We start from the raw sequence: 57,671 nt of genomic DNA, 5'->3' as shown, positions 1-57,671 counted from the left end.
GGCGCGGACTGGTCTCTTCGGTGATTGCCCTGGGGTCTAACAGTGGCACCCTGATAGCTTCTGTCGTCTGGTTACTGGTGGTTCAGCTCGACCATCAAAGCCTGATCAGTTGGGGATGGCGGATCCCGTTTTTGTGCAGTTTCCTGATTGCGCTTGGGGCACTGTGGATGCGGCGTTCGGTCCGGGAAACCCCGGTCTTTGAGCAACGCCGGAAAACCCTGATGGCAGAACGCCAGCAAACCCTGCACACGGCCTCACTGAGCGACAGGAAGCCTCGCGGCCCCGGTAAAGCCTTCTGGGTCATGATGGGTCTGAGAATTGGTGAAAATGGTCCTTCGTATCTGGCGCAGGGATTTATGGTCGGTTATGTCGCCAGAGTACTGATGATGGATAAATCCGTGCCGACGACCGCCGTTTTTATCGCCTCTGTACTGGGCTTTTTGGTGATCCCTCTGGCCGGCTGGCTGTCTGACCGCTATGGTCGCCGTAAACTCTATCGTCTCTTTTGTCTGTTATTAATGATCTATGCCTGGCCAGCGTTCACGTTGCTGGACAGTCATCAGCCCTGGATTGTGATTTCGACCATTGTTGTCGGAATGGCTCTGGCTTCCCTGGGCATTTACGGGGTCCAGGCTGCATGGGGGGTGGAGTTATTTGGCGTTACACATCGCTATAGCAAAATGGCCGTGGCCAAAGAACTGGGGTCCATTATTTCCGGCGGAACAGCCCCGCTGGTGGCCGCAGCACTGTTATCCTGTTTCGGGCACTGGTGGGCGATAGCGGTCTATTTTACGCTGATGGCGGGTATCGGTTTTGTGACGACCTTTATTGCCCCGGAAACCCGGGGCCGGGACCTGAATTTACCGGATGACGCAATTTAGAGGACTGGCCCGGGGCGGATATCCGGCCGGAGAAAACAGGAGAGTGTGTGGGTAAACGGTTAACTCAGCGAAGAGTGACGCGGGAAGAGGTTGCCAGCCTGGCCGGGACATCGGTGGCGGTGGTCAGTTATGTGATTAATAACGGACCGCGCCCGGTGGCAGAGGCGACACGGGAACGGGTACTGCAGGCTATTCGCCAGACGGGCTATCAACCCAACAGTATTGCCCGTGCGCTGGCTTCCGGAACCACCCGTACATTCGGGGTGGTGGTTCCGGATATTTCTAACCCGTTTATCGCGTCTCTGGCTCATGAATTACTCCAGGAGTCGATGCGTTACGGTCACGTCATGCTGCTGGGGGATTCCGGAGATGACGGTCAGCGGGAGCAGGACATCATTCAGGGATTACTGAACCGCCAGGTCGACGGACTGATCTATATCAGTGCTGACCGTCAGCCGCACACGGAGATTATCCGTCGCAGCGGAACACCGGTGATCATGCTGGACGGTGTCGAGCCGGGACCGGGGGTTTCGGTCTTACGGATGGATGAACGGCAGGCCGCCAGAGAAGCGACGGCACATCTGTTGAGCCATGGCTACCGGGAAGTCGGGATCATTACCGGACCTGCCTGGATGCTGAATACCCGTGACCGTTTACAGGGCTGGCGTGACGCGATGGAACATGCCGGGCTGGCGGTTAACCCGCACTGGGTGGTGCCGGCAGATTATACGCGTCAGGGCGGATATCAGGCAGCATTGCATCTGCTGTCCGGCCCGGGGTGCCCGCGGGCGCTGTTTGTCTGTAATGAACAAATGGCGATAGGCAGTCTGCGGGCCTTTCATCAGCAAGGGATTCGGGTACCGGATGATCTGGCCATTGTCGGTTTTAACGGGACGGATCAGGGCGCTTACCATCTGCCTTCACTGACCTCTGTCCGTCAGCCGATTGCTGAAATTGCGGCGACGGCCATCCGTCTGCTCCATGAGTGGCAGGCCGGGGGCGGGTTGCATGACATCCGGCATTTTCTGGAACCCGGCGAGTCCTGCGGGTGTCCTGCCGGTTCTCCTTCACTTCAGCCAGGTCTGCGAAAAAATGCAACGGATAATTATTGATTGTGACCCCGGAAACGGGATCGCGGGGGCCAATACGGATGATGGTTTAGCCCTCGCGCTGGCGCTGGCCTCGGCGGATCTGCAGGTAGAGATGGTCACCACTGTCAGCGGGAATACTCCGGCCGCGACCGGCGCCCGGGTGGTAACCGATCTGGTCCGGCGTTGCGGCTTAACGGTGCCGGTCTATTGTGGTGCTGAGCGCGCGCTCTGTGAACCGGAAGAAGAGTGGCGTCGCCAGCTGGACACACGGGTCGAGGCTCTTTCTCTCGGGTATTTGTGGGATTCCGTCCGCCCGCCGGCACGGTTGTCAGAGTATCCACGTCATGCCGCAGAACGGATGGCCGAATGTATCTGTGCCTCGCCGGGAGAGATAACCCTGCTGGCACTGGGGCCGCTGACCAATATTGCCCATGCGTTACAGCGTTTTCCGAAGATGGCCGGTGCGGTGGCAGAAATTATTATTATGGGCGGTGTCTTTCACCTGGACGATTATATTAAAGACACCAATTTTGGTCTGGACCCGGAAGCCGCCTCTCTGGTGCTGAACTGCGGGGCAAAAATTACGCTGGTTCCGATGGATGTAACGGTGAATACGTTGCTGACCCGGAAAGACTTACAGCGGATCACGGCCGGATCTTCGCCGCTGGCCCTGTTTGTGCGTGACACGCTGACGCCCTGGATAACCTATTCAATGCTCACCCGGCATCCCGGGGGAAGCTGGATCCATGATGTGCTGGTGGTGGCGTGGCTGCTGGATCCGCAGGTGGCAACCGCAGAGAATTTTCGTGCCGGTATTGAGATACGCCCTGGCCTGACGCGGGGTAAAAGCTGGCGTTACCGGCCACCCCTGCGTGTAGGGGTAGGGATCGATCCCGAAGAGGGGGCTGACATCCGTATTCTGACCTCGGTCAACAACGCCTTGTTACTTCGTCTGCTGGAACGTGTGCTCAGCCCTCCGGCGGCGGCGGACATGTCCCGGCGAATGTCCTGACGGTGTCATCTGCCGCCGGACTTTCGCGATAAATATACTTTCTTACAACTGATACAGTGAGCTGGCGCAGGTTCTGTCATGCGGTTTGTTTTTTACATGCTATATAAAAATATATAACAAACTAAACACATACCTGCTGCTCTGTGACTGCTCCCTCTGCCCGGCACTGTTAAGCGCTGTGCAACGGGACCGGCAAGGATCTCTGCCATGCTCCACTGGACCGCTACACAAAAGAATGTCGCTTTTGCCTGTTTCACCAGCTGGATGCTGGATGCCTTCGATTTTTTTATCCTTGTCTTCGTCCTCAGTGATCTGGCGGACTATTTCCATCGCAGTATGACGGAAGTTTCGCTGGCGATCATGCTGACACTGGCGGTAAGACCGGCAGGGGCTCTGTTATTTGGCTGGCTGGCGGAAAAGTATGGTCGCCGGCCGATACTGATGCTGAATATCGTGATGTTCTCGCTGTTTGAGCTGTTATCGGCCTGGTCTCCGACCTTTACCGCATTCCTGATTTTCCGGGGGCTTTACGGTGTAGCCATGGGAGGTATCTGGGGCGTCGCCTCCTCACTGGCGATGGAGACGATCCCGGATCGCTCACGCGGTCTGATGTCCGGAGTCTTTCAGGCCGGTTATCCCTGCGGTTATCTGCTGGCCTCGGTGATCTTCGGGCTCTGCTATACGCTGCTCGGCTGGCGGGGCATGTTTCTGGTCGGGACTGCGCCGGTGCTGCTCCTGCCGTTTATCTATTTCAGGGTGCCTGAATCCCCGGTCTGGCTGGCGTCGAAAGCGAAAGCCGAAAAGTATGCGTTATTACCGATCATCAGACAGCATGCCAGGTTATGTCTTTATCTGGTGTTACTGATGGCCTGCTTCAATTTCTTCAGCCACGGGACGCAGGATTTATATCCGACTTTCCTGAAAATACAGCATCAGTTTGATGCTCATACTATCAGTGTGATCGCCATCAGCTATAACATCGCGGCCATGGCGGGGGGGATCGGCTTTGGTTTACTTTCTGAGAAGATTGGCCGTAAAAAAGCAATTATGCTGGCCTCGTTTCTGGCACTGCCGGTCCTGCCTCTGTGGGCATTTTCATCGGGGTCCTGGATGATTGGTCTGGGGGCATTTTTAATGCAGTTTATGGTGCAGGGAGCCTGGGGAGTGATCCCGACCTGGCTGACCGAACTGGTACCGGCGAATGCCCGTGCCGTCCTCCCGGGCTTCGTCTATCAGTCCGGTAATCTGATAGCCTCGGTGAATGCGACGTTGCAGTCGGGTATCGCCTCTGCCCACGGTGGAAATTACGGACTGAGTATGGCTCTGGTCGCCGGAGTGGTGGCGGTACTGATTTGTCTGCTGACCGCGCTGGGCAAAGAAACCCGGGGGATGACGATCACCGGCAAAGAATAACGGCGGCCCCCGGGCCGCCGGGGGCGTTACTGGCTGACATCCACCCAGCGGGCTTCCGTCAGTTCTGCCATGCGCTGTGGGGTGATACGCACGCAGCTATGTGTGCTGCCGGCGGCGGGCAGCACTTCGCTGAATGCCTGCAGCGAAACATCACAATAGATCGTTAACGGATTCTCCAGCCCGAAAGGGCAGACCCCGCCGACCGGATGCCCGGTCGCATTGATAACCTCATCCACACTGAGCATCCTGGCTTTGGCCCCCAGGGTGGCTCTGAGCTTTTTGTTATCCAGCCGTGCGTTTCCGCTCATCACAACCAGAATAATTTCCTGCTTCACTTTCAGTGACAGGGTCTTCGCAATTTGTCCGGGTTCGACCCGATGGACCCGGGCTGCCATATCGACAGTCGCGGTACTTTCTGCGGCTTCTATGACTTCAATATCCGGGGCATGCTCAGCAAAGAACTGCTGTACCGACTGCAGACTCATTTTATTCTCCAGGAATTTTTCAGATTTAAAAATTGCCATAAGCGGAGGAGGCTGTAAACGCTTCTGCGGGAAATTACACCGGGTTTGGTGAAAAAACTTTTTTGTGCTCAGGAAGCATAAAATAAGTTGAAAATGATAACTACTATCATATGATAGTGAAAATCATTCTCGTTAAGAGGGTTTATTGATGGAAATGGCGATGGTAGCGTCAGGATCGTTGTGGATATTCAGCTGGATGATGGGCAAAAAGATCGACAGCGGCTGGGGCGTTTTGCTGCCCTGTGCGGCAATGCCGGTCTTTGCGCTCTGGCATCCCGGGTTTGAGCAATGGCGGATCATTATGCTGATGGCGTTGATACTGACGCTGGTGATGTTATTGCATCCCCGTTTACGTCATTACCTGTTACTGCCTGCCTGTCTGGTCGTTTCCGGCAGTGTAGCCGCAATGGTGGTGAATTTCCCTTAGCGGGTACCGGATAAGCAAAGCATCAAAGGGGATCACGATAGCTGTGAAGTAAGGATAAAAACGGGAAATAACAGAAACAGCACGCGGGATAACAGAAAGGTTTAGCAGAGAAGACAACGTGGTGCGAAGAGAGGGACTTGAACCCTCACGTCCGTTAAGACACTAACACCTGAAGCTAGCGCGTCTACCAATTCCGCCACCTTCGCATACCATCAATACAAAAAGATTGTATTGTTACCACGGAGGCGCATTGTAGAGATTTTACACCCCGCGTCAACTGATATTTCGCTGAGCGGAGTGTGACTGCTGTAAAAACCAGCAGACGCTGCGGTGGCCGGCAGACGCGGGTCAGCCGCCGGTATTATTTCGCCCGGCTGCCCCGTCCGTATACGCTGCGGTACACGCGGAATTTGCCGGTCTGCGCCAGTATCTCGTGATTACCGAAGGTCTCTTCCAGAATTTGCGGGTACGGGAGGAAGGCATTCGCCACAATACGCAGTTCACCGCCGGTATTCAGGTGTTTTGCTGCACCGCGGATCAATGCTGAGGCCGCGTCCAGGCTGGTCTGTAATCCGTCATGGAACGGCGGGTTAGAGATGATCATATCGAAACGGCCACTGACGTCTGAGAAAACGTTACTGGCGAACACTTCACCTTCCACACCGTTTGACGCTAACGTCGCTTCACTGGCGGCCAGGGCGGCGGCATTCACATCGGTCAGCCACAGACGGACTTTCGGTGAATGTTTTGCCAGAGCCACCGAGAGCACGCCCGCACCGCATCCCATATCCAGCACTTTGCCTTTGGTATGTGGTGTCAGGGTGGAAAGCAGCAGCGCACTGCCGTTATCCAGGCCATCGCGGCTGAAGACGCCCGGGAGAGTATCAATGGTCAGGGTCTCTGTCTGGTATTGCTCCCGGAATTCAGCGATATCGAATGCCGGCTGAGTTTCCAGCTGGCCGTGATACAGACCACAGCGGCGGGCGCTGTCGATTTTCTCTAACCGGGCCCACGGGGCCAGCAGGGTTTCTGCGCTACGGACGCCGCTGCGGTTTTCGCCGATCACGAAGATATCGCAACCGACGGGCAGCAGGGACAGCAGATTCTGTAACTGAAAACGGGCTTCCGGCTTATTTTTCGGCCAGTAATACACCAGAGTGTCGCAGCCGTTGACCATAGCGGCATCGGCCGCCAGGCTGAAGCTGGCATCTTCACCCATCAGCTGGCTCAGTTTTTGCCAGTGGTGATATTGCTGGGTATGAACTTTGCGGGAAGCCGTCACCAGATGGGCGGGCAGGTCATCCTGCAGGTCCCCGGCAAATAAAACATGACGGGTTTCGAATTCTTCACTGTGGCGCAGTATGACTTCACTGGCCGGTGTATATACGGACATGTTGGCTCCTTATTCTTAAGCCGGATGATTATAGTGGTTTGTTGGCGCATGTACGATGGGTTTGCTAGCATAGACACGCAATCTTCTTCAGGACGGATAAATGCATGGCAGGCAGGCGCGACTGGTTATTACAGCAGATGGGTATTACGCAATATCGTTTACATCGCCCACGGGTGCTCCGGGGGGAGGTGGCTGTTCGTCTGCGCGCGGAAACCCGGCTGGTGATTGTCACCTCAGAGACACTCTCTCTGACACCTGCATTTATGCAGGACGTGTTGCGTACTCTGGACCTTAATGAACATCAGTTATTAATACTGACAGAGCGGCAACTTTCTATGCTGCCGGCGCCGGTGCCTTGTGCCCTGTGGCTTCTGGGGGTTCCGGCCGAAAAACAGTATGCCGGGGTGCAACTGACCACGCCGCCACTGGCAGAACTTATTGATAACAGCGAAGCGAAACGTAACCTGTGGCAACAGATAACAACTTATGACAGTCATTTCTTTTCTCGCGCCTGAAGATCAGGCGCTGGCGCTGGCGATAGAGCAGCGCAGCCACGCCTTTCCCTGGTCGGCTGAAACCTTTGCCGGCAATCACGGTGAGCGTTACCTCAATCTGCGGCTGGACGCCGACGGAAAAATGGCAGGATTTGCCATTACTCAGATAGTCCTCGACGAAGCTTCGCTATTTAATATTGCGGTCGACCCGCAATTCCAGCGTCGGGGGTTCGGAAAACAACTGCTCGAACATCTGGTGGCCTTGCTGACAGAGCGCGGTGTACTGACCCTGTGGCTGGAAGTTCGTGAGTCCAATGCCGCCGCGATTGCGCTCTATGAACAGATGGGATTTAACCAGGTCTCCCGCCGGGCGCGTTACTATCCGACGGCGACCGGTCGTGAAGATGCTCTTCTCATGGCGCTGGTCTTGTAATCAGCACCCAATTTCGCGGAGATTTCATGCTTAATACTCTGGATTGCATCATTTTCGATGCCGATGAAACACTGTTTGCTTTTGATGCCTTTCAGGGGTTACAGAGGATGTTTCAGGCTTATGATGTTGTTTTTTCTGCAGATGACTATCAGGCTTATCAGGCGGTCAATAAACCCCTCTGGGTCGATTATCAGGACGGAAAAATCACTGCGGCTCAGTTGCAGACCCGCCGTTTTATTCCCTGGGCCACCCGTCTGAATGTGTCTGCGGAAACGCTGAACCATAACTTCCTGCTGGCGATGGCGGAGATCTGTCAGCCACTGGAGGGGGCAGCGGCATTACTCGACAGCGTAAAAGGCAAGGTCCGGCTGGCTATCATCACCAACGGGTTCACGGCATTACAGCAGGCCCGTCTGCAGCGTACCGGATTCGGTGAGTATTTTGATGCGCTGGTCATTTCTGAGCAGGTCGGCGTAGCAAAACCGGATCCTGTGATTTTCGAACATACCCTGAAACTGTTAGGTAATCCGGCCCCGGAGCGGGTACTGATGGTCGGGGACACTCCGGAATCGGATATTCTGGGGGGCATCAAGGCCGGAATGAAAACCTGCTGGTTAGATCATGGCGTCCGGACTCTGCCGGACACGATCCACCCGACCTGGCAGGTACAGAACCTGGCCGGGTTGCAGCAGTTATTAACTGGCCGCGGCTGAGAACCGATGCCGGACGGTTAAGACAGGCTGCCGTCCGGACTCTGCCGGACACGATCCACCCGACCTGGAAGGTACAGAACCTGGCCGGGTTGCAGCAGTTATTAACCGGCCGTGGCTGAGAACCGATGGCGGACGGTTAAGACAGGCTGCCGTCCGCATCGGAAAGCAGATGGCGATAAAAGGTCTGCGCCAGCGCTGACTGTTCGTTGGCCGGCGCTGCCAGGTAGATGTCGCAGGGTGGCAGGTCATCCAGCGGAAAGTGATAAAGCCCGTCCAGCGCGGGGTTACCGGCAATAAACGTCTGTGGCATGACGGTAAACCCCAGTCCCTGGCGCACGGCATTCAGTATCAGGTCATAGGACTCAATATCCGACTGCCGTGAATAGCTCAGTTCCTGCTGGCTTAGCCACTGACGAGCCAGCAGATAGTAGAAACAGCTTTCACCGAAGCTGAATAAGGTCAGCCCTGCGGCCTGAGCCTTAAACTGCTGCTGATCCGCCAGATGGGTGACCAGCGACAGGCTTTCCGGCGCGAAAAAATGGGTTTTCAGCGCCGGATGCTGAACCGGACCATCGACCAGAATCATATCCAGATCCCCGCGAAGTAATCTCTCCATCAGCGGTAATGACGAATCACAGCAAATATTAATCTGTACCTGAGGGTTCTGCTGCATAAAACGGATGACTGGTGCCTGTAAGCGGCCTTTCAGTGCCACGTCCAGCACCCCGAGCCGGAGTGTTCCCTGCAACAAGGCGTGGCGGAAAAAGGTCCGGCACTGCCGGCTCTGCTCCAGCAACTGCTGTGCCTGCGGATAAAAAGCCCGACCTTCCGGCGTCAGTGTCAGACGCTGTTTGTCACGGTTAACCAGGGGTACTTCCAGGCTGGCTTCCAGTTCTTTAATGCGGGTACTGACATTGGACGGAACACAGCACATCCGATCTGCCGCGGCCGCGATACTGCCTTCTTCCACCAGTGCGCAGAAAAAACTTAACTGATGCAGTTTTAATAGCATGCTGACTCCGTCATACACATAATCGCTATAAAACGCTGTGCCAGGCGGCCAGCGTGATGAATGAAAACAGGATACCGTAACTTTGCAGGGCATTGGCCAGTTCCGGTCTGAGCCCTGCCCGTTGTGCCATCATGGCGGCCGCTATCATCGGCGCCATGCCGGCCTGTAACAGTGACACACTGACAACCTGATGGCTGAGTGAGGAAAAACCGGTGGATAACAACCAGACCAGGGCCGGAGCGGCAATCAGTTTCCAGCAGGTCCCGGTGATCAGGGGGCCGAGCAACAGACGCGGAGGACGAAGCCGGATTTGTAAACCGGTGCTGAACAGCGCCAGTGGCGTCATCGTGGCCCCGATAGTGGCCAGCGGGGTCTGAAGTATTTCCGGCAGTCCGCCAAAAGGTTTGAGCGCGAGGCTGACGATAAGCGCGATAAACGGCGGGAAGGTCGCAATTCGTGTGGCTACACTGCGCAGGCTGACTCCGCTTCCTGAGCAGAACGCCATCGTCACCACACCTGCGGTGGACAGAATAATAAAACTGCCTAACTGGTCGGCGATAACCGCTATTTTCAGCCCGTCAGCCCCGTAGTAGCCGGAGATCACCGGGAAACCCATAAAGGAGGTATTGCCGATACCGGCCACTAAGACCAGTACGCCACACACTTCCCGTGACCAGCCCGCGAAACGCCATGCCAGCAGGGCAACCGCCACAGCCCCCAGAAAGACCACCCACATACTCAGTACCGGAAACAGACCGGAAGTGTCAATGCGGGTGTGCGGAATCAATGTCAGAATAACGCAGGGCAGTGCAATGGTGATAAGCCACCAGTTTACTGAAGGCACCAGTTGCTGAGGATAGCGTCCCGTACAGCGGACACCTGCGCCAATCAGCAGACAGAGGACCAGTAACATATTCATGGGCGTTCCTGTCATGATATTGCACGGTCGCGGGCGTTACCGCCAGGCGGGGAGAGGCACTCCCCGCGTGCGATTAGTGATAGTCGATATAGACGGTTTTACGTTTTACGTATAACTGATAGCCGTGTTCGCCATCGTCGCCCCCCAGGCCGGAGAGTTTCCAGCCCGCATGGAAGCCGTTGATCTCCTCAGGCCCGTGACGGTTGATATACACTTCACCGTACTCCAGGGCGTCAGACAGGGTCAGTGCAACCGACAGATCTCGGGTATAGAGATAAGAGCTGAGTCCGTATTCAGAGTCATTGGCCTTCTCAATCACTTCCTCAGGCGTATCAAAGACGACCACCGGCAATATCGGACCAAAGACTTCTTCCCGCAGGATACGCGCATTATCCGGCAGATCGGTGACGATGGCGGGAGCCACCCAGTTCCCTCCCTGCAGTTCAGGGTCGCGGGGTAATTCCGCCTGCCATATCACTTTGCCTCCTTCCTGCAGCGTTTCCTTCATCAGCGCTTCCACATGTTCTTTTTCCGGAACAGAGACTTTAGGGCCGACGGTTGTCGATTCTGCCATCGGATCACCCACCACCACGCCGGCGGCCGCTTTCAGTAGTGCCTGAATAAAAGCGTCATAAACCCCGCGCTGCACATAAGTTCGTTCGTTACAGATACAGACCTGACCGCAGTTTGACATCCGCGCATTCAGGGCATCGGTAGCGGCCCGCTCAATATCGGCATCGTTCATTACAATGAAGGGGGCTTTGCCTCCCAGTTCCAGTGATACCGGGATCACTTTCTCCGCGGCATTTTTCATTATCTGTTTACCGGCGCCGGTAGACCCGGTCATGGTAATCAGTGCAATGTCCGGATGTTTTACCAGCGCATCGCCAACGACGCGTCCGGTACCGCAGACCACATTGATGACACCCGCCGGGATCCCCGCCTTCTGACTCAGCGTGGCCAGAGCCAGGGCACTGAGGGGAGTCACCTCACTGGGTTTAACCACAATGGTGTTTCCGGCCACGATGGCAGGAGCGGTTTTACGGATAAACAGGGCGAGCGGGAAATTCCAGGGCGTAATCGCCCCGACCACTCCCAGAGGGACTTCACGGGTCACGGAGTGTTGTCCCGGGGCGCTGGCGGCCAGGACTTCACCCTGATTTCGCCAGGCAAAGCTTGCCGAGTAACGCAACATGGTGAGTGCCATCTCCACTTCACCGCGGGCTTCACTCAATGGTTTACCTTGTTCGGTCACCAGCAGATGAGCCAGTGCTTCAGCATGTTCTTTAACCTGCTCAATCCATGCCCCGAGGAAGGCTGCGCGCTCCGGCTGGGGTTTTTTAGCCCAATGCTTCCGGGCTGTCGCTGCCTGCCTGACGGCCTGGTCGACGGTTGTTTTATCCCCGGTGGCGACCCGCGTAATGACTTTACCGGTCGACGGGTTAAGGACCTCATCGCTTTCAGACGCGGAAACCCACTGACCATTGATAAAATGCGAGGGCTGTTCAGGGAGCAGATGCTTAAACAGGTGAGTCATAGACACTCCTTAGCTTAGGGACAGAGATAAAAAGAAGACGTTAGTCTGCAAGCGGGGTGGGTTGCAGGATCTCAATCCAGTAGCCGTCAGGGTCTTTGATAAACGCGACGTATTTCATCCGGCCTTCAGATAATTTTTTGCGAAAAGGCACGGATAACTGCTCAAAGCGTTCACAGGCCTTGCGGACATCCGGCACGGTGACGCAGAGATGGCCAAACCCCTGCGGGTCACTGTTACCGTCGTGATAGCTGAATCCGGCGTCTTTTTCGGTACCGTGGTTCCAGGTCAGCTCAAGTACGCCTGGCTGGCTTAATACCCACTCTTTGAGAACCTCGTCGTCCTGGGGAATTTCTGCAATGGGTCGGCGGACCAGGTAAACAATGGTAAATGCTGCCTCTTCAAAGCGTTCCTCATAGACCGGAACAAACCCGAGAACACGACTGTAAAAATCAATAGCGACCGGGAGGTCTTTCACGCGGATCATCGTGTGATTGAATACATAGCCGGCGGCCAGCAGGTTATCGCCCGCATTGATCCGGTATTTATCAATTAAGTCAGATAATGGCATGGTCAATTCCCTCATCGTTGATGAATAACAGGGTGTTTATCAGTACCGACGCAGGAGTATTCAGGCTCTGCGCGGTCACCCCGGCGGGGGAGAGAAGGCACGACGAACACCGCTTTGCGGTTCCCGCAAAGAGATGCGTTTCCTTCCTTCCCCGTGGCTGATGAGATAAGCCTGGCAGATAACCGGAGTGCACGGTATTAACTTTTTTAGCAAAAAGTTATTCACTTTTAGTGAAGTAAGGTGAAGCAGGCTGCTTAGCAGCGGACTGCAGACGGATAGCAAGCGCCGGGCGAGGGTGCCGGAGATAAGTGCAGGCAGCGGCGGTGAGAGAAACAGACTCAGTCGGCTAAGGGCCGTCCGGGGAGGTCAGAGTAAGAGAAGGCTGAAGACTGGGGTGGGGCTGGCTCAGGCAGCGCAGGGCAGACAAGTGACCGCCGCCGGAACCGTCCGGCGGCGGTCGGGGCCGGCGGTCAGCGACCGGCAGGGCGTTTTTTACGTGGCCGGTATCGCTGCGGCGTGGCCGGTTTTTTTGCTGCCGGACGCGCAGGTGCTGCGGGTTTCTCTGCATTTTCTTCCGGATCCTCCTGCGGGACGGGCTGGCTGGCCGTGAGCAGAAAGGGGGATTGCTGCCAGTGGGTCCGCCGGTTCCTGAGCAGTGTCTGGCTCAGCACCAGACCGATCGCCAGCGCCAGCAACAGCATCAGTCGCAGGATATTGGTGGTGTTATCCACCTGCCGGGATTCGGTCGCCAGCACGTGTGTGTCCAGAGTGATGCGCAGAAAACCCAGTGGCCCGTTTTTTCCGATGACGGGCTGGACCAGCTGGTGGCTGAAATAACTGCCGGCCCGCTGGCCATCGAGTGCCAGCCGGTCACGCACGGTAATATTCTCCCCGCTTTCTGCGATGACGGCCCCGGTTGTGTCATAGAGTGAGGCATCCAGAATACGGCTTTGGGTGGTCAGCTGTTTTAAAATGGCATCGATACGCGCCTGGTGTTCATTGCTGTCATCCATTAGCGGTTCGAGACTAAAAGCGACCTGCCGGGCAAGGGTCTGAGCCAGTTCCTCCGCCTGGGTTGACTGAACTTTCTGGTGATTCTGACTAAACCAGGAGGCTCCCTGCATCAGTAATACCAGTAATGCCAGACAGACCAGCGTAATGACAGTCCGGTGCAGTTTGATCTTTATTTTTTGCTGTGCCATGGGCGGCGGATCTCATTCCTGAGGTGAATATTCGAGATGACTTATGGTTTATGTTGCCAGAATAGCTGCACTCGGGGTAGCCTCTTGCGTGGTTTTGTTGTCCCCCTACAGGAGTTCTGATGCCGAACCGTCTTACCTGGTGCGATCTGCCTGCGGATGTTGCGCAATGGCCGGGTCTGCCTTTATCTCTGAGTGGTGATGAAGTGATGCCACTGGATTATCGTGCCGGGAGTACCGGCTGGTTACTTTACGGACAGGGGCTGGATAAACAGCGACTGACCGATTATCAGCACCGTTTAGGGGCTGCGATGGTTATCGTCAGTGGCTGGTCTGTTGACGATGTTCAGGTCATCCGGCTTGCCGGTTCGCTGACACCAAGAGCCAGTAAACTGGCCCATGACAGCGGACTGGATGTCGTTCCTTTAGGTAACCTCCCGCATCTGAAAACCCCCGGGTTACTGGTAATGGATATGGATTCCACCGCGATAGAGATCGAATGTATCGATGAAATCGCCAGACTGGCAGGGTGTGGCGAACAGGTCGCGGAAGTCACAGAACGCGCGATGCGCGGAGAACTGGATTTTGAAGAAAGCCTGCGCCAGCGGGTGGCCGCCCTGAAAGATGCCGATGCCGGTATCCTCAGACAGGTGCGTGATGAGTTGCCGCTGATGCCGGGATTACGTTATCTGGTGCGTGAATTGCAGAAGTATGACTGGAAGGTGGCGATAGCGTCCGGCGGTTTTACCTTCTTTGCCGATTACCTGCGCGATGAACTGGACCTGGTGGCTGTTGCTGCCAACGAACTGGAAATCTTTGACGGGCGTCTGACCGGTAAGGTCATTGGTCAGGTCGTGGATGCGAAATATAAAGCCGTGACGCTGGAAAAACTGGCCGCACGTTTTGAGATCCCGTCACAGCAGACGGTGGCGATCGGTGACGGTGCAAACGACCTGGTGATGATGAAAGCCGCCGGGTTAGGCATTGCGTACCATGCCAAGCCGAAGGTGAATGAAAAGGCGCGGGTCAGCATCCGTAATGCATCCCTGCTCGGGGTGTTGTGTATTCTGAGTGGTAGTTTGATCCACGAACAGCGATAAGCTGAGGAGTAGTTTTGGCCAAAGCGGCAAAACGTGCCTATGTCTGTAATGAATGTGGCGCTGATTATCCCCGCTGGCAGGGGCAATGCAGTGCCTGTCAGGCATGGAATAGTATTACCGAGGTGCGTATCGCCTCTACCCCTGCGGCTGCCCGCAGTGAGCGGTTATCCGGTTACGCCGGCAGCGCCGGAGTGTCTAAGGTACAGAAGCTTTCAGAAATCAGTCTGGAGGCCTTGCCACGTTTCTCCACCGGGTTTATCGAGTTCGACCGGGTATTAGGCGGCGGCGTGGTGCCCGGCAGCGCAATCCTGATCGGCGGCAGCCCGGGCGCCGGAAAATCCACATTACTGCTACAGACGCTTTGCAAGTTGTCAGAGCAGATGAAGACGTTGTATGTGACCGGTGAAGAGTCCCTGCAGCAGGTAGCGATGCGTGCTCACCGGCTGGGATTACCGACCGAAAACCTGAATATGCTGTCGGAAACCAGCATTGAGCAAATCTGCCAGATTGCCGGCGAAGAGAAACCCGGCCTGATGGTGATCGATTCTATCCAGGTGATGCATATGGCGGATGTTCAGTCATCCCCCGGCAGCGTCGCGCAGGTCAGAGAAACGGCCGCGTATCTGACCCGTTTTGCCAAACTGCAGGGCGTGGCCATCATTATGGTCGGGCATGTGACTAAAGATGGCTCACTGGCCGGCCCGAAGGTGCTTGAACACTGTATCGACTGTTCGGTATTACTGGATGGTGATGCGGATTCCCGCTTCCGGACCTTACGCAGTCATAAAAACCGTTTCGGTGCGGTGAATGAACTGGGTGTATTCGCGATGACCGGGCAAGGGATGCGTGAGGTGAGTAATCCTTCCGCCATCTTTCTGTCCCGCGGTGAGGAAGTGACCTCCGGAAGTTCAATCGTCGTAGTCCGCGAAGGGACGCGTCCTTTGCTGGTCGAAATTCAGGCGCTGGTAGACCACTCGATGATGGGGAACCCGCGACGGGTGGCCGTGGGTCTGGAACAGAACCGGCTGGCGATTTTACTGGCGGTGCTTCACCGGCATGGTGGCCTGCAAATGGCCGACCAGGACGTATTTGTCAATGTGGTCGGCGGGGTGAAAGTGACCGAAACCAGTGCTGACCTGGCGTTATTGCTGGCGCTGGTTTCCAGCCTGCGCGATCGTCCGTTGCCTCAGGATCTGGTTATCTTTGGTGAGGTCGGGCTGGCCGGTGAGATCCGCCCTGTCCCTGGCGGCCAGGAAAGGATCAGTGAAGCCGCCAAGCATGGCTTCCGGCGAGCGATCGTTCCGGCGGCCAATGTTCCGAAGAAGCCGCCGGAAGGGATGAAAGTCTATAGTGTGAAAAAACTGGCTGATGCGCTGGATATCTTCGACGAACTGGCCTGAGGCCGGACAGACAGCGGCCTTTTTTCAGGCTCAATTGCAGTATTCAGTGTTGCAGTTAAGCCTGCAGCGCCAGTCCCCGGAGCAGAGTGACAGACACGCTCTGCCTGCGAATAGTTAAGAGGCACTGAATGTCGACTTACGATTATTTAAAAACGGCAATCCGCCAGCAGGGGCATACACTGCAACAAGTGGCCGATGCCTGTGATATGACCAAGGGCTACCTCAGTCAGCTGATTAATGCAAAAATTAACAGCCCGAGTGCCCGTAAACTGGAAGCCTTACACCGTTTTCTTGGCCTGGAATTTCCCCGCCGGGAAAAGACGGTCGGGGTAGTTTTTGGTAAGTTTTATCCGCTACACACCGGTCATATCTATCTTATCCAGCGTGCCTGCAGCCAGGTCGATGAGTTGCACATCATCATGGGGCACGATGACCCGCGGGATCGTCTGCTGTTTGAAAACAGTGCCATGTCAGAACAGCCGACCACCAGCGATCGCCTGCGCTGGCTGCTTCAGACCTTTAAATATCAGAAAAATATCCGGATTCATTCCTTTAACGAAGAAGGAATGGAACCGTACCCCCATGGCTGGGATGTCTGGAGCCGCGGGATGACCAACTTCATGTCGGAACACGGGATTACCCCGGACCGGGTATACACCAGTGAAGCGGCCGATGCGCCGATGTTTGAGAAGTATCTGTCGATACAATCAGTCCTGGTGGATCCGGACCGTTCTTTTATGAATATCAGTGGTAAGCAAATCCGTCAGGATCCTTTCCGCTACTGGGAATATATTCCTACCGAAGTGAAGCCATTCTTTGTGCGTAAGGTGGCGTTACTGGGCGGCGAATCCAGCGGTAAGTCGACGCTGGTGAATAAGCTGGCGAATATCTTCAATACCACCAGTGCATGGGAATACGGGCGTGATTATGTCTTCTCACATCTGGGGGGCGATGAGATTGCACTGCAATATTCAGATTACGATAAGATTGCCCTCGGTCAGGCACAATATATTGATTTTGCTGTAAAATATGCAAACAAGGTCGCCTTTATTGATACGGATTTCGTGACCACTCAGGCTTTCTGTCTTAAATATGAAGGGCGACGACATCCCTTTGTGCAGGCGATGATCGATGAATACCGCTTCGATTTGGTGATCGTGCTCGAAAATAATGTGCCCTGGGTCGCTGATGGTTTACGTAGCCTGGGGAGTTCGGTGGATCGCCGTGAGTTTCAGGGTCTGTTACTGGATATGCTGGCAGAGAATAATATCGATTATGTCCGGGTCGAGGAAGATGATTATGACTCACGTTTTCTTCGTTGTATCGAGTTGGTGAAGCATATGCTGGAGCATCCGGCAGAACAGCCCCCGGTCATTCGTAAACCCTGAAGGGCAGGGGGGATTTCGCCTTTTTCGCCTGCTCAACGAGGTCGAATTAGGGGATAAAGGATAATCCCGTTGGGTGCATTTGAACTCAGTCCTCATCACGTTCTCCGGATTTACGTCCGGAACGTGTCAACCCTCTTCAGGACGGGTCATGCCCGTAAAAAAAGCCACCGGCATTCACCGGTGGCTTTTTTACAGGAATAACCGGTAATTACTTGGTCATACGCTTGTACTTGATACGTTTTGGTTCCAGTGCATCGGCACCCAGGGTACGTTTTTTGTACTCTTCATATTCGGTGAAGTTACCTTCAAAGAAGGCAACATTCCCTTCATCCTGATAATCCAGAATATGAGTTGCAATACGGTCAAGGAACCAACGGTCGTGGGAAATAACCATCGCGCAGCCCGGGAATTCGAGCAGCGCATTTTCCAGCGCACGCAGGGTTTCCACGTCCAGGTCGTTGGTCGGTTCATCCAGCAGCAACAGGTTACCGCCGACCTGCAGCAGTTTTGCCAGGTGCAGACGGCCACGTTCACCACCGGACAGTTCGCCTACGCGTTTGCCCTGATCGGTGCCTTTGAAGTTAAAGCGGCCAACGTAGGCACGGCTTGGCATTTCAAAGTTGCCGATCTTCATAATGTCCTGACCCCCGGACACTTCTTCCCAGACGGTCTTACTGTTATCCATGGCATCACGGAACTGATCCACCGAGGCCAGTTTTACCGTCTCGCCCAGGGTCACAGAGCCGGAATCCGGTTGCTCCTGGCCTGAAAGCATACGGAACAGTGTCGATTTACCGGCACCGTTAGGACCGATGATCCCGACAATGGCTCCTTTTGGTACAGAGAAAGAGAGATCGTCGATCAATACGCGGTCGCCGTAGCTTTTCGTCAGGTGTTCAACTTCGATCACCTTATCGCCCAGGCGAGCCCCTGGCGGGATAAACAGTTCGCTGGTTTCGTTACGTTTCTGATAATCGACGCTGTTCAGCTCTTCAAAACGGGCCAGACGCGCTTTGCCTTTAGACTGACGGCCTTTCGCTCCCTGACGCACCCATTCCAGCTCTTTCTCGATTGACTTACGGCGGGCGGCTTCAGATGACGCCTCCTGGGCCAGACGCTGATCTTTCTGCTCAAGCCAGGAGGAGTAGTTACCTTCCCATGGGATCCCTTCACCGCGGTCCAGTTCGAGGATCCAGCCCGCCACATTGTCCAGGAAGTAACGGTCATGGGTAATCGCAACGACGGTACCTTCAAAGTCGTGCAGGAAGCGTTCCAGCCAGGCGACAGACTCTGCATCCAGGTGGTTCGTCGGTTCATCCAGCAACAGCATATCCGGCTTTTCTAACAGCAGACGGCACAGTGCAACACGACGACGTTCACCCCCGGAGAGGTTCGCAATTTTTGCATCCCAGTCCGGCAGGCGCAGGGCATCCGCCGCACGTTCAAACTGGGTATTAATGTTGTGACCATCGTGCGCCTGGATGATCTCTTCCAGACGTCCCTGCTCGGCGGCCAGTTTATCAAAATCAGCCTCCGGCTCGGCGTAGAGCGCATAGACTTCGTCCAGACGTTTCAGGGCGCCGACAACTTCAGCCATCGCTTCTTCCACGGACTCACGTACCGTGTGTTCAGGATTCAGCTGAGGTTCCTGTGGCAGATAGCCGATTTTCAGGCCAGGCTGCGGGCGGGCCTCACCTTCAATGTCGGTATCAATCCCGGCCATGATACGTAACAGCGTTGATTTACCTGCACCGTTAAGACCGAGAACCCCGATTTTTGCGCCGGGGAAAAAACTCAGAGAGATATTTTTCAGTATGTGACGCTTCGGCGGGACGACTTTGCCCACGCGATGCATGCTGTAAACGAATTGAGCCACGGAAATGAGCCTCTTTTAATACATAGTGTTCATAGGAATTCAGGCGGCAAGTGTAGCCTTTTTCACGACATATTCACACCCACTGTCGCTGAATGTCCGCCATCAGATAGCCTGCTGACCCGTGGCACGGAAGAGTACAGCAGACAGCCCTCCGGCCGCAGAGCGGCCTTATAACGGGTCGGTACGCGGAGGGACGCGCGGCCGGAAAAGAGAGCAGCGCTGCACCGGTAAGGTGATGATCAGCAGACACAGCAGAATCAGTCCGATCCCGGCCCAGCCAGTGAAAGGCAGTCGTTCACCGACCAGAGTGACCGCGAGCAGTGCAGCCACGACCGGTTCCGTCAGAGTCAGGGTGGTGGCGGTACTGGCCCGGATGCGGGCCAGGCCATAGCCGTAGCAAAGGTAGCCAATAAACATCGGGACCAGCGCCATATAGGCCCCTACGGCAGTGTTCATCCGGCTGTCGAGCAAAGGCGCCCCGGTGAACAGCAATACCGGCAGCAACAGCAGGGCACCGGCACCAAAGGTGGATCCCATGGCTGCGCTGGCGCTGACCCCGTTTTGCATCATCCGCCGGGCGGACCAGGAATAGAGAGCATAAGTAAAACCGGCCACCAGCCCGGGCAGGATCCCGACCGTGATTTGCAGGCCGTTACCTGCGGACGCCGCATGGCTTTCTGCGAGACATAACAGCACCATTCCGGCGACGCCGGTCAGGGCACCGAGGGTCCACTGGCGGCTCAGTGGGTGCTTATCAAACCCGTATTCGATCAGGGCAGAAAGCAGAGGCGCTGAACCGATGGAGACGACCGTACCTGCCGCGACACCGGCATTGTGCATAGAGGTGTAAAAGGCCAGCGGATAGATACCCACAGCCAGAGCGCCGATCAGTAAATAGCGGAAGTTCCCGGCGATCCGCCGACGCTGACGCAGTACCGGACGTAATGCGATCAGGGCCTGCAGCAGCCCCCCGGTCCCCATGGCGACGGAACCAATCGCCAGCGGGCTGACACCGGTGGCGAAAGTGGCCGCGGTTCCGGTCGTGCCCCACAGAATCGCAGCCATCAGGACGGCCATTATCCCCGGCAGAGTGCGGGTATCGGACTGGCTCATAAGGCCTCCATTAAGGCTTTCGCCATCGATCCCGCCTGACGAACACAGTCACCGTTACCTTCCAGGCCGGCACGGGAGGCACTGCCCTCCAGCAGAAAAGCCAGATGGCGGGCCAGCAGACGACAGCGCTGCGGGTCTGAAACAAGCTGGCAAAGGTGGCTGTTCAGTATTGCTTCCACTTCCTCTTTATGCTGGCGGATAGCCTGCCGGCCGGGCGCGCCGGCGGGCAGTTCGGCGGCTGCGTTCAGCAGTCCACAGCCGCGGAACCCGGCTTCATAAGCCACCCCGGCATGATCCGCATACGCGTCAAACACCGCCATCACTCCCTCCCGCGGGTTGGTGACCCGCGCCGCCCTTTTCTGATAGAGATCCAGCCACTCCTGATGCCGTACCGTCAGATAGACGGCAATCAGTTCGTCTTTTGAACTGAAATTGTTATACAGACTTTTTTTCGCTACCCCGGCTCGTTTTACGATGGCATCAATCCCGGTAGCGGTGATCCCGTAGTTATAAAACAGCACACGGGCCGCATTGATCAGTTTGTCATGGGCGGAAAGTTTGTCGCGCTGTATCGCAGTCATGGCAATGCCCTCGGGTTAAGTAGGTAGACCAGTATACTTACTTTTTCTCCCGGATCGAGATCGGTCAGAAAAAAAACGGCAGCAGAACACCCTTGCGGTATTCAGAGAGTTCCGGAAATGGCGGGGCGACCAACACCGGCCACGTCAGGGGAACGTACCGGGGAGATTCCCCGTTATAGTGAGTGCGACACGTGCTATAACTAAAGATGACCCGGCCAGCCCGGCGATAAATTCCCCCTGTATCCCGCAGATTTGTTCAGTATGATTGCCCTCCGTGGAGAATTATTCTGTGAGTCAGTCCGGGTAAATTTTCAGCCAGCCATAGCAAGTCAGGGGGCAACCCGTTAGCATGGAAGACTGCCAGTGATACGGTATTCAACGCCAGGCGACAAGAGGAGAGAAGTGTGATTAAGTGGAAGAACTGGGTATTAGGTCTCTGTCTGACGGGAATTGCAGGGATAAGTCAGGCCGATTCCTTAGATCAGCAGCGCCTGCGTTATCAGCAAATCAAACAAGCCTGGGATAATAATCAGATGGACACGGTTGATCAGTTGCTGCCGTCGCTGAAGGATTATCCGCTTTATCCGTACCTTGAATACCGCCTGATCTCTCAGGATCTCGATCAGGAAACCCCGCTGGCGGTGACCAACTTTATTAACCAGTACCCGACTTTGCCTTCTTCTTATAGCCTGAAAGGCCGCTTTATCAATGAGCTTGCCCGCCGTCAGGACTGGCAGGGGATCATCAGTTTCAGTCCGAATCCGCCAGGCCCGGTACAGGCGCGGTGTAACTGGTATTACGCCAACTGGGCGACCGGTAAACAAGCTATCGCCTGGGAAGGTGCTAAGAAACTGTGGATGACGGGGGCTAATCTGCCTTCAAGCTGTGATGCTTTGTTCACGGCATGGCAATCCTCCACCACATTCTCCCCGCAGTCCGTGCTGCTACGGATTGAATTAGCCTTCAATGACGGTAATGATGCATTGGTAAGAAAGTTAATTGCCATGCTGCCAGCCGATTACGGCACTCTGGCCGGGGCGCTTGGCGCGCTGCAACAGAACCCTCAGGGATTAAGCCTGTTTGCCGGTGCCGTGTCGCCCACCGATTTCAGCCGTGAAATTACCCGTATCGCGTTTGCCAGGCTGGCCCGGCAGGATGCGGATAATGCGAGAGCGATGATCCCTGTGCTGGCTTCTGAACAGAAAATGAGTGATGAGGAAGTCCAGCATCTGAAGGAGGATGTCGCCTGGCAATATATGGGCACCGATATCACCTCAGAACAACTGCGCTGGCGTGATAACGTGGTGATGGATAGTGATTCGACCGCTCTGATCGAGCGCCGGGTCAGACAGGCGATTTCAGATGATGACCACCGGGGGCTGAATACCTGGATTGCCCGGTTACCGGTAGAAGCGAAACAGAAAGATGAATGGCAGTACTGGCAGGCAGAATTACTGCTGGAGCAAGGGCATAAGCCGGAAGCGCAGCAGATTTTACGTGATCTGATGCAGCAACGCGGGTTTTATCCGATGGTCGCCGCTCAAAAACTGGGCGTACCTTACCATTTAACGATAGATCCGGCCCCGGCCCCGACGACCGCCATCACTCAGGGGGCCGAAATTGCCCGGGTCAGAGAACTGATGTACTGGGGGATGGATAACCTGGCCCGCAGTGAATGGGCAAACCTTATCCGCAGCAAACCCCGCACTGAGCAGCAAATGCTGGCACGCTACGCAGACGAACAGGACTGGTGGGATCTGAGTGTTCAGGCGACCATTACTGCAAAAATGTGGGACAGCCTGAAAGAGCGGTTCCCGCTCGCCTGGCAGCAATACTACCAGAAGTACGCTGCAGGCAAAGCGATCCCTGTAAGCTACGCCATGGCGATTTCCCGTCAGGAAAGTGCCTGGAACCCGAAAATCCGCTCCCCCGTCGGCGCCAGTGGTTTAATGCAGGTCATGCCGGGAACGGCGGCACATACCGTGAAAATGTTCCCGGTCAGCGATTACGTGAACAGCAGTCAGTTGCTCGACCCGCAGATGAATATTCAGATCGGGATGCAGTACCTGGATTATGTCTATCGTCAGTTCGACCAGAACCGTATCTTTGCATCTGCCGCCTACAATGCAGGGCCCGGGCGGGTACGTAAATGGCTGACAGTCAGTGCCGGTAAGCTGGATGCCGTAGGCTTCATCGAAACCATCCCGTTTGCTGAAACACGTAACTACGTGAAAAACGTGCTGGCTTATGATGCCTATTACCGTTATTTCCTGGGCCAGCCTGATCAGATAATCCAGGACCCGGAGTGGAATCGTCGCTACTGAGTGTGCTATGCTTCCGTACTCATTAACGAGTACGGAAGTCTCCTATGCTGCCTGATGCACCTGCGGACGAAAATTTTGAAGTTAACTGGTCACGTTTCGTGATGCTGCTGCAACAGGCAGTGCATGATAAGCAAGCAGAAACTCTGCTCCGGTTAATGATGACCCCGGACGAGCGTGAGGCATTAGCCACACGTTTGCGGATAATTGAAGAGCTGATGCGGGGTGAACTGAGCCAGCGGCAGCTAAAAGATCAGCTGGGGGTGGGTATTGCTACCATTACCCGTGGCTCGAACAGTCTGAAAGAGTCGCCGGCGGAACTGCGTCAGTGGCTCGAAACCCTGCTGCCGAAACTCTGAGTGTTATGGCAGCGTCGCCTGCTGATAAAGCGGATGCTGCATCGAACACAGCGCCAGTAACAGTGCCTGATGATATACCGACGTGCGTGTCAGCAGGCCGTCAGTGATAACACTGATGGCGCCTCCCTTTTGCTTAATATTCTCAATACCGGTCAGTCCGGCCATGACATGTCCCAGTTCCTGTCCCTGACGGAGCGCATCCATAATCGTGGACGGCAGGGGTAAACTGGCCGAGCGGGATTCCGCCCGGGTGGCAGTGTTTTCGATAACAATCCAGCCAAACGTCTGATTTTCATCAATACCGGCTTCTATCGCGACCCAGAAATCAGCCTCCGGATGCTGCTGACGCGCATTGAATACCCTCTGGCGTGCCCCCGTCAGGGTTTCCTGACTACTCATTGGCTGATCTGCTACACCACTCTCAGTTTCTGCCGCCGATATGTGGCACTGATCAGGGCCGAAAACGTCAGCGAAGGCCCCGGTAATGGCTTTGATTTTTGCCGGGTTGCGGGTAGCGGCGACAACATGGTACATAATGGTTAACTCACTTCGGGCAGTGGCTGGATCTGCCTCAGTATAATGGATAGGTAACATGCTACAAGTCTTTCTGGTTCGTCATGGTGAAACACAATGGAATGCTGAACGCCGCCTGCAGGGACAGAGTGATAGCCCTTTAACCGCTCTGGGAGAGCAGCAGGCCAGGCAGGTCGGAGAGCGTCTGAAATCGTACGGGATCACCCATATCATCAGCAGTGATCTGGGACGTACGCAGCAAACCGCAGCTATCATCGCGGAGTGTATCGGGTGTTCAGTACAAACAGATCCTCGCCTCAGGGAATTAAATATGGGGGTGCTGGAAACCCGTATTCTGAGCGGACTGACCACAGAAGAAGAAGGCTGGCGACAGTCGCTGGTGGACGGAACCTGTGAGGGGCGTATCCCGCAGGGTGAGAGTATGTCTGAAGTCGCCAGCAGAATGCGACAGGCGCTGGATGCCTGCCGGGAATTGCCTGCCGGAAGCCGCCCTTTACTGGTCAGCCACGGTATGGCGCTGGGCACGCTGATTAATACGTTACTTGGCCTGCCAGCCTGGGCCGAAAGACGCCTCAGGCTGAGAAACTGTTCTTTGTCGCGGGTCGATTTTCAGCACAGTCCCTGGCTGGCAGACGGCTGGATCGTGGAAACGGCAGGGGATGTGGCACATCTCGGAATGGTCACTGAGAATGCCAGTCAGTAGACGTCGGGATTTCATCACGACCCAGCGGTACAGTGCGCGGAATCGCTGAGAAATCCCGGAAGTTTAGCGGCTATGATCACCCGGATTGCGAATAGGAATGAGATATTCGCAATGCACTTCCACGTTGACCTCCCGGCTCAGTTTGCCGCCACGCGTAAAGAAGCGTTCGATATCCTGTCCGGCACGACGGGTCAGACCGAGGGTTGGCATACAGGTACTGTAGAGTACCAGGATGAACTCCTGCAGTTTTTCCTTTGGCCCTTTATAAGTAAACTGCACATAATCGCCGCCCTCAAGCGTGATTTTTTGTGCCGTTTGCAGATTACGGGCTGAGTCGTCGTCCGGAACCGCGGTGGTATACAGAATCTCCTGCTCGTCTTCTTTATCGATGCTGGAGCGGACCTGATGCAAACCATAAAGAATGCGCGGAGCGGATTCGGTATCATGCAGAAACTGACGCCAGAAGTGGCTGCGCATTTCCGCCCTGTAGACAGAGATTTGTTCCAGTGTGCAGCTATAACTTTGCGTCTGGCCCAGCAGAGAGGTTTCCGGCAGAGTGACAAAAGTCGCCTGAGGCATGGAGAATTCCCCCATCCGGATAGGCGGGCGCAGACCATAAGAGTTCCAGTCAGATGCCCGCCGATATCCTGCCGGCGTCTGGTTGAACTGCTTTTTAAACGCCCGGGTGAATGTCTGCTGAGAATCAAAACGGTATTGCAAAGCGATGTCCAGAATAGGACGACTGGTTAGCCTTAGTGCGACAGCTGCCTTAGAGAGACGTCTTGCCCGGATATAGGCGCCGATAGCATGCCCCGTTACATTTTTAAACATCCGCTGTAAATGCCACTTTGAGTATCCGGCCTTGAACGCAACATTATCCAGAGATAAGGGTTGGTCCAGATGGCTCTCCAGCCAGACAAGCAAATCGCGAATGATACCAGCTTGGTCCATATTACATCCTCACAGTCCTGGTTGGCACAAAAAGTCAGCAACCTACGCCAAACTAAGAATAGCATTAAATGCAAAAAAAACAGGGGCGGCGCACCGGTACCGTTTCCTGTTGTTACAATAATTCAGTGCTACAAAAGGAACACTTGAAGATATCAATAGTAACCTTATATTGATTATTCAGTAATCACCTAATAACGGGTAACTTAATGAAAATCAAAAAACTCCAGTATTTTGCCAACAAATTCCTCGCCGCTGGCTGCATTTTCTGTGCTTTTCAGGGAGTCGTTCATGCGGAAGAAATCGGTTCTGTTGACACAGTTTTCAAACTGTTAGGCCCTGACCACAAGATTGTAATCGAAGCGTTTGATGATCCAGATGTTAAAAATGTTACATGTTATATCAGCAGGGCGAAAACCGGTGGTATCAAAGGCGGTCTGGGATTGGCAGAAGATACCTCCGATGCCGCTATCTCCTGTCAGCAGGTAGGGCCGGTCGAATTATCCGACACTATTCAACCCGGAAAGTCAGATGTCGTGTTTAAAAAACGCACTTCTCTGATTTTCAAGAGCCTGCAGGTTGTACGTTTTTACGATAAAAAGAGAAATACACTGGTTTACATGAGCTATTCAGACAAGCTGGTTAACGGCTCGCCGAAAAATGCGATTAGCGCGGTTCCGATTATGCCCTGGCATTAAGAGCGCCGGAGGTCATAAAAAAGGGCCTGACAGCATCACTGTCAGGCCCTCAGAAAGCCGGTTTCCGCGGATTAATGTTCTTCTAACTCACCGCAAAAACGATAGCCTTCACCATGAATGGTGGCGATGATTTCCGGGGTATCCGCGTTTGATTCAAAATGTTTGCGGATACGACGGATAGTCACATCGACCGTCCGGTCATGAGGTTTCAGATCACGGCCCGTCATTTTTTTCAGCAAGTCGGCGCGGGTCTGAATTTTGCCCGGGTTCTCACAGAAATGCAGCATCGCGCGGAATTCGCTACGCGGCAGCTTGTACTGCTCACCCTGAGGGCTAATCAGTGAACGGCTATTGATATCCAGCGTCCAGCCATTGAACTGATAGTTTTCTACATGCTTACGCTCTTCGGTGCTCACGGCCAGGTTCATGGTACGTGACAGAAGGTTGCGGGCACGGATCGTCAGCTCACGCGGATTAAACGGTTTGGTGATATAATCATCCGCACCGATTTCCAGACCCAGAATTTTGTCGACTTCGTTGTCACGTCCGGTCAGGAACATCAGCGCAACACTGGCTTGCTCCCGTAATTCACGTGCCAGCAGCAGTCCGTTTTTACCTGGCAGGTTGATATCCATAATCACCAGGTTGACATCGTTGTCAGTCAAAAGCTGGTGCATTTCGGCACCATCAGTCGCCTCGAATACAACGTATCCTTCAGCTTCAAAAATACTTTTCAGGGTATTTCGGGTTACGAGCTCGTCTTCGACGATAAGAATTTGCGGGGTCTGCATGTTTTGCTACCTAAAATTTGCCATCAAAATTGATACAAGGCATACAGTGCTGATGTCTGAGATATCGGTTAACGTATTATGAGTCTGCATTGCCAATTTACGACGTTTTGTTCTTGATGCAGCACAGAATAACGCTAACGGCGGGTTCAGCTTAAACACAATCTGTCTGTATGCGCCGAAACGGGTCTTTCTCTGTTTTCATCCTAACCGCTTTAACAGCCAGCTAACAGCACCAACAACATTCAGGAAGCAAATAAAAACGCTTCGTTGACTTATATCAAAACTGAGTGTAGCACGTTAACACTTGTGTGAAAAATATCTCTTTTTTATCTCTCATAGGATAAATCGCTAAATAATTCACATACCGGCGGGGTCTGACGGGTATTTCGGGGATTTTTACATATAACTTATTGTAATTAAATAGTAAAAATGAATTTAACTTCGCTTATTCTCTGTCAGGCATGAATTCTGCCCCGCCAGCCGGTTAAAATAGACCGTTATCTGGCGCATAAAGTCTTCAGGCTTGTCCCGTCTATACCCATCGATAAGGTAATGAAATGTCCTTTCCTGTTATTTTAGTCTCACCGGCCAGACCCGAAAATGTGGGGGCTGCGGCCCGCGCGATGAAAACCATGGGGTTTAGCGAATTACGCATTGTGAACAGCGACGTCTGGCAGGATCCTGCGGCTTACCGCGTGGCACATGGTGCGACGGAGATCCTTGATAATGTTCGTCCGTTTCCGGATCTTGCGTCTGCGCTGGCCGACGTGGACTTCTCCGTGGCAACCACCGCCCGCAGCAGAGCAAAATTTCGCTATTACGCCACCCCGCAGCAGGCAGAAGTCTTACTGAAAGAGAAGCAGCAATGGGCAGGGCGTCTGGCCCTGATTTTCGGTTGTGAAGAGAGTGGCCTGACCAATGATGAACTGGCTCTGGCCGATCTGCTGACCGGTATTCCGATGGCCGTGGACTATCCCTCCCTCAACCTCGGTCAGGCAGTCATGGTACTTTGTTATCAGTTCTCTTCCCTGATGCAGGTTTCTGCGCCCCGTCATGCAACGGCGGACCCTCAGCAGTTACAGGCACTGCGTGCGCGTCTTCATCAATTGCTGGAACGTCTGGATGTCAGTGATGACCTGAAAATGACAGACTGGCTGGATCAGCGACTGGGATTGCTGGAACAAAGAGACAGTGCAATGTTACATCGCTTGCTGCACGATATCGAAAAAAAACTGACAGAGTAAATGGCTGTTTAACTTCCTTTTAGCAGCGGCTGATGTTGTCATCTGGCGGCAGAGTTTACGGATCGTACGGAATTTTACTGAATGTGCCGAGCATTAAAGTGCCGGGAAAAAGCGGTGAATATGATAAATTTATTGACTTAGAGGGCAGTTTGTTTTACTTCTGAAAGCAGACAGATTAAATGCAAAGCAGACAGAAAATACATGCGTAACTACAGCCTGAACATTACTATTATTACCATCACCATTACCACAGGTAACGGTGCGGGCTGACGCATAACAGGAAAAAATGAAAAAGCCCGCACCCCATCAGGTGCGGGCTTTTTTTTGGCGTAAATTCAGGAGTTAGTGAATCATGCGAGTGTTGAAATTTGGCGGAACCTCCGTTGCCAATGCCGAGCGGTTTATGCGCGTTGTCGACATACTGGAAAATAATGCAAAACAGGAGCAGGTTGCGACAGTTCTCTCTGCACCGGCCAGAATTACTAACCACTTAGTCGCGTTAATAGAGAAGACGATTTCCGGGCAGGATGCGTCCGCCAATCTGCAGGATGCCCGACACATTTTTGACACTCTGCTGAAAGAGTTATCGGTGGCACAGCCGGGGTTCGATCTGGCAGCACTCACACAATTCCTTGAAACTGAATTTGCCCGTTTACAGCACGTTATCCACGGGATTACCTTACTGGGACAATGCCCGGACAGCGTCAATGCTGCGGTCATCTGTACCGGTGAAAAACTCTCGATTGCCATTATGCAGGCGTTATTACAGGCCCGGGGCCATCGTGTTACGGTGATTGATCCGGTTGAAAAGTTACTGGCCATCGGTGGTTACCTTGAATCCACGGTGGATATTACCGAATCCACCCGCCGTATTGCTGCCAGCCAAATCCCGGCGGATCACTTTATTCTGATGGCGGGCTTCACCGCCGGCAACGAACAGGGTGAACTGGTCGTGCTGGGACGCAATGGTTCTGATTATTCTGCGGCGGTGCTGGCTGCGTGTTTGCGGGCAGACTGTTGTGAAATCTGGACAGATGTCGACGGGGTCTATACCTGTGATCCGCGTCAGGTACCGGATGCCAGATTACTGACCTCGATGTCGTACCAGGAAGCGATGGAACTGTCCTACTTTGGTGCTAAAGTGCTTCACCCCCGGACCATCACCCCTATCGCCCGTTTCCAGATCCCCTGCATTATTAAAAACACAGCCAACCCTTCCGCCCCGGGCACCCTGATTTCGGGAAATGCCGGGGATGACAACACACCGGTCAAAGGGATCACTAACCTGAATAATATGGCGATGTTTAATGTCTCCGGTCCCGGAATGAAAGGGATGGTGGGTATGGCCGCCCGGGTGTTTGCGGTCATGTCCCGTAAAGGGATCTCGGTGGTTTTAATTACCCAATCGTCCTCTGAATACAGTATCAGTTTTTGTGTTCCTCAAAACGAGATGCTGGCGGCCCGCCGGGCGCTGGAAGATGAGTTCTATCTGGAACTGAAAGACGGGCTATTAGAGCCGCTGGACGTTATCGAAAAACTGGCCATCATCTCGGTGGTCGGCGATGGAATGCGCACGCTGCGTGGGATCTCCGCCAGGTTCTTTGCCGCACTGGCGCGGGCTAACATTAATATTGTTGCGATTGCCCAGGGGTCGTCGGAACGCTCCATTTCGGTGGTGGTCAGCAATGAGGATGCCACGACCGGCGTCAGAGTCGTCCATCAGATGTTATTTGCCACCGACCAGGTCATTGAAGTGTTTGTGGTCGGTACCGGCGGTGTGGGCGGTGCCTTGCTGGAACAGTTGCATCGCCAGCAGAAGTGGCTGAAGAATAAACATATTGATCTGCGGGTCTGTGGTATCGCTAATTCGCGGGCCATGCTGACCAATGTGCATGGTATCCCGCTGGATAACTGGCAGGAACAATTATCGGGGGCAAAAGAGGTCTTCTCACTGGAGCGCCTGACACGACTGGCGAAGGAGTATCACCTGCTGAATCCGGTGATTGTGGATTGTACCTCCAGCCAGTCAATGGCCGATCAGTATGCGGATTTCCTGGGTGAAGGTTTCCATGTGGTGACGCCGAATAAGAAAGCGAATACCTCTTCCCGCGAGTACTATCAGGAAATACGCACGGCGGCTGAAAAGTCGCGTCGTAAGTTCCTGTACGATACCAATGTCGGTGCCGGATTACCGGTGATCGAAAACCTGCAAAACCTGCTGAATGCCGGGGATGAGCTGATTAAGTTCGACGGCATTCTGTCCGGTTCGCTCTCTTATATTTTCGGTATGCTCGACGACGGCGTCACGCTGTCCGAAGCCACCCGTAAGGCCCGTGAGCTCGGGTTTACTGAGCCGGATCCGCGTGATGATCTTTCCGGCATGGATGTCGCCCGTAAGTTATTAATTCTGGCCCGTGAGGCCGGAATGTCGCTGGAACTGAGTGATATTGCTATCGAAGCCGTTCTGCCGCAGGCGTTAACGGATCTGACGGATACGGAAGAGTTTATGCGTCGTCTGCCGGAACTGGATGCCACCTTTGCTGCCCGCGTCAGTGAGGCGCGTGAAGAAGGTAAGGTATTACGTTTTGTCGGCGCTATCGATGAGCAGGGGCAATGCAGCGTGAAAATTGCTGCGGTCGATAACAACGACCCGCTCTATAAAGTGAAGAATGGTGAAAATGCGCTGGCTTTCTACAGCCGTTATTATCAGCCGATCCCGCTTGTTCTGCGCGGGTACGGTGCAGGAAATGATGTGACTGCAGCCGGTGTATTTGCAGATTTATTGAGAACTCTGTCGTGGAAGCTGGGAGTCTGATCATGGTAAAAGTTTACGCACCGGCCTCTATCGGCAATGTCAGTGTCGGTTTTGATGTTCTGGGGGCCGCGGTCTCTCCGGTGGATGGTACCTTACTGGGGGACTGCGTCACCGTCGAAACAGCGGATGTCTTCAGCCTCGAAAACCGCGGAAAGTTTGTGGCAAAGCTCCCGGCTGATCCGAAGGAAAATATTGTTTATCAATGCTGGCAACGTTTTTGCCAGGAAATCGGCCGCGAAGTTCCGGTAAAAATGGTGCTGGAAAAAAATATGCCTATCGGCTCCGGTCTCGGCTCCAGTGCCTGTTCGGTGGTTGCCGGACTGATGGCAATGAATGAGTTTTGCGGTAAGCCTCTTGATGATAATCGCCTGCTGGCGCTGATGGGCGAACTGGAAGGCCGCGTCTCCGGCAGTGTCCATTTTGACAATGTGGCTCCCTGTTTCCTCGGCGGTCTACAGCTGATGCTGGAATCCGCGGGGATCACCTGTCAGCCGGTACCGTGCTTTGAGGAGTGGTACTGGGTCATGGCCTATCCGGGGATCAAGGTGTCGACAGCGGAAGCCCGTGCCATTTTACCGGCGACGTACAGTAAATCTGACTGTATTACCCATGGACGTATGCTTTCCGGGTTTATCCATGCCTGCCATACCCGACAGCCTCAACTGGCGGCAAGCCTGATGAAAGATGTCATGGCCGAACCGTATCGTGCCGGACTTTTGCCAGGGTTTGCACAGGCGCGTCAGGCCGTCACCGGATTAGGCGCACTGGCCTGCGGTATCTCCGGATCGGGTCCGACATTGTTCGCCGTCTGTGACACGCAGGAAGTGGCTGAACAAGCCCGCCAATGGTTGCAGCAGAACTACCTGCAGAACGATGAAGGCTTTGTACATATTTGCCGTCTTGATACGACCGGCGCACGAAAACTGGGATAAGCAATGAAATTATATAATCTGAAAGATCATAACGAGCAGGTCAGTTTTACTCAGGCCGTAAAGCAGGGGCTTGGCTCACAGCAGGGGCTGTTCTTTCCTAACGAACTCCCTGAGTTTGAACTGACAGAGATAGACCAGCTGCTGGAGATGGATTTTGTCAGCCGCAGCAGCAAGATCCTGTCGGCGTTTATCGGCGATGAAATCCCTGAACAGGAACTGGCAGCCCGTATCAACGCGGCCTTTACTTTCGGAGCCCCGGTACAGACGGTTTCTGACGATGTGGCATGTCTGGAACTGTTTCATGGGCCGACGCTGGCATTTAAAGACTTTGGCGGCCGTTTTATGGCGCAGATGCTGGCGTTAAGCAAAAGCAGTGATGAAAAAATCACTATTCTGACCGCCACCTCCGGTGATACCGGTGCGGCTGTGGCCCATGCATTTTATGGTATGGAAAACATTAATGTCGTGATCCTCTATCCGCAGGGGAAAATCAGCCCGCTGCAGGAGAAGCTGTTCTGTACGCTGGGAGGAAATATCCGGACTATCGCCATTGAAGGCGATTTTGATGACTGCCAGGCGCTGGTCAAACAGGCATTTGATGATCAGGAACTGAAACAGGCCATCGGCCTGAACTCAGCGAACTCGATCAATATCAGCCGGTTACTGGCGCAGATATGCTACTACTTTGAAGCCGTCGCCCAGTTGCCTCAGGAAAAACGCAATCAACTGGTGATCTCAGTCCCCAGCGGCAACTTCGGGGATCTGACCGCAGGTTTGCTGGCGAAGAGCCTGGGGCTGCCGGTGAAGCGTTTTATCGCAGCCACCAATGCCAATGATACGGTTCCGCGTTTTCTGAGCAGTGGCGACTGGACACCTCATAAAACGGTAGCCACCTTATCGAACGCGATGGATGTCAGCCAGCCGAACAACTGGCCGCGTGTTGAGGAGTTGTTCCGCCGTAAATCGTGGCAGCTGAATGAACTGGGATACGGTGCGCTCAGTGATGAGCAAACCCGGGCGGCGGTACGTGACCTGGCTGCAGAAGGCTATATTTCTGAACCCCATGCGGCCATCGCCTGGCGGGTTCTGCGTGATCAGTTACAGGACGGCGAGTATGGCCTGTTCCTGGGGACGGCCCATCCCGCGAAATTTAAGGAAAGCGTGGAAGAGATCCTGCAGCAGACACTGCCACTGCCGGCAGAGCTGGCAGAACGTGCAGAGCTGCCGCTGTTATCTGAGACCTTACCCGCAGATTTTGCTGCGCTGAGACGCTTCCTGACCGGTAACTCAGCGGAATAAGGTGTTACCGCCGGCGGGTCGTCAGACCCGCTGTCGTCACCGGTGGCCGGGCAGGTCACGCAGGTTTACTTATTGTTCGTGACGTTTGAAGACCAGTTCATCTGCACTGCTGCCCGCTTCATCATAGAAATACCCATCGGTATCAAAGGCCTTAAGCTGTTCAACCGAGCTCAGACGGTTGCGGATAATGTAGCGGGTCATCAGTCCGCGGGCTTTTTTCGCGTAGAAGCTAATCACCTTAAACTTGCCATTCTTTTCATCCAGGAATACCGGTTTCACAATCCGGCCTTTCAGGCTGCCCGGCTTCACCGCTTTGAAATATTCATCGGAGGCCAGGTTAACCAGCACATCGTCACCCTGATCGGCCAGAGCGTCGTTCAGCACTTTCGTCAGCCTATCTCCCCAGAAACTGTAGAGGTCTTTACCTTGCGGATTTGATAGTTTAATCCCCATTTCCAGACGGTAAGGCTGCATCAGATCGAGTGGTCGTAACACGCCGTACAGACCGGAAAGCATCCGCAGATGTTGCTGTGCAAAGGTGAAATCATCTTCTTCCAGCGTCCCGGCATCCAGCCCGGTATACACATCACCTTTAAAGGCCAGAATCGCCTGGCGGGCATTGTCAGGGGTAAAGTCTGCCTGCCAGTCGTTAAAGCGTTCGGCATTCAGGTGCGCCAGTTTATCGCTGATACTCATCAGGGAGGCTATTTGTGCCGGGCTTAGCTGGCGGGCGATATCGATAAGTTGCTGCGATGCGGCGAGCAGTTCTGGCTGTGTATATTTCTCAGTGGCCAACGGGCTTTCATAATCCAGCGTTTTCGCCGGGGATATCACCATTAACATTTACCATTCCTCTTGATTTCAGGCCCGCAGGCGATAGCTGATAGCCGGAGTTTAACAAAAAAGTTGCACGGATTGATCAATCGTTACTATTCCTCCGGGCTATGGTTAACAGGTCTGCCGGCATTTCAGCAGGCCTGAGAGGCTATCCGCACGGCATTATTTCACGGCTGTTTATCCGGGGCGGCCTTGCGCCTCAGCAAGTGCGTGATATTATCCGGAGAGGCTTTTTACACTGACAGTACAACAGAAGAGAAGCAAAACATGACGGACAAACTTTCATCACTGCGCAAGATCACCACCGTTGTAGCCGATACCGGTGATATCGAAGCAATGAAACTCTACCAGCCACAGGATGCAACCACTAACCCTTCACTGATCCTGAATGCTGCACAGATCCCTGAATACCGTAAACTGATCGATGAAGCTATCGAGTGGGCGCGTAAACAAAGCAATGATAAAGAGCAGCAGATTGCTTTTGCTTCCGACAAGCTGGCGGTAAACATCGGTCTGGAAATTCTGAAATTAATTCCTGGCCGTATCTCAACAGAAGTTGACGCACGTCTTTCTTACGATACCGAAGCGAGTATTGCTAAGGCTCATAGCCTGATCAAGCTGTACAATGATGCGGGTATCAGCAATGACCGTATTCTTATCAAGCTGGCATCGACCTGGCAGGGCATCCGTGCTGCCGAGCAGCTGGAGAAAGAAGGTATCAACTGTAACCTGACGCTGTTGTTCTCTTTCGCTCAGGCCCGTGCCTGCGCAGAAGCGGGTGTATTCCTGATCTCTCCGTTTGTTGGCCGTATTCTGGACTGGTACAAAGCTAACACCGATAAGAAAGAGTATGCCCCTCAGGAAGATCCGGGCGTTGTTTCTGTGACCGAGATTTATGACTATTACAAGCAACACGGTTATGAGACTGTGGTCATGGGTGCCAGCTTCCGTAACACCGGTGAGATTATTGAACTGGCCGGATGCGACCGTCTGACAATTTCTCCGGCACTGCTGAAAGAACTGTCTGAAACTCAGGGTGAAGTTGAACGTAAACTGAGTTACAGCGGTGAAGTGTCAGCCCGTCCTGAAAAAATGACCGAAGCTGAATTCCTGTGGGAGCACAACCAGGATCCGATGGCTATCGACAAACTGGCTCAGGGTATTCGCAACTTCGCTCTGGACCAGGGCAAACTGGAAAAAATGATTGCAGACCTGCTGTAATCTTTCCTCTCTCCCGCGACACGTTGCGTGTTGCGGGCTATTACTTCCTGCCTGCCGCTTTTACTGTTTCGACAGTCTCAATATAAAGTGAATTATCATGAATACTCTACGAATCGGACTGGTGTCGGTCTCTGATCGTGCCTCACAGGGCCTTTATCAGGACCAGGGCATTCCTGCGCTGTCTGACTGGCTGGGTCAGGCGATGGCCACGCCTTTTGTGCTGGAAAGCCGGGTGATCCCTGACGAACAGTCAGTGATCGAACAGACCTTATGTGAACTGGTTGATGAATATCATTGTCAACTGGTGCTGACGACCGGCGGGACCGGACCGGCACTGCGTGATGTCACACCGGAAGCGACCCTGTCGGTGGGGGATCGTGTCATGCCTGGCTTTGGTGAACAGATGCGCCAGATAAGCCTTCATTTTGTTCCCACCGCCATTTTGTCACGACAAACGGCCGTTATCCGTCAGCAGTCACTGATCCTGAACTTACCGGGGCAGCCAAAATCGATCAAAGAAACTCTGGAAGGGCTGAAAGATGACGCCGGCCATGTCCGTGTGCCCGGGATCTTTGCAAGTGTACCGTATTGTTTACAGTTGCTCGAGGGGCCTTATGTGGAGACTCATCCCGACGTGGTAGCATCATTCCGTCCTAAAAGCGCAAGGCGTGAGATAAACGACTAAATATCGTGTTTTTTAAGTGGAAAATTCAGGGCTACTGGTGTATCAAAATATTGACGATATAGTAATGACGGATTTACAACAATAACGTCACCGGACCTCTGAAAAGACGACTTAACATGGAAAAACACGCTGCAAGACCCCTGAATACTCAGGACTATAAGACCTTGCTGCTGGCCGCCCTGGGCGGAGCACTGGAATTTTACGATTTTATCATTTTCGTTTTTTTTGCCGCCGTCATTGGCGAACTCTTTTTCCCCGCGGATATTCCTGAATGGCTGCGGCAGGTACAGACCTTCGGGATCTTTGCGGCAGGTTACCTGGCCAGGCCGTTGGGCGGCATCATCATGGCGCATTTCGGCGATATTCTGGGCCGTAAAAAAATGTTCAGCCTGAGCATTTTACTGATGGCCTTGCCGACACTGGCGATGGGGCTGTTACCTTCCTACGACGTACTTGGCCTGGCCGCTCCGTTGTTACTGTTACTGATGCGTCTTTTACAGGGCGCGGCTATCGGCGGTGAAGTCCCCGGTGCCTGGGTATTTGTGGCCGAGCATGTGCCGGAAAAACGTACCGGGATAGCCTGCGGAACCCTGACCGCCGGTCTCACCGTCGGAATTTTACTTGGGTCGCTGGTGGCCGGTGAAATTAACCGGCATATGACACCTCAGCAGGTGGCCTCTGTCGGATGGCGTCTGGCGTTTCTGCTGGGGGGCGTGTTCGGATTCGTGGCGCTTTTCCTGCGCCGCTGGCTGCAGGAAACCCCGGTGTTTAAGCAGATGCAACAACAAAAAGCGCTGGCTGAATCGCTGCCTTTACAGGGAGTGATCCGCGATCATCGTAAGAGTCTGATGGTGTCGGTGTTACTGACCTGGCTATTGTCCGGTGCGCTGGTAGTACTGATCCTGATGGCTCCGGCACTGATGCAGAAGATGTATCACATCCCGGCTGTGGTCAGTTTGCAGGCCAACAGCGTTGCCACACTGATGCTTCTTGCCGGGTGTCTGCTGGCCGGAGTGCTGGTCGATCGTTACGGAGCCGGGCCTTGCCTGATTGCCGGGTGCGCATTTCTGGCGCTGATGACCTGGGTATTTTTCACCGTGACGGCGCGATACCCACAATATCTGTTACCGGTTTATGGGTTGCTGGGGCTGAGTGTCGGAACGGTAGGGATTGTTCCGTTTGTGATGGTGAGGGCGTTCCCGCCCGCCGTACGCTTCAGCGGAATTTCACTGGCCTATAATCTGTCGTATGCCATTTTTGGCGGCCTGACGCCGGTCATTGTGACGCTGGCGTTACGCCTGACGCCGATGGCACCCTGCGTATACATGGTCAGTCTGTGTGTCATGGGGGCAATAATTGGCGGTTATCTCTGTCGGCGCAGTCGCGGAGAAACGTTACCGCAAACGGCGTAAACCAGGCGGCAGATCTGAAAAGCAGCGCGGTGCGCTGTTTTTTTTTGATTTTTTTTCGGGGTAAACACTTGATGCGTGTTAAAGCAGCCCCATTTACTTTGTCATGCCGGAGAATGAATCTTAAAAAAAAGTTTTTTCTGCCGCTTGAAATTAGTTTCGGCGACCACATTTATGGTTCATATCCGAACAAAAACAGAATTTACGTGGGAGATGTGTAGAGATGGGTAAAATTATTGGTATTGACCTGGGTACAACCAATTCATGTGTTGCAATTATGGATGGTGGCAAAGCGCGCGTACTGGAAAATGCTGAGGGTGATCGTACCACACCTTCAATCATCGCCTACACTCAGGATGGCGAGACTCTGGTAGGTCAGCCTGCTAAACGTCAGGCCGTGACTAACCCGCAAAATACCCTGTTTGCTATTAAGCGTCTGATTGGTCGTCGCTTCCAGGACGAAGAAGTCCAGCGTGACCTGAAAATCATGCCTTACAAAATCGTCGGTTCAGACAATGGCGATGCCTGGCTGGAAGTGAAAGGCCAGAAAATGGCACCTCCGCAGATTTCTGCTGAAGTGCTGAAGAAAATGAAAAAAACCGCAGAAGATTATCTGGGTGAGCCGGTGACTGAAGCAGTCATCACCGTACCGGCTTACTTTAACGATGCTCAGCGTCAGGCTACTAAAGATGCCGGCCGTATCGCTGGTCTGGAAGTTAAGCGTATCATCAACGAACCTACCGCAGCGGCACTGGCCTACGGTATGGATAAAGCACAGGGTAACCGTACTATCGCGGTATATGACCTGGGTGGTGGTACTTTCGATATCTCTATTATCGAAATCGACGAAGTTGATGGCGAAAAAACCTTTGAAGTTCTGGCAACCAATGGTGATACCCATCTGGGTGGTGAAGACTTCGATAGCCGTCTGATCAACTATCTGGTTGAAGAATTTAAGAAAGAGCAGGGCATTGACCTGCGTAATGATCCGCTGGCAATGCAGCGTCTGAAAGAAGCGGCAGAGAAAGCAAAAATTGAGCTTTCTTCTGCGCAGCAGACCGACGTTAACCTGCCATATGTTACTGCGGATGCGACCGGTCCTAAGCACCTGAACATCAAAGTAACACGTTCAAAACTGGAATCACTGGTTGAAGATCTGGTGACCCGCTCGATTGAGCCGCTGAAAGTTGCTCTGAACGATGCTGGCCTGTCAGTTTCTGAAATCCATGACGTTATTCTGGTCGGTGGTCAGACCCGTATGCCTATGGTTCAGACCAAGGTAAAAGATTTCTTTGGTAAAGAGCCACGTAAAGACGTTAACCCTGATGAAGCTGTCGCTATCGGTGCCGCAGTGCAGGGTGGTGTTCTGGCCGGTGATGTAAAAGACGTTCTGCTGCTGGATGTCAGCCCGCTGTCCCTGGGTATCGAAACTATGGGCGGTGTGATGACGACCCTGATCAGCAAGAACACCACTATCCCGACCAAACACAGCCAGGTGTTCTCAACGGCAGAAGACAACCAGTCTGCGGTAACTATCCATGTGCTGCAGGGTGAGCGTAAACGTTCTTCTGATAACAAGTCGCTGGGTCAGTTTAACCTGGACGGTATTCAGGCAGCACCACGCGGTATGCCGCAGATCGAAGTGACTTTCGACATCGATGCTGATGGTATCCTGCACGTTTCTGCTAAAGACAAAAACAGCGGTAAAGAGCAGAAAATCACCATCAAGGCCTCTTCCGGTCTGAACGATGATGAAATCGAAAAAATGGTTCGTGATGCAGAACTGAATGCAGAATCTGACCGTAAATTCGAAGAACTGGTTCAGGCACGTAACCAGGGTGACCAGGTTGTTCACAGCACCCGTAAGCAGTTAGAAGAAGCCGGTGACAAACTGTCTGCTGATGACAAAGCACCGATTGACGCTGCACTGGCTGAGCTGGAAACTGCGCTGAAAGGCGAAGACAAAGCGGCTATCGATGCGAAGATTCAGGCACTGGCTGAAGTTTCCGGTAAGCTGATGGAAATGGCTCAGCAGTCCGCTCAGGCGAATGCCGCGGGTGCAGACGCTTCAGCTCAGAAAGATGACGATGTTGTCGATGCTGAATTTGAAGAAGTTAAAGATAAAAAATAATTGCCCATGAAGGGCCGGGCGAGGGGTAAAACCTTCGCCTTCAACCAGCACGGGCGTAGGATAATATCCACGCCCGTGCGATCATGTTAAGGGCAATGAAAAAATGGCGAAGAGTGATTACTACGAGGTTTTAGGCGTATCCAAAACAGCGGATGAGCGTGAAATCAAAAAGGCCTATAAACGGCTGGCAATGAAATATCACCCTGACCGTAATCCGGATGATGCAGAGGCGCTTGAGAAATTTAAAGAAGTTAAAGAAGCCTATGAAATTCTGACGGATGAACAGAAGCGTGCAGCTTACGACCAGTATGGTCATGCGGCCTTTGAACAAGGCGGCATGGGCGGCGGCGGATTCGGCGGTGGCTTCGGTGGCGGTGGTGCTGATTTTGGCGATATCTTTGGCGACGTATTCGGCGATATCTTCGGGGGTGGTCGTCGGCAGCGTTCTGCGCGGGGTTCTGACTTACGTTATAATATGGAACTTACGCTGGAAGAAGCGGTACGCGGTGTCAGCAAAGAGATCCGTATCCCGACATTGCAGGAATGCGATACCTGCGATGGCAGCGGTGCAAAAGCAGGTTCAAAACCTCAGACCTGTTCTACCTGTAAAGGGGCCGGTCAGGTCCAGATGCGTCAGGGGTTCTTTGCGGTTCAGCAACCTTGTCCGACCTGCCAGGGACGCGGGACGATTATCAAAGATCCTTGTAACTCCTGTCACGGTCATGGCCGCGTAGAAACCACCAAAACACTGTCAGTGAAAATTCCTGCCGGTGTGGATACCGGTGACCGTATTCGTCTGTCAGGCGAAGGTGAAGCGGGTGAACAGGGCGCGCCTGCCGGTGATTTATATGTTCAGGTGTCGGTGAAAAAACACCCGATCTTTGAACGTGAAGACAGTAACCTCTATTGCGAAGTGCCTATCAATTTTGCCATGGCTGCACTGGGGGGCGAAATTGAAGTGCCAACCCTCGATGGCCGGGTAAAACTGAAAATTCCGGCCGGTACACAAACGGATAAATTATTCCGTATGCGCGGTAAAGGTGTTAAATCGGTGCGTGGTGGCGCTGTGGGTGATCTGTTATGCCGGGTTGTCGTTGAAACCCCGGTGAACCTGAGTGAGAAGCAGAAAGAACTGCTCAGCGAACTGGGTGAAACCCTGGGCGGACCTTCAGGTGATAACAATAGCCCGCGCTCAAAAAGCTTTTTTGATGGCGTGAAGAAGTTTTTTGATGATCTGACGCGCTAACCGGTCTGTTCCGGTAGAGACTGAAGCCAGTCCCCCTTGGGGCTGGCTTTTTTTATGCTGGCGGAAAGTGCCGGTGAGTTGCGTCATGCGATGTTAAAATTTTTACCGGCATGTAAAGATATACGGACTTAAGATTCACTGAGAGGATGCTTACGGAATGTCAGTACTGCATAAATGGATAAAAAGCGAAGCTGCGGGCGGCGTGATACTGATTATCGCTGCCGGACTGGCGTTAATACTGGCCAATACCGGCTGGAGTGCGGAAGGCTATCAGCGTTTCCTGCATTATACGCCGACGGGACCGAGCAGCGGTGAGCATCCGCACGACATTCTTTTCTGGATCAATGATGCCCTGATGGCGCTGTTTTTCCTGCTGGTCGGATTAGAAGTAAAGCGGGAACTGGTGACAGGGGCGCTGGCCAGTAAACAGCAAGCCCTTTTTCCGCTGATCGCGGCCCTCGGAGGCATGATTGCCCCCGCCCTGATTTTCCTGGCATTTAATGCCTCTCACCCCGATATCCGCGATGGATGGGCGATTCCGACGGCGACAGATATTGCTTTTGCATTAGGGATCCTTGCCTTGCTGGGCAGCCGTGTGCCGCCGGTATTAAAAGTTTTTCTGATGGCATTGGCGGTGATTGATGATCTGGGCGCGATCGTGATTATCGCGATATTTTACAGCAGCCATATCGCCTGGGGCGCGATGGCGCTGGTCGTAGCGGCGGTGGCCGTATTAGCACTGATGAACAGAGCGAAGGTATCCTCACGGCTCCCTTATCTGCTGGTCGGGGCCGTGTTATGGGTTGCCGTACTGCAGTCCGGGATTCATGCCACGATTGCCGGTGTGGTTCTCGGCCTGATGATGCCGGTGAAAGGATTATCTGAGACGGCGGCTGCACCCCGTTTAACCCACTCTCTGGAGCCCTGGGTCCGCTGGCTGGTATTGCCGTTATTTGCGTTCGCCAATGCCGGAGTAGTGGTGGGTGATATTTCGCTTACTCAGGCCTTTTCTTCATTGCCGTCGGGGATTATTGCCGGTTTGCTGATTGGAAAGCCATTGGGCATCACGGTGGCGTGCTGGCTAAGTCTCCGCCTGGGATTAACCCGGTTACCGGAAAATACCGGGATCAGGGATATCGCGGCCATCGGGGTGTTGTGTGGGATTGGCTTCACGATGTCTATCTTTATTGCTTCTCTGGCGTATGGTCAGGAGGCGGCCTCGCTGGTCAATGAGGCCAAACTGGGTATTCTGGGCGGTTCGGTACTTTCTGCGGTTGCCGGGTATTTGTTACTGCGCCGCCGGTATACCTTGCCATAATCGCGGGCCGTTTTCAGTGAACCGTCAGGCTGCGGGGGTCAGAGAGCCAGCCTGGCGGCATTGCGTGTGAAGATACCGGTGAGGTGCTGTGAATCGTTCCCTGCACCGTTCACGGTGATATTGCCAGGTACGTTAATCCCGTAATGCAACAAAGCGCTCAGGGATGATTTATGCGGGTTAAAGACCGGCGTGGCAGTTTGTCTCAGTGGTAACAGAAGACCCGGGGGTAAAAATCACGGCAGGGAGGGGAAGCAGGAATAACGGACATAAAAAAACCGGCCTGAGCCGGTTCTTTTCAAAGCAACAACAAATCAGCGATTAAGCCAGTTTGTTGATTTGTGCAGTCAGGTTTGCTTTATGACGTGCAGCTTTGTTTTTGTGGATCAGACCTTTAGCAGCCTGACGGTCCACGATTGGTTGCATTTCGTTAAATGCGTTTTGCGCAGCAGCTTTATCGCCAGCGGCGATTGCAGCGTATACTTTTTTGATGAAAGTACGCAGCATTGAGCGACGGCTTGCATTGTGCTTGCGACGTTTCTCAGATGTTACAGCGCGTTTCTTAGCTGATTTGATATTAGCCAAGGTCCAACTCCCAAATATGTTCTATATGGACAAATCAAAGGCCGAGGACTATGCCTTTTGCGCCTTCTCTTGTCAATGGATTTGTGCAAATAAGCGTCGTTTAAAAAACAACACCCGGTTACGTAATTGATGGCGCAAGATTCTACCAGCTTCCTTGTGTTGAATACAGCTTTTCGCAACAAAATTGTCGGGATTTTGCCCGGCAGGGAAGAAACATGAGGAAAAGCAGCAAAGAAGCGACGAAAGGCTACGCTAACGGGTTAATTTTGTACGCTGTAAAGGGTATAATCCGGCGATTTCCAGCGATTTGAGTCAGCCATGAAGTTTATCCGCGGTTTACATAATCTCACAAAGCAGCATCGTGGCTGCGTTTTGACTATTGGTAATTTTGACGGTGTGCATCGCGGGCATCAGGCATTGCTGAAACAGCTTTGTGAAGAAGGCAGAAGGCGACAGCTGCCGGTGGTGGTGATGTTATTTGAACCGCAACCTCGCGAGTTTTTCACCGGCGGTAATGTGCCGCCCCGCCTGACGCGTCTGCGGGAAAAAGTGACCTATCTGGCCGCGGCCGGGGTGGACACCGTGCTCTGCGTGCGCTTCGATAGCGACTTTGCCGCACTGAATGCCGGCGATTTCATCCATGATATCCTGGTGGATAAGCTGGATGTCCGCTTTCTGGCGGTCGGTGATGACTTCCGGTTCGGCGCTGGTCGTGAAGGTGATTTCCTGTTATTACAGAACGCCGGGCGCCGTTACCACTTTGATGTGGTGAATACCCGAACCTTTTGTGAGCAGGGGACCCGAATCAGTAGCACCCGGGTCCGCCAGGCGCTGGCAGACGATGACCTTGCGGGGGCAGAACGGTTACTGGGACGGCCTTATGCCATCAGCGGCCGGGTGGTTCATGGCGATGCGCTGGGCAGAACGCTGGGATTCCCGACGGCCAATATTCCCCTGCGACGTGCGGTCTCACCGGTCACCGGTGTGTATGCCGTAGAGGTGCTGGGGATTGCAGAAAAACCGTACTACGGTGTGGCTAATATCGGCACACGACCGACGGTGAAAGGTATACGACAGCAGCTGGAAGTGAACCTGCTGGACGTCAGTATGAATTTATATGGCCGCCATATCTCTGTGGTATTGCGGCATAAAATACGCAATGAGCAACGATTTGCCTCTCTTGATGAATTAAAAGCGCAAATTGCCAAAGATGTGGTGACGGCCCGCGAATTTTTTGGGCTAAAAGCAACGGTGTAATCACCGAAATATGGAACCGAGAATCTGATGAGTGACTATAAATCTACCCTGAACTTGCCGGAAACAGGCTTCCCGATGCGTGGCGACTTAGCCAAACGGGAACCTGCGATGTTGCAGCGCTGGACCACCGATAACCTGTACGGTGCGATCCGCGCGGCTAAAAAAGGCAAAAAAACATTTATCCTGCATGATGGCCCTCCGTACGCCAACGGCAACATTCATATCGGTCACTCAGTTAACAAGATTCTGAAAGATATTATTGTTAAATCTAAAGGTCTGTCCGGATTTGACGCGCCTTATATCCCCGGCTGGGACTGCCACGGATTACCGATTGAGCATAAAGTCGAACAAATGATCGGCAAGCCTGGCGAAAAAGTGTCTGCCGCAGAATTCCGTGCCGCGTGTCGTCAGTATGCCGCAGAGCAGGTGGAAGGGCAGAAAAAAGACTTTATCCGTCTGGGCGTACTGGGTGACTGGGATCGCCCGTACCTGACGATGGACTTCAACACCGAAGCGAATATCATCCGCGCATTAGGTCGTATCATCGGTAATGGTCACCTGCATAAAGGGGCCAAGCCGGTTCACTGGTGCCTGGATTGTCGTTCTGCATTGGCGGAAGCTGAAGTGGAATATTATGACAAGACATCCCTGTCTATCGATGTCATGTTCAACGCCACGCAGCCGGAGACAGTCGCCGCCGCGTTCTCCGCAGTCACTCCGTCAACGCCGGTGTCGCTGGTGATCTGGACCACCACCCCCTGGACGATGCCGTCAAACCGGGCCATCTCGGTCAACCCGGAATTTGACTACCAGCTCATCCGGACGGAAGAGAGAGCACTGATCCTGGCGAAAGATCTGGTCGACAGTGTGATGAAGCGTGCCGGTATTACCGAATGGCAGGTACTGGGTGAATGTAAAGGCAGCGCGCTGGAAATGTTACGCTTCGCGCATCCGTTCCTGGCCTTTGATGTCCCTGTTCTGCTGGGCGACCATGTCACTCTGGATGCCGGTACCGGTGCTGTCCATACTGCCCCGGGCCACGGTCCGGATGACTATGTCATCGGGCAAAAATACGGTATTGAAGCGGCTAACCCGGTCGGTCCGGATGGATGCTACTTACCAGGCACTTACCCCGAGCTGGATGGCGTAAACGTCTTCAAAGCCAACGAAATGATCGCCGATCTGCTGCGCGAAAAAGGCGCGTTACTGCACCTGGAAAAACTGCACCACAGTTATCCGCACTGCTGGCGTCATAAAACCCCAATCATTTTCCGTGCGACCCCGCAGTGGTTTATCAGCATGGATCAGAAAGGCTTACGTGCGCAGTCGCTGAAAGAAATTAGAGGCGTGCAGTGGATCCCGGACTGGGGTCAGGCACGTATTGAATCGATGGTGGCTAATCGTCCGGACTGGTGTATCTCGCGTCAGCGTACCTGGGGCGTGCCGATGGCTCTGTTTGTTCACAACCAGACCGAAGAGCTGCATCCGGATACCCTTAACCTGATGGAACAGGTTGCTCTGCGGGTTGAGCAGGAAGGTATTCAGGCGTGGTGGGATCTGGACGCGAAAGAACTGCTGGGTGCAGACGCGGACAACTACACCAAGGTCCCGGATACGCTGGATGTCTGGTTTGACTCCGGATCTACCAGCTGTTCAGTGGTCGATGTGCGTCCGGAATTTAACGGGCATAGCGCAGATATCTACCTGGAAGGCTCCGACCAGCACCGTGGCTGGTTTATGTCATCGCTGATGATCTCGACGGCGATTAAAAACAAAGCCCCTTACCGTCAGGTGCTGACCCACGGATTTACCGTCGATGGTCAGGGTCGTAAGATGTCGAAGTCTATCGGTAATACCGTGAGTCCTCAGGATGTGATGAACAAACTGGGTGCCGATATTTTACGTCTGTGGGTGGCTTCAACCGACTATTCCGGGGAAATGGCCGTTTCGGATGAGATCCTGAAACGTTCGGCGGATGCTTACCGTCGTATCCGTAATACAGCCCGTTTCCTGCTGGCTAACCTGAATGGCTTTAATCCGGAGACGGATCAGGTGGCGCCGGAAGAGATGGTCGTGGTTGACCGCTGGGCGGTGGGCCGTGCGCTGGCCGCACAGCAGGATATTGTGGCCTCTTACGAAAACTATGATTTCCATGAAGTGGTTCAGCGTCTGATGCAGTTCTGTTCTGTGGAAATGGGATCGTTCTACCTGGATGTGATTAAAGACCGTCAGTACACGGCGAAAGCTGACAGTGTGGCTCGTCGCAGTTGTCAGACCGCGCTGTGGCATATTGCTGAAGCACTGGTTCGCTGGATGGCACCGATTATGTCGTTCACTGCCGATGAAATCTGGGGACATTTATCCGGGCAACGTGATCAGTACGTGTTCACCGGGGAATGGTATCAGGGGCTGTTTGGCCTGCCTGAGAACGAAACACTGAATGACTCGTACTGGGAACAACTGCTTAAAGTTCGTGGTGAAGTGAACAAGGTTATTGAGCAGGCGCGTTCGGATAAACGTGTCGGTGGCGCGCTGGAAGCGTCCGTGACTCTGTATGCCGATGCGGCACTGTCAGAAAAACTGACAGCGCTCGGCGATGAACTGCGTTTTGTGTTACTGACCTCGGCCGTTAAGGTCGCGCCACTGGACGCTGCGCCGGCAGATGCGGTGCAGAGCGAACACCTGAAAGGTCTGAAAATCACTCTGACTAAAGCCGATGGTGAGAAATGCCCGCGTTGCTGGCATTACACGACGGATGTGGGTCAGAACCCTGAACATGCTGAAATCTGTGGACGCTGCTACACCAACGTCTCCGGTGAAGGTGAAGAGCGTAAGTTTGCCTGATGAGTAAATCGTTATGTTCAACCGGCCTGCGCTGGTTGTGGGTTATGGTGCTGGTGATAGTCGCAGACTTCGCCAGCAAACAGTGGATTATGGCCCACATGCAATTGCATGAAACCCGGGCCCTGCTCCCTTCACTTAATCTGTTTTATGCCCATAATTACGGGGCGGCCTTTAGTTTTCTGGCCGATAAGGGCGGCTGGCAGCGCTGGTTCTTTGCCGGTATCGCGATAGCCATCGCTATCGCACTGGTGGTGATGATGTACCGTAATCGCGCCAGTCAGCGTCTGACGAATATCGCCTATGCGATGATCATCGGCGGTGCGCTGGGCAATTTACTGGATCGTTTCTGGCATGGTTTTGTGGTCGATTTTATCGATTTCTATGTCGGTGACTGGCATTTTGCGACCTTTAATATTGCGGATTGTGGGATCTGTATCGGGGCCGCGTTGGTGATCCTGGAAGGGTTTATCGCGTCCTCCCGCAAAACGGACAAAGGGTAAGCCATGAGTTATCAGGTACAGCACGACAGTTCACTGTTAGTGCATTTTACCCTCACTCTGGAAGATGGCTCACTGGCAGAGTCGACCCGGGCCAATGGTAAGCCTGCCTTGTTTCGCTTAGGCGATGGTAGCCTGTCGCCGGCTTTCGGTCAGGCTCTATCCGGTATGACTGCCGGGGAAACCCGGCAGTTTACCCTGACGCCTGAGGATGCGTTTGGCCCGGCCAACCCTGATCTGATTCAGTACTTCTCGCGCCGGGACTTCGCCGGCGCGGCTGAACCGGAGACAGGAACCATAATGTTGTTCACCGCCATCGATGGCAGTGAGATGCCTGGTATTATCCGTGACGTTTCCGGTGATTCGGTGACGGTAGATTTTAATCATCCGCTGGCCGGGCAGACGGTGACGTTTGCTGTGGAAGTGCTGGAAGTTGATCCGGTCCTGGAGAATGAAAATGCAGATTCTGCTCGCTAATCCCCGTGGTTTTTGTGCCGGTGTAGACCGCGCTATCAGTATAGTGGAGCGTGCGCTGGAAATGTACGGCGCACCTATCTATGTCCGCCATGAGGTCGTGCATAACCGTTATGTGGTCGAAAGTTTACGCGACCGTGGGGCGATTTTTATCGAAGAAATCAGTGAAGTCCCTGACGGAGCGATCCTGATCTTTTCGGCCCATGGGGTGTCGCAGGCTGTCAGGGCTGAAGCCCGTGCCCGCTCACTGACCATGCTGTTCGATGCCACCTGTCCGCTGGTCACCAAGGTGCATATGGAAGTCGCCCGGGCCAGCCGTAAGGGCGTGGAAGCGATCCTTATCGGTCATGCCGGTCACCCGGAAGTGGAAGGCACGATGGGGCAGTATAATAATCCTGAAGGTGGCATGTATCTGGTGGAATGCCCGGAAGATGTGTTCAGACTGAAGATTAAAGATGAGTCAAACCTGAGTTTTATGACTCAGACCACGCTGTCGGTGGATGACACTTCTGAGATCATCGATGCGCTGCGTCAGCGTTTTCCGGCGATTATCGGGCCACGTAAAGATGATATCTGCTATGCGACCACCAATCGCCAGGAAGCGGTTCGTACGCTGTCTCAGCAGGCCGATGTGATTCTGGTGGTGGGTTCGCGTAACTCTTCAAACTCGAATCGGCTGGCTGAACTTGCCCGCCGGGCCGGTAAGCAGGCGTGGCTGATCGACTCCGCAGAAGATATCAGCGAAAGCTGGCTGAAAGACGCGGCTTGTATTGGTGTCACTGCCGGAGCGTCGGCTCCGGATATCCTGGTACAGCAGGTGATTAGCCGTCTGCGTGAGCTGGGCGGTGACGCCGCTATCGAATTAATTGGTCGTGAAGAAAATATCGTGTTCGAGGTTCCTAAGGAACTTCGTGTGGAAGTCAAAGAAGTCGAATAATCTGTCTTATCCCGTAGCCGTCTGCTCAGGCTGGCTACGGGCCCCGCATTTCTGTCCCGTGCGTCACCGGCGTCCTGTCGGGCACCGCTATTCACTCCCTATTGATTTTACTGATAAGATTATCGGTGAAACCTGAAATTCTAATGATATTTTTTTTTGCTGGTACTGGCTCTGGTGGCTGGTTACCCTGACTCCGCATGCATGTGTACAGGAATGAATAGTTATGAATAATATCCGAATAGGTATTGTCGGTGCCTCCGGAAGAATGGGCCGTCAATTAATTGAAGCCACAAAACTGACTGACGGAGCCACCCTGGGGGCTGCTGTTGTGCGTCAGGGCTCCTCTCTGGTTGGCTGCGATGCCGGTGAATTAGCCGGGAGTGGCAAAACCGGTATTCTGGTCAGCGACAATCTGGATGCGGTGAAAGATGACTTCGATGTGCTTATTGATTTTACACGCCCTGAAGCCACGGCCGGCTACCTGAAATTCTGCCAGACACACCGTAAAGCCATTGTGATAGGGACTACCGGATTTGATGACGCGGGTAAACAGGCTATCCGCGCTGCCGCAGAGTCTATCCCGGTGGTGTTTGCCGCGAACTTCAGTGTCGGGGTTAACCTGGTGCTGAAACTGCTGGAGAAAGCCGCTAAAGTGATGGGCGAGTATAGCGATATTGAAATCACCGAAGCCCATCACCGGCATAAAGTCGATGCTCCGTCAGGAACGGCTCTGGCAATGGGGGAATCTATTGCCGATGCGATGAACTGGACACTCTCTGAACATGCCGTCTATAGCCGGGAAGGGCATACCGGCGAGCGTAAGCCCGGGACTATCGGTTTTGCGACAGTCCGTGCCGGTGATATTGTCGGTGAGCACACGGCAATGTTTGCAGACATCGGAGAACGGGTAGAGATTACCCACAAGGCCTCCAGCCGGATGACGTTTGCAAAGGGTGCGGTAAAGGCAGCTTTATGGTTAAGCGGGCATAACCATGGTTTCTATGACATGCGTGACGTGCTTTCTCTGAATGATATCTGATATTTTTCGTTCAGTATTCATAGTTTAATTAAATGATTATAAAGGGGATTTTATTTGCATCCCCTTGTGTTTGTGAAAATTGACCATTTGGTCTGTTTTTTTGTTTAAACGGTGCTTTACCTGTGGTTATTGTTATTTTTATCGCCGTTTTTTTTGCGTCAGATACCTTTCTGTACACATCTTCACCGTAATTCTCTCTCCCGGGATACATTTCTTCAGGCAATCGTTTTATCTACCCTCCATACGTGCCTTTTTATCGCTGTTTTGTAGTTTTTACTCCCAATGGCGTAAAAAAAACAACTTTATCCGCTTTCAGACTGGACATAAGCAAAGCTGCTCATTAGAATGCGCCCAATTTGCCGAAAATCGAGTATTCAGCGTTTTTTGGATTGATTCAGGCGACACTTATGAATTAATATGCAGGTATAGTGACTATTTATTCCCCGGAGGAAGTTTTGATTAAGTCAGCAATCCTGGTTCTGGAAGACGGAACCGAATTCCATGGCCGGTCCATAGGCGCAAGCGGGTCGGCAGTCGGAGAAGTCGTTTTCAACACATCAATGACCGGCTATCAAGAAATTCTTACTGATCCTTCCTATTCCCGCCAGATTGTCACTCTTACTTATCCCCATATTGGTAATGTTGGTACTAACCCCGCTGATGAAGAGTCATCTCACGTTCATGCTCAGGGCCTCGTCATCCGCGATTTACCGCTGATCACCAGCAATTACCGTAGTAAAGAAGACCTCTCTGCTTATCTCTCACGCCATAACATCGTTGCTATCGCCGACATTGATACCCGTAAACTGACCCGCCTGCTGCGCGAAAAAGGGGCTCAGAATGGCTGTATCATTGCCGGGAACGCGCCGGATGTGGCTGCGGCCTTAGCGCAGGCGAAAGCCTTCCCGGGACTGAAAGGGATGGATTTAGCGAAAGAAGTCACCACGCAGAAAAGCTACTCCTGGACACAGGGAAGCTGGACGCTGAGTGATGAACTGCCTGCGCCAAAAGAGGAAAGCGAACTGCCATACCACGTGGTGGCCTATGACTTTGGTGCGAAGAGTAATATCCTGCGTATGCTGACCGACCGTGGATGCCGCCTGACCGTGGTTCCGGCTCAGACCCCTGCGGAGGAAGTCCTGAAGATGGCACCGGACGGGATTTTCCTGTCTAACGGACCGGGTGACCCGGAGCCGTGTGATTATGCCATCAGCGCGATTAAAACCTTCCTGACCACCGACATTCCGGTATTTGGTATCTGTCTGGGTCACCAGTTGCTCGCTCTGGCAAGCGGCGCGTCAACCGTAAAAATGAAGCTGGGACACCACGGCGGGAACCATCCGGTCAAAGATCTTGACCGTGATGTGGTGATGATCACCGCGCAGAACCATGGCTTTGCTGTCGATAAAGAGGGCCTGCCGGAATGCTTGCGCGTCACTCATACGTCACTGTTTGACCATACCGTGCAAGGTATCCATCGTACCGACAAGCCTGCATTCAGCTTCCAGGGACATCCGGAAGCGAGCCCGGGGCCGCATGATGCAGCGCCACTGTTCGACCACTTTATCGAGTTAATCAATACCTACCGTTCAGAAACCCGGTAATCAGGAGCTAATCAATGCCAAAACGTACAGACATAAAATCTATCCTGATCCTGGGTGCCGGTCCGATTGTTATTGGTCAGGCCTGTGAATTTGACTACTCCGGTGCGCAGGCGTGTAAAGCTCTGCGTGAAGAGGGTTACCGCGTTATTCTGGTGAACTCAAACCCGGCAACCATCATGACCGACCCGGAAATGGCCGATGCGACTTACATTGAGCCGATTAACTGGGAAGTTGTGCGCAAAATCATCGAAAAAGAGCGTCCGGATGCTGTCCTGCCGACCATGGGTGGGCAGACTGCCCTGAACTGTGCTCTGGAACTGGAAAGACAAGGCGTTCTGGAAGAGTTCGGCGTCACCATGATTGGTGCAACCGCCGATGCGATTGATAAAGCAGAAGATCGTCGTCGTTTTGATAAAGCGATGAAAAGCATCGGTCTGGATACTGCGCGCTCCGGTATCGCACACACAATGGAAGAAGCATTTCAGGTGGCTGATGATGTTGGCTTCCCTTGCATCATCCGTCCTTCCTTTACTATGGGCGGCACCGGTGGCGGAATTGCCTATAACCGGGAAGAGTTTGAAGAGATCTGTACCCGCGGGCTGGATCTTTCCCCGACCAATGAGTTGCTGATTGATGAATCACTGATTGGCTGGAAAGAGTATGAAATGGAAGTGGTCCGTGACAAAAATGATAACTGTATCATTGTTTGTTCCATCGAAAACTTCGATGCCATGGGGATCCATACCGGTGACTCCATCACTGTTGCACCGGCACAGACGCTGACCGACAAAGAATACCAGATCATGCGTAATGCCTCGATGGCCGTATTACGTGAAATCGGTGTGGAAACCGGCGGTTCTAACGTCCAGTTCTCCGTTAACCCGGAAAATGGTCGCCTGATTGTTATCGAAATGAACCCAAGGGTATCGCGTTCGTCCGCCCTGGCATCTAAAGCGACAGGCTTCCCGATTGCGAAGATCGCCGCAAAACTCGCCGTAGGTTATACGCTGGATGAGCTGATGAATGATATTACCGGTGGACTGACGCCGGCATCCTTCGAGCCTTCCATCGACTATGTTGTAACCAAGATCCCGCGTTTTAACTTCGAAAAATTCGCCGGCAGTAATGATCGCCTGACCACCCAGATGAAATCTGTCGGTGAAGTCATGGCAATCGGCCGCACGTTCCAGGAATCTGTGCAGAAAGCACTGCGCGGCCTGGAAGTCGGCGCCAGCGGATTTGACCCGAAAGTCGAGGCTGAAGACCCGGAAGCCCTGACCCGTATCCGCCGCGAACTGAAAGATGCCGGTAGCGACCGTATCTGGTATATCGCCGATGCTTTCCGTCTGGGGATGTCTGTGGATGGCGTTTTCAATCTGACCAATATCGACCGCTGGTTCCTGGTGCAGATTGAGGAGCTGGTTCGTCTGGAAGAGCAGGTTGCCCGCCAGGGACTCAATGGCCTGACGGCCGGTTTCCTGCGTCAGCTGAAACGTAAAGGGTTCTCGGATCTGCGTCTGGCCAAACTGGCCGGTGTTGCGGAAAGCGAAGTCCGCAAACTGCGTCAGCAATATAACCTGAATCCGGTCTATAAGCGGGTGGATACCTGCGCGGCAGAATTCGCGACCGATACCGCTTACATGTATTCCACTTATGAAGAAGAGTGTGAAGCTAACCCATCTACCGATCGTGCCAAAATCATGATCCTGGGGGGCGGTCCGAACCGTATCGGTCAGGGTATCGAGTTTGACTATTGCTGTGTTCACGCGGCGCTGGCCTTACGTGAAGACGGTTATGAAACCATTATGGTGAACTGTAACCCGGAAACCGTATCTACCGACTACGATACCTCCGACCGTCTCTATTTTGAGCCGGTGACGCTGGAAGATGTACTGGAAATTGTCCGCATCGAAAAACCTGAAGGCGTCATTGTACAGTACGGTGGTCAGACACCACTGAAACTGGCCCGTGAGCTGGAAGCTGCCGGCGTACCGGTGATCGGTACCAGTCCGGATGCCATTGACCGTGCCGAAGACCGTGAACGTTTCCAGCAGGCCGTTGATCGCCTGGCGCTGAAGCAACCGGCGAATGCCACCGTAACCGCTCTGGAGCAGGCCGTCGAAAAAGCCGCGACCATCGGTTATCCCCTGGTGGTACGTCCTTCTTATGTTCTGGGCGGTCGGGCGATGGAAATCGTCTATGACGAACAGGATCTGAAGCGTTACTTTATGACTGCGGTGTCCGTCTCAAATGATGCGCCGGTTCTGCTGGACCGCTTCCTGGATGATGCGGTAGAAGTGGATGTCGATGCCATCTGTGACGGTGAGCGGGTACTGATCGGCGGGATCATGGAGCATATCGAACAGGCAGGTGTTCACTCCGGTGACTCCGCATGTTCATTACCGGCTTACACGCTGAACCAGGAAATCCAGGATGTTATGCGTGACCAGGTCAGTAAGCTGGCCTTCGAGCTGAATGTCCGTGGTCTGATGAACGTACAGTTTGCGGTTAAAGATAACGAAGTGTATCTGATTGAAGTTAACCCGCGCGCTGCCCGTACGGTACCTTTTGTCTCGAAAGCGACCGGTGTTCCGCTGGCGAAAGTGGCTGCCCGTGTGATGGCCGGTAAAACGCTGGCGGCTCAGGGAGTGACTGAGGAAGTGATCCCGCCTTATTATTCGGTGAAAGAAGTGGTTCTGCCGTTTAACAAGTTCCAGGGCGTTGACCCGATCCTTGGCCCTGAAATGCGGTCTACCGGTGAAGTGATGGGCGTGGGCAGAACCTTTGCCGAAGCCTTCTCCAAAGCGATGCTCGGTGCTCAGGCGACGATGAAAAAGTCCGGTCGTGCGTTATTATCCGTCCGTGAAGGTGATAAAAAGCGTGTGGTTGACCTGGCGGCTAAGTTACTGAAATTCGGTTACGAGCTGGATGCAACACACGGTACTGCTGTGGTACTGGGGGAAGCCGGGATTAATCCACGCCTGGTCAATAAAGTTCATGAAGGTCGTCCGCATATTCAGGACCGTCTGAAAAATGGTGAATACAGCTATATCGTAAACACCACTGCCGGACGTCAGGCCATTGAAGACTCCCGTCTGATCAGACGCAGTGCACTGCAGTATAAAGTCCACTACGACACCACGCTGAACGGTGGTTTCGCGACAGCGATGGCGCTGAATGCTGACCCGACCGATCGTGTAATTTCGGTTCAGGAAATGCATGCTGAAATAAAAGGCTAATACCTTACCCGGATAAGCAACCCTGTTTCAGGGTTGCTTATCTCTGTCCGCACTGGCTTCTCACTCCCCACTGTTGTTTTATTTCCTACTGCTGACTGCTGACTGCTGACTGCTGACTGCTTACTTCTTACTTCTTACTTCTTACTTCTTACTTCTTACTTCTTACTTCTTACTTCTTACTTCTTACTTCTTACTTCTTACCTCTTACCTTAACGACTAATGGCTAATGGCTAACGGCTAATGGCTAATGGCTAATGGCTAATGGCTATCTGTCTCAATCCGGGAATAACGCGAGTCTCGCCGTGCTCTGGTGTTCTGCCAGCCGGATGGCTCACAGGCAGGCATTATGTGCAGGGTGGGGGGGGTTACCCCCGGACTCACTTAACCGGGGATCCTGTCCGTCAGAAGTATGACGCAAGGCACCGGATAATCTGTGACCGGCTGACCGTCATCAGGGCAGGTGGCCATGCCATACCGTATTTTCCGGCTAATCAGTGTATGTCTTTATTATTTTTATCAGGGGAAGTTGCCACTTTTTGGTCACCGCTGAAATTCTCCCCGTATATGACTTTTCTCTGAAAGTAATACCCTGAATAAGTCGTGATAAATGTTCTTCTTAGGATCTTCATCGTAGATTTCCGGCTTATTTATATCATTCTAAGGGTTATCACTAAAAAAGAGTTGTTGTCTGCCTGATGATAATAAAAATGGCTATGCCAGATTATAGGGGGGGCGGGAGAATTATTTAACCAGAGTGAGTTTATATTACCCGGTTATTCCCATCGTCCGATTGCTGTGGTTTCTGACATCAGGAAGTCTTTTATTTTCTATCTGAAGCAGGTCCGTCAGTTCACCGTCTGAAGTCACCCTGGTTCAGCGGCCCCTGGGAGGATGATTTATTAAGTCGCTTAACTTTTCAGAGGGGGAAACCCGGCACCCCGGGTTAAGTCATTCTGCAGGAACGAAGGGAGCATCTCTGCAGGGGAGTATTGAGGGTGGCACCCGTTCTCGTTTTACAGCAACTTACGGACTTAACGAGGGGCCGGACCGGACATACCATGACGAACCGGGTGTGAATATTCCGGTACGACTCCACCGGGAACATGATTATTGCCGGGCCGGAGGTAATACCCTTCGCAAAATGTCAGCTACCGGACTGAGCCGCAAGGCGAGGGTAAGTAAATCTTCGCCAGAGTCGCCGTATTGCTCAGGATATTATCGGGGCTGAAACCGGTATCCGGGAATACGATTGACCGGGAAAAGTACCGGCGAATGGCATTCAGGAAGATGATGAGCGGCCGGGTTACACCCCCGTTATCAGAAAGCCTCCGGTGTTATAAAGTTGCTGACGACGTCTCGGTTCTCTGGCAGTGATTATCTGTCCGGCAGTGGAGCAGATCACTAAAGAAAAACGGAGGTCGCCGGGGCCTGATGACTGACTCTGAACTCCGGCCGGGGATTCGCGTGGAACGGAACGACACCAGGGCCGGAAGCTGTCATCGCACTCTTACGAAGATAAAAATGCTATTCAAAACATCCGGGGGCGAGGTTCAGTGGCAAATACGGCCCATACTCAATCGCGTCCGGTGACGTTTGGTATCCGTATTTTCCCCCTGCTAAACGCAGGGATGTGAATCATTACTTTGCCGGGGATGCGTGGGGTGTTGAGTACTATGCAGGTTACAGAACAGTACAGATTACAAAAAGTGCCCCCTTATTGATGAGAGACAAAATACAATTTGCGACCGGAAGAAATTATCAATTTACAGACAATGGGTTACGGATTCCCTTCACTCTGGCAGACGGTCAGAGTATGAATGATGAAAATACCCCGACCCCCGGGTCTGATAATTCAGACGGTATCAGTCTGGTCCGGTTTTACGATGATTTTTAGTGTTAAAAACAGCAGGTAAGGGACGTTTAACTCATTTCAACGCGGCGGTGAAACCGCCGGAATGCCTGAATTGGGCAAATACCGGGACCGTCAGCCCTGTTAAGGCAGGACTTTGTGCCGGAGCAGGGTTTAGTGAAATAATGACCAATCCCTATCGACGAAGTCGATCCCTTTCCGTATGATGGCGCCAATTTTTCCAGCGGGTTAATGTAATGATTAGTTTGATTGCTGCAATGGCGGCAGATCGGGTTATCGGTATGGATAATGCCATGCCATGGAATTTGCCAGCGGATCTGGCCTGGTTTAAAAAACAGACCCTGAATAAACCCGTGATCATGGGGCGGCGTACGTTTGAGTCCATTGGCCGGCCACTGCCCGGACGACTGAATATCGTGATCAGCCGTTCAGCAGGTACCGCTGAGGGCGTCAGCTGGGTCACTTCCCCCGAAGAGGCGCTGAAACTGGTCGCCGATGCGCCGGAGATCATGGTGATCGGCGGCGGTAAAATCTATGCTCAGATGCTGGAAAAAGCCGACCGGCTCTATCTGACACATATCGATGCAGAAGTCGAAGGAGACACCCAGTTTCCGGATTACGATCCCGATCATTGGCAGTCTGTATTCAGTGAGTTTCATGACGCAGATGCTAATAACACCCACAGCTTCTGCTTTGAGATCCTGGATCGTCGGGTCTGCACTGACTGACGGAAAATCACTCTCGTCCGTACAGAATAATATTC

At 53.4% G+C, this 57,671-nt stretch carries 50 protein-coding genes, 1 tRNA gene and 1 other annotated feature (1 of these 52 only partly in view); of the genes, 35 read left to right on the top strand and 16 right to left on the bottom strand.

Going from position 1 to position 57,671, the window contains the following annotated elements; all coding sequences use genetic code 11:
* From JK223_RS05060 to JK223_RS05045, 4 genes are all read left to right on the top strand, one after another.
* Window positions 1-881, top strand: the 3' portion of a protein-coding gene (locus tag JK223_RS05060; protein ID WP_212713130.1) for an MFS transporter. The gene continues 490 nt to the left of window position 1, outside the view; 881 of the gene's 1,371 nt are visible here — the last part of the coding sequence; its start codon lies beyond the left edge, outside the window; it ends in the stop codon at window positions 879-881.
* 47 nt (window positions 882-928) lie between these two features.
* A complete protein-coding gene (locus JK223_RS05055; RefSeq protein ID WP_212713129.1) occupies window positions 929-1,993 on the top strand; it encodes a LacI family DNA-binding transcriptional regulator in 1,065 nt (354 codons plus the stop codon).
* Complete coding sequence (locus JK223_RS05050) at window positions 1,974-2,984, top strand: nucleoside hydrolase (protein WP_212713128.1); 1,011 nt, start codon at window positions 1,974-1,976, stop codon at window positions 2,982-2,984. Before JK223_RS05055 ends, JK223_RS05050 begins: the two co-directional genes overlap by 20 nt.
* 207 nt (window positions 2,985-3,191) lie before the next feature.
* Entirely contained in the window at window positions 3,192-4,397 is a 1,206-nt protein-coding gene (locus JK223_RS05045) for an MFS transporter (RefSeq protein ID WP_249213482.1), read from the top strand.
* 26 nt (window positions 4,398-4,423) lie between these two features.
* Here JK223_RS05045 and JK223_RS05040 read toward each other — a convergent pair whose 3' ends face one another.
* A complete protein-coding gene (locus JK223_RS05040) occupies window positions 4,424-4,882 on the bottom strand; it encodes a YbaK/EbsC family protein (RefSeq protein WP_212713127.1) in 459 nt (152 codons plus the stop codon).
* A gap of 187 nt (window positions 4,883-5,069) precedes the next feature.
* Here JK223_RS05040 and JK223_RS05035 point away from each other — a divergent pair, with 187 nt between their 5' ends.
* On the top strand, window positions 5,070-5,348 hold the full coding sequence (locus tag JK223_RS05035; RefSeq protein WP_212713126.1) for a DUF1435 domain-containing protein: 279 nt from the start codon (window positions 5,070-5,072) through the stop codon (window positions 5,346-5,348).
* A gap of 119 nt (window positions 5,349-5,467) precedes the next feature.
* Here JK223_RS05035 and JK223_RS05030 read toward each other — a convergent pair.
* A tRNA-Leu gene (locus tag JK223_RS05030) sits at window positions 5,468-5,554 on the bottom strand.
* 155 nt (window positions 5,555-5,709) lie between these two features.
* Complete coding sequence (gene rsmC / locus JK223_RS05025; protein WP_212713125.1) at window positions 5,710-6,741, bottom strand: 16S rRNA (guanine(1207)-N(2))-methyltransferase RsmC; 1,032 nt, start codon at window positions 6,739-6,741, stop codon at window positions 5,710-5,712.
* A gap of 104 nt (window positions 6,742-6,845) precedes the next feature.
* Between rsmC and JK223_RS05020 the strand changes: the two genes are divergently transcribed.
* Genes JK223_RS05020 through yjjG form a run of 3 tightly spaced genes read left to right on the top strand, consistent with a single transcriptional unit; the run spans window position 6,846 to window position 8,381 of the window.
* Complete coding sequence (locus tag JK223_RS05020; RefSeq protein WP_212713124.1) at window positions 6,846-7,256, top strand: DNA polymerase III subunit psi; 411 nt, start codon at window positions 6,846-6,848, stop codon at window positions 7,254-7,256.
* Window positions 7,228-7,668: a ribosomal protein S18-alanine N-acetyltransferase gene (gene rimI / locus JK223_RS05015; protein WP_212713123.1), complete on the top strand. Its 441-nt coding sequence runs from the start codon at window positions 7,228-7,230 to the stop codon at window positions 7,666-7,668. Before JK223_RS05020 ends, rimI begins: the two co-directional genes overlap by 29 nt.
* Window positions 7,669-7,694: 26 nt before the next feature.
* Complete coding sequence (gene yjjG, locus JK223_RS05010) at window positions 7,695-8,381, top strand: pyrimidine 5'-nucleotidase (protein ID WP_212713122.1); 687 nt, start codon at window positions 7,695-7,697, stop codon at window positions 8,379-8,381.
* A gap of 136 nt (window positions 8,382-8,517) precedes the next feature.
* On the opposite strand, the gene JK223_RS05005 is transcribed toward yjjG, so the two are convergent.
* The 5 genes from JK223_RS05005 to JK223_RS04985 all read right to left on the bottom strand — a co-directional run bounded on the left by JK223_RS05005 (window position 8,518) and on the right by JK223_RS04985 (window position 13,619).
* Window positions 8,518-9,393 (bottom strand): LysR family transcriptional regulator, encoded by an 876-nt coding sequence (locus JK223_RS05005; RefSeq protein ID WP_212713121.1) that lies wholly within the window; start codon window positions 9,391-9,393, stop codon window positions 8,518-8,520.
* A gap of 25 nt (window positions 9,394-9,418) precedes the next feature.
* The gene (locus JK223_RS05000; RefSeq protein ID WP_212713120.1) at window positions 9,419-10,312 is read right to left on the bottom strand and encodes an AEC family transporter; all 894 of its coding nucleotides are present in this window, start codon (window positions 10,310-10,312) and stop codon (window positions 9,419-9,421) included.
* Window positions 10,313-10,385: 73 nt separating this feature from the next.
* Complete coding sequence (locus tag JK223_RS04995) at window positions 10,386-11,849, bottom strand: aldehyde dehydrogenase family protein (RefSeq protein WP_212713119.1); 1,464 nt, start codon at window positions 11,847-11,849, stop codon at window positions 10,386-10,388.
* A 40-nt stretch (window positions 11,850-11,889) separates the two neighbouring features.
* Window positions 11,890-12,417: a lactoylglutathione lyase gene (gene gloA, locus JK223_RS04990; protein WP_212713118.1), complete on the bottom strand. Its 528-nt coding sequence runs from the start codon at window positions 12,415-12,417 to the stop codon at window positions 11,890-11,892.
* 470 nt (window positions 12,418-12,887) lie between these two features.
* Window positions 12,888-13,619: a YtjB family periplasmic protein gene (locus tag JK223_RS04985; protein WP_212713117.1), complete on the bottom strand. Its 732-nt coding sequence runs from the start codon at window positions 13,617-13,619 to the stop codon at window positions 12,888-12,890.
* Between the two features lie 119 nt (window positions 13,620-13,738).
* Here JK223_RS04985 and serB point away from each other — a divergent pair, with 119 nt between their 5' ends.
* From serB to nadR, 3 genes are all read left to right on the top strand, one after another.
* Window positions 13,739-14,716 (top strand): phosphoserine phosphatase, encoded by a 978-nt coding sequence (serB, locus tag JK223_RS04980; RefSeq protein WP_212713116.1) that lies wholly within the window; start codon window positions 13,739-13,741, stop codon window positions 14,714-14,716.
* A gap of 14 nt (window positions 14,717-14,730) precedes the next feature.
* Window positions 14,731-16,116, top strand: a complete 1,386-nt coding sequence (gene radA / locus JK223_RS04975; RefSeq protein ID WP_212713115.1) for a DNA repair protein RadA — start codon at window positions 14,731-14,733, stop codon at window positions 16,114-16,116.
* Between the two features lie 128 nt (window positions 16,117-16,244).
* A complete protein-coding gene (gene nadR, locus JK223_RS04970; protein WP_212713114.1) occupies window positions 16,245-17,504 on the top strand; it encodes a multifunctional transcriptional regulator/nicotinamide-nucleotide adenylyltransferase/ribosylnicotinamide kinase NadR in 1,260 nt (419 codons plus the stop codon).
* 208 nt (window positions 17,505-17,712) lie between these two features.
* On the opposite strand, the gene ettA is transcribed toward nadR, so the two are convergent.
* From ettA to JK223_RS04955, 3 genes are all read right to left on the bottom strand, one after another.
* Complete coding sequence (ettA, locus tag JK223_RS04965; RefSeq protein WP_212713113.1) at window positions 17,713-19,380, bottom strand: energy-dependent translational throttle protein EttA; 1,668 nt, start codon at window positions 19,378-19,380, stop codon at window positions 17,713-17,715.
* Window positions 19,381-19,548: 168 nt separating this feature from the next.
* Window positions 19,549-20,493 (bottom strand): DMT family transporter, encoded by a 945-nt coding sequence (locus JK223_RS04960; RefSeq protein WP_212713112.1) that lies wholly within the window; start codon window positions 20,491-20,493, stop codon window positions 19,549-19,551.
* Window positions 20,490-21,074: a TetR/AcrR family transcriptional regulator gene (locus tag JK223_RS04955; protein WP_212713111.1), complete on the bottom strand. Its 585-nt coding sequence runs from the start codon at window positions 21,072-21,074 to the stop codon at window positions 20,490-20,492. Before JK223_RS04955 ends, JK223_RS04960 begins: the two co-directional genes overlap by 4 nt.
* 404 nt (window positions 21,075-21,478) lie before the next feature.
* On the opposite strand from JK223_RS04955, the gene sltY reads away from it, so the two are divergent.
* Both sltY and trpR read left to right on the top strand, forming a co-directional pair.
* Window positions 21,479-23,398 carry a murein transglycosylase gene (sltY, locus tag JK223_RS04950; RefSeq protein WP_212713110.1) on the top strand — a complete coding sequence of 640 codons (1,920 nt, stop codon included), beginning with the start codon at window positions 21,479-21,481 and terminating at the stop codon, window positions 23,396-23,398.
* Between the two features lie 44 nt (window positions 23,399-23,442).
* Entirely contained in the window at window positions 23,443-23,754 is a 312-nt protein-coding gene (trpR, locus tag JK223_RS04945; protein WP_212713109.1) for a trp operon repressor, read from the top strand.
* A 3-nt stretch (window positions 23,755-23,757) separates the two neighbouring features.
* Here the strand turns inward: trpR and yjjX are convergent, their stop codons facing one another.
* The gene (yjjX, locus tag JK223_RS04940) at window positions 23,758-24,288 is read right to left on the bottom strand and encodes an inosine/xanthosine triphosphatase (protein WP_212713217.1); all 531 of its coding nucleotides are present in this window, start codon (window positions 24,286-24,288) and stop codon (window positions 23,758-23,760) included.
* Window positions 24,289-24,346: 58 nt separating this feature from the next.
* Between yjjX and gpmB the strand changes: the two genes are divergently transcribed.
* Window positions 24,347-24,991, top strand: coding sequence for a 2,3-diphosphoglycerate-dependent phosphoglycerate mutase GpmB (gpmB, locus tag JK223_RS04935; RefSeq protein ID WP_212713108.1), 645 nt, complete (start codon window positions 24,347-24,349; stop codon window positions 24,989-24,991).
* 63 nt (window positions 24,992-25,054) lie between these two features.
* On the opposite strand, the gene robA is transcribed toward gpmB, so the two are convergent.
* Complete coding sequence (gene robA / locus JK223_RS04930; RefSeq protein WP_212713107.1) at window positions 25,055-25,942, bottom strand: MDR efflux pump AcrAB transcriptional activator RobA; 888 nt, start codon at window positions 25,940-25,942, stop codon at window positions 25,055-25,057.
* Between the two features lie 191 nt (window positions 25,943-26,133).
* On the opposite strand from robA, the gene creA reads away from it, so the two are divergent.
* Complete coding sequence (creA, locus tag JK223_RS04925; RefSeq protein WP_371813066.1) at window positions 26,134-26,637, top strand: protein CreA; 504 nt, start codon at window positions 26,134-26,136, stop codon at window positions 26,635-26,637.
* Window positions 26,638-26,708: 71 nt separating this feature from the next.
* Here the strand turns inward: creA and arcA are convergent, their stop codons facing one another.
* Complete coding sequence (gene arcA, locus JK223_RS04920; RefSeq protein WP_212713105.1) at window positions 26,709-27,428, bottom strand: two-component system response regulator ArcA; 720 nt, start codon at window positions 27,426-27,428, stop codon at window positions 26,709-26,711.
* A 557-nt stretch (window positions 27,429-27,985) separates the two neighbouring features.
* Here arcA and JK223_RS04915 point away from each other — a divergent pair.
* The 5 genes from JK223_RS04915 to thrC all read left to right on the top strand — a co-directional run bounded on the left by JK223_RS04915 (window position 27,986) and on the right by thrC (window position 33,718).
* A complete protein-coding gene (locus tag JK223_RS04915; RefSeq protein ID WP_212713104.1) occupies window positions 27,986-28,672 on the top strand; it encodes a tRNA/rRNA methyltransferase in 687 nt (228 codons plus the stop codon).
* 201 nt (window positions 28,673-28,873) lie between these two features.
* Window positions 28,874-28,942 carry a thr operon leader peptide gene (gene thrL, locus JK223_RS17110; protein ID WP_212713216.1) on the top strand — a complete coding sequence of 23 codons (69 nt, stop codon included), beginning with the start codon at window positions 28,874-28,876 and terminating at the stop codon, window positions 28,940-28,942.
* Window positions 28,881-28,999: a sequence feature (Thr leader region), on the top strand. It overlaps the preceding gene by 62 nt.
* 25 nt (window positions 29,000-29,024) lie before the next feature.
* Window positions 29,025-31,487, top strand: a complete 2,463-nt coding sequence (gene thrA, locus JK223_RS04905) for a bifunctional aspartate kinase/homoserine dehydrogenase I (RefSeq protein ID WP_212713103.1) — start codon at window positions 29,025-29,027, stop codon at window positions 31,485-31,487.
* 2 nt (window positions 31,488-31,489) lie between these two features.
* Window positions 31,490-32,419: a homoserine kinase gene (gene thrB, locus JK223_RS04900; protein ID WP_212713102.1), complete on the top strand. Its 930-nt coding sequence runs from the start codon at window positions 31,490-31,492 to the stop codon at window positions 32,417-32,419.
* A 3-nt stretch (window positions 32,420-32,422) separates the two neighbouring features.
* Complete coding sequence (gene thrC / locus JK223_RS04895; protein ID WP_212713101.1) at window positions 32,423-33,718, top strand: threonine synthase; 1,296 nt, start codon at window positions 32,423-32,425, stop codon at window positions 33,716-33,718.
* A 69-nt stretch (window positions 33,719-33,787) separates the two neighbouring features.
* On the opposite strand, the gene yaaA is transcribed toward thrC, so the two are convergent.
* The gene (gene yaaA, locus JK223_RS04890) at window positions 33,788-34,561 is read right to left on the bottom strand and encodes a peroxide stress protein YaaA (protein ID WP_212713100.1); all 774 of its coding nucleotides are present in this window, start codon (window positions 34,559-34,561) and stop codon (window positions 33,788-33,790) included.
* Between the two features lie 261 nt (window positions 34,562-34,822).
* Here yaaA and tal point away from each other — a divergent pair, with 261 nt between their 5' ends.
* From tal to nhaA, 6 genes are all read left to right on the top strand, one after another.
* Complete coding sequence (gene tal / locus JK223_RS04885) at window positions 34,823-35,776, top strand: transaldolase (protein ID WP_212713099.1); 954 nt, start codon at window positions 34,823-34,825, stop codon at window positions 35,774-35,776.
* A 97-nt stretch (window positions 35,777-35,873) separates the two neighbouring features.
* Window positions 35,874-36,461, top strand: a complete 588-nt coding sequence (gene mog, locus JK223_RS04880; RefSeq protein ID WP_212713098.1) for a molybdopterin adenylyltransferase — start codon at window positions 35,874-35,876, stop codon at window positions 36,459-36,461.
* Between the two features lie 116 nt (window positions 36,462-36,577).
* Entirely contained in the window at window positions 36,578-37,873 is a 1,296-nt protein-coding gene (locus JK223_RS04875; RefSeq protein ID WP_212713097.1) for an MFS transporter, read from the top strand.
* Between the two features lie 220 nt (window positions 37,874-38,093).
* Window positions 38,094-40,001 (top strand): molecular chaperone DnaK, encoded by a 1,908-nt coding sequence (gene dnaK / locus JK223_RS04870; RefSeq protein WP_212713096.1) that lies wholly within the window; start codon window positions 38,094-38,096, stop codon window positions 39,999-40,001.
* Between the two features lie 103 nt (window positions 40,002-40,104).
* The gene (gene dnaJ / locus JK223_RS04865) at window positions 40,105-41,247 is read left to right on the top strand and encodes a molecular chaperone DnaJ (RefSeq protein WP_212713095.1); all 1,143 of its coding nucleotides are present in this window, start codon (window positions 40,105-40,107) and stop codon (window positions 41,245-41,247) included.
* Window positions 41,248-41,404: 157 nt separating this feature from the next.
* Window positions 41,405-42,565, top strand: a complete 1,161-nt coding sequence (nhaA, locus tag JK223_RS04860; protein ID WP_212713094.1) for a Na+/H+ antiporter NhaA — start codon at window positions 41,405-41,407, stop codon at window positions 42,563-42,565.
* A gap of 318 nt (window positions 42,566-42,883) precedes the next feature.
* Here the strand turns inward: nhaA and rpsT are convergent, their stop codons facing one another.
* Entirely contained in the window at window positions 42,884-43,147 is a 264-nt protein-coding gene (rpsT, locus tag JK223_RS04855) for a 30S ribosomal protein S20 (protein ID WP_152322954.1), read from the bottom strand.
* A gap of 318 nt (window positions 43,148-43,465) precedes the next feature.
* On the opposite strand from rpsT, the gene ribF reads away from it, so the two are divergent.
* From ribF to folA, 9 genes are all read left to right on the top strand, one after another.
* The gene (gene ribF / locus JK223_RS04850; RefSeq protein WP_212713093.1) at window positions 43,466-44,404 is read left to right on the top strand and encodes a bifunctional riboflavin kinase/FAD synthetase; all 939 of its coding nucleotides are present in this window, start codon (window positions 43,466-43,468) and stop codon (window positions 44,402-44,404) included.
* Window positions 44,405-44,431: 27 nt separating this feature from the next.
* On the top strand, window positions 44,432-47,248 hold the full coding sequence (ileS, locus tag JK223_RS04845) for an isoleucine--tRNA ligase (RefSeq protein WP_212713092.1): 2,817 nt from the start codon (window positions 44,432-44,434) through the stop codon (window positions 47,246-47,248).
* On the top strand, window positions 47,248-47,748 hold the full coding sequence (gene lspA, locus JK223_RS04840; protein WP_212713091.1) for a signal peptidase II: 501 nt from the start codon (window positions 47,248-47,250) through the stop codon (window positions 47,746-47,748). Before ileS ends, lspA begins: the two co-directional genes overlap by 1 nt.
* A 3-nt stretch (window positions 47,749-47,751) precedes the next feature.
* The gene (fkpB, locus tag JK223_RS04835; protein WP_212713090.1) at window positions 47,752-48,222 is read left to right on the top strand and encodes an FKBP-type peptidyl-prolyl cis-trans isomerase; all 471 of its coding nucleotides are present in this window, start codon (window positions 47,752-47,754) and stop codon (window positions 48,220-48,222) included.
* Window positions 48,203-49,156, top strand: coding sequence for a 4-hydroxy-3-methylbut-2-enyl diphosphate reductase (gene ispH, locus JK223_RS04830; protein ID WP_212713215.1), 954 nt, complete (start codon window positions 48,203-48,205; stop codon window positions 49,154-49,156). The genes fkpB and ispH overlap by 20 nt, the downstream gene beginning before the upstream one ends.
* A 223-nt stretch (window positions 49,157-49,379) precedes the next feature.
* Complete coding sequence (dapB, locus tag JK223_RS04825) at window positions 49,380-50,195, top strand: 4-hydroxy-tetrahydrodipicolinate reductase (protein ID WP_212713089.1); 816 nt, start codon at window positions 49,380-49,382, stop codon at window positions 50,193-50,195.
* Window positions 50,196-50,650: 455 nt separating this feature from the next.
* The gene (gene carA / locus JK223_RS04820; protein WP_212713088.1) at window positions 50,651-51,799 is read left to right on the top strand and encodes a glutamine-hydrolyzing carbamoyl-phosphate synthase small subunit; all 1,149 of its coding nucleotides are present in this window, start codon (window positions 50,651-50,653) and stop codon (window positions 51,797-51,799) included.
* Between the two features lie 14 nt (window positions 51,800-51,813).
* A complete protein-coding gene (carB, locus tag JK223_RS04815) occupies window positions 51,814-55,038 on the top strand; it encodes a carbamoyl-phosphate synthase large subunit (RefSeq protein WP_212713087.1) in 3,225 nt (1,074 codons plus the stop codon).
* A 2,106-nt stretch (window positions 55,039-57,144) separates the two neighbouring features.
* Window positions 57,145-57,636, top strand: a complete 492-nt coding sequence (gene folA, locus JK223_RS04810; protein WP_212713086.1) for a type 3 dihydrofolate reductase — start codon at window positions 57,145-57,147, stop codon at window positions 57,634-57,636.
* The last annotated feature ends 35 nt before the right edge of the window (window positions 57,637-57,671 follow it).

The sequence above is a fragment of the Tatumella sp. JGM118 genome (genome assembly GCF_018257515.1).
In the GTDB taxonomy this organism is placed as follows: Bacteria; Pseudomonadota; Gammaproteobacteria; order Enterobacterales; family Enterobacteriaceae; genus Tatumella; species Tatumella terrea.
This window is presented reverse-complemented; position numbering and strand designations above follow the sequence as displayed.

Bases quoted from the DNA above. Each gene is read 5' to 3' on its own strand.
- trpR (WP_212713109.1), top strand. From the start codon at position 23,443: ATGCTGCCTGATGCACCTGCGGACGAAAATTTTGAAGTTAACTGGTCA.
- nadR (WP_212713114.1), top strand. From the start codon at position 16,245: ATGTCGACTTACGATTATTTAAAAACGGCAATCCGCCAGCAGGGGCAT.
- carB (WP_212713087.1), top strand. From the start codon at position 51,814: ATGCCAAAACGTACAGACATAAAATCTATCCTGATCCTGGGTGCCGGT.
- ileS (WP_212713092.1), top strand. From the start codon at position 44,432: ATGAGTGACTATAAATCTACCCTGAACTTGCCGGAAACAGGCTTCCCG.
- folA (WP_212713086.1), top strand. From the start codon at position 57,145: ATGATTAGTTTGATTGCTGCAATGGCGGCAGATCGGGTTATCGGTATG.
- thrC (WP_212713101.1), top strand. From the start codon at position 32,423: ATGAAATTATATAATCTGAAAGATCATAACGAGCAGGTCAGTTTTACT.
- JK223_RS05050 (WP_212713128.1), top strand. From the start codon at position 1,974: ATGCAACGGATAATTATTGATTGTGACCCCGGAAACGGGATCGCGGGG.
- yjjX (WP_212713217.1), bottom strand. From the start codon at position 24,288: ATGTACCATGTTGTCGCCGCTACCCGCAACCCGGCAAAAATCAAAGCC.
- JK223_RS05000 (WP_212713120.1), bottom strand. From the start codon at position 10,312: ATGAATATGTTACTGGTCCTCTGTCTGCTGATTGGCGCAGGTGTCCGC.
- gpmB (WP_212713108.1), top strand. From the start codon at position 24,347: ATGCTACAAGTCTTTCTGGTTCGTCATGGTGAAACACAATGGAATGCT.
- tal (WP_212713099.1), top strand. From the start codon at position 34,823: ATGACGGACAAACTTTCATCACTGCGCAAGATCACCACCGTTGTAGCC.
- JK223_RS04995 (WP_212713119.1), bottom strand. From the start codon at position 11,849: ATGACTCACCTGTTTAAGCATCTGCTCCCTGAACAGCCCTCGCATTTT.
- JK223_RS04960 (WP_212713112.1), bottom strand. From the start codon at position 20,493: ATGAGCCAGTCCGATACCCGCACTCTGCCGGGGATAATGGCCGTCCTG.
- mog (WP_212713098.1), top strand. From the start codon at position 35,874: ATGAATACTCTACGAATCGGACTGGTGTCGGTCTCTGATCGTGCCTCA.
- dnaK (WP_212713096.1), top strand. From the start codon at position 38,094: ATGGGTAAAATTATTGGTATTGACCTGGGTACAACCAATTCATGTGTT.
- yjjG (WP_212713122.1), top strand. From the start codon at position 7,695: ATGCTTAATACTCTGGATTGCATCATTTTCGATGCCGATGAAACACTG.
- fkpB (WP_212713090.1), top strand. From the start codon at position 47,752: ATGAGTTATCAGGTACAGCACGACAGTTCACTGTTAGTGCATTTTACC.
- JK223_RS05035 (WP_212713126.1), top strand. From the start codon at position 5,070: ATGGAAATGGCGATGGTAGCGTCAGGATCGTTGTGGATATTCAGCTGG.
- arcA (WP_212713105.1), bottom strand. From the start codon at position 27,428: ATGCAGACCCCGCAAATTCTTATCGTCGAAGACGAGCTCGTAACCCGA.
- thrB (WP_212713102.1), top strand. From the start codon at position 31,490: ATGGTAAAAGTTTACGCACCGGCCTCTATCGGCAATGTCAGTGTCGGT.
- JK223_RS05020 (WP_212713124.1), top strand. From the start codon at position 6,846: ATGGCAGGCAGGCGCGACTGGTTATTACAGCAGATGGGTATTACGCAA.
- ribF (WP_212713093.1), top strand. From the start codon at position 43,466: ATGAAGTTTATCCGCGGTTTACATAATCTCACAAAGCAGCATCGTGGC.
- gloA (WP_212713118.1), bottom strand. From the start codon at position 12,417: ATGCCATTATCTGACTTAATTGATAAATACCGGATCAATGCGGGCGAT.
- thrA (WP_212713103.1), top strand. From the start codon at position 29,025: ATGCGAGTGTTGAAATTTGGCGGAACCTCCGTTGCCAATGCCGAGCGG.
- rimI (WP_212713123.1), top strand. From the start codon at position 7,228: ATGACAGTCATTTCTTTTCTCGCGCCTGAAGATCAGGCGCTGGCGCTG.
- ispH (WP_212713215.1), top strand. From the start codon at position 48,203: ATGCAGATTCTGCTCGCTAATCCCCGTGGTTTTTGTGCCGGTGTAGAC.
- yaaA (WP_212713100.1), bottom strand. From the start codon at position 34,561: ATGTTAATGGTGATATCCCCGGCGAAAACGCTGGATTATGAAAGCCCG.
- dnaJ (WP_212713095.1), top strand. From the start codon at position 40,105: ATGGCGAAGAGTGATTACTACGAGGTTTTAGGCGTATCCAAAACAGCG.
- JK223_RS05005 (WP_212713121.1), bottom strand. From the start codon at position 9,393: ATGCTATTAAAACTGCATCAGTTAAGTTTTTTCTGCGCACTGGTGGAA.
- JK223_RS04875 (WP_212713097.1), top strand. From the start codon at position 36,578: ATGGAAAAACACGCTGCAAGACCCCTGAATACTCAGGACTATAAGACC.
- robA (WP_212713107.1), bottom strand. From the start codon at position 25,942: ATGGACCAAGCTGGTATCATTCGCGATTTGCTTGTCTGGCTGGAGAGC.
- JK223_RS05045 (WP_249213482.1), top strand. From the start codon at position 3,192: ATGCTCCACTGGACCGCTACACAAAAGAATGTCGCTTTTGCCTGTTTC.
- serB (WP_212713116.1), top strand. From the start codon at position 13,739: ATGCCGAACCGTCTTACCTGGTGCGATCTGCCTGCGGATGTTGCGCAA.
- lspA (WP_212713091.1), top strand. From the start codon at position 47,248: ATGAGTAAATCGTTATGTTCAACCGGCCTGCGCTGGTTGTGGGTTATG.
- dapB (WP_212713089.1), top strand. From the start codon at position 49,380: ATGAATAATATCCGAATAGGTATTGTCGGTGCCTCCGGAAGAATGGGC.
- nhaA (WP_212713094.1), top strand. From the start codon at position 41,405: ATGTCAGTACTGCATAAATGGATAAAAAGCGAAGCTGCGGGCGGCGTG.
- JK223_RS05040 (WP_212713127.1), bottom strand. From the start codon at position 4,882: ATGAGTCTGCAGTCGGTACAGCAGTTCTTTGCTGAGCATGCCCCGGAT.
- rsmC (WP_212713125.1), bottom strand. From the start codon at position 6,741: ATGTCCGTATATACACCGGCCAGTGAAGTCATACTGCGCCACAGTGAA.
- JK223_RS04955 (WP_212713111.1), bottom strand. From the start codon at position 21,074: ATGACTGCGATACAGCGCGACAAACTTTCCGCCCATGACAAACTGATC.
- JK223_RS04915 (WP_212713104.1), top strand. From the start codon at position 27,986: ATGTCCTTTCCTGTTATTTTAGTCTCACCGGCCAGACCCGAAAATGTG.
- JK223_RS04985 (WP_212713117.1), bottom strand. From the start codon at position 13,619: ATGGCACAGCAAAAAATAAAGATCAAACTGCACCGGACTGTCATTACG.